Source organism: Nocardia sp. NPDC049220 (assembly GCF_040647855.1).
In the GTDB taxonomy this organism is placed as follows: Bacteria; Actinomycetota; Actinomycetes; order Mycobacteriales; family Mycobacteriaceae; genus Nocardia.
Genome location: NZ_JBEZDA010000019.1, coordinates 57,672 through 100,881 on the forward strand (window position 1 = coordinate 57,672; position 43,210 = coordinate 100,881).

At 66.1% G+C, this 43,210-nt stretch carries 38 protein-coding genes (1 of these 38 running past the window's edge); 15 read left to right on the forward strand and 23 right to left on the reverse strand.

Features of this window, described 5'->3' with window-relative positions; translation table 11 throughout:
• From AB0C34_RS27580 to AB0C34_RS27590, 3 genes are all read right to left on the reverse strand, one after another.
• On the reverse strand, window positions 1-191 hold the 5' portion of the coding sequence (locus AB0C34_RS27580) for a hypothetical protein (RefSeq protein ID WP_357078989.1). The gene continues 1,273 nt to the left of window position 1, outside the view; 191 of the gene's 1,464 nt are visible here — the first part of the coding sequence; its start codon is at window positions 189-191; the stop codon falls past the left edge of the window.
• 8 nt (window positions 192-199) lie between these two features.
• The gene (locus AB0C34_RS27585) at window positions 200-778 is read right to left on the reverse strand and encodes a LemA family protein (protein WP_357078992.1); all 579 of its coding nucleotides are present in this window, start codon (window positions 776-778) and stop codon (window positions 200-202) included.
• A 144-nt stretch (window positions 779-922) separates the two neighbouring features.
• Entirely contained in the window at window positions 923-1,405 is a 483-nt protein-coding gene (locus tag AB0C34_RS27590) for a hypothetical protein (protein WP_357078994.1), read from the reverse strand.
• 195 nt (window positions 1,406-1,600) lie between these two features.
• Here AB0C34_RS27590 and AB0C34_RS27595 point away from each other — a divergent pair, with 195 nt between their 5' ends.
• From AB0C34_RS27595 to AB0C34_RS27620, 6 genes are all read left to right on the forward strand, one after another.
• Window positions 1,601-2,572 carry an NmrA/HSCARG family protein gene (locus AB0C34_RS27595; protein WP_357078997.1) on the forward strand — a complete coding sequence of 324 codons (972 nt, stop codon included), beginning with the start codon at window positions 1,601-1,603 and terminating at the stop codon, window positions 2,570-2,572.
• 52 nt (window positions 2,573-2,624) lie between these two features.
• Window positions 2,625-2,957 (forward strand): hypothetical protein, encoded by a 333-nt coding sequence (locus tag AB0C34_RS27600; protein WP_357079000.1) that lies wholly within the window; start codon window positions 2,625-2,627, stop codon window positions 2,955-2,957.
• Window positions 2,958-3,055: 98 nt separating this feature from the next.
• Window positions 3,056-4,075, forward strand: coding sequence for a zinc-dependent alcohol dehydrogenase family protein (locus tag AB0C34_RS27605; protein ID WP_357079003.1), 1,020 nt, complete (start codon window positions 3,056-3,058; stop codon window positions 4,073-4,075).
• Between the two features lie 203 nt (window positions 4,076-4,278).
• Window positions 4,279-4,842: a 2,3,4,5-tetrahydropyridine-2,6-dicarboxylate N-succinyltransferase gene (locus AB0C34_RS27610; protein WP_357079006.1), complete on the forward strand. Its 564-nt coding sequence runs from the start codon at window positions 4,279-4,281 to the stop codon at window positions 4,840-4,842.
• 39 nt (window positions 4,843-4,881) lie between these two features.
• Complete coding sequence (locus AB0C34_RS27615; RefSeq protein WP_357079008.1) at window positions 4,882-5,112, forward strand: hypothetical protein; 231 nt, start codon at window positions 4,882-4,884, stop codon at window positions 5,110-5,112.
• A gap of 241 nt (window positions 5,113-5,353) precedes the next feature.
• The gene (locus AB0C34_RS27620; protein ID WP_357079011.1) at window positions 5,354-5,890 is read left to right on the forward strand and encodes a DUF3558 domain-containing protein; all 537 of its coding nucleotides are present in this window, start codon (window positions 5,354-5,356) and stop codon (window positions 5,888-5,890) included.
• Between the two features lie 47 nt (window positions 5,891-5,937).
• Here the strand turns inward: AB0C34_RS27620 and AB0C34_RS27625 are convergent, their stop codons facing one another.
• Window positions 5,938-6,510, reverse strand: coding sequence for a helix-turn-helix domain-containing protein (locus AB0C34_RS27625; protein ID WP_357079014.1), 573 nt, complete (start codon window positions 6,508-6,510; stop codon window positions 5,938-5,940).
• 215 nt (window positions 6,511-6,725) lie between these two features.
• Between AB0C34_RS27625 and AB0C34_RS27630 the strand changes: the two genes are divergently transcribed.
• Window positions 6,726-7,823: an NADH:flavin oxidoreductase gene (locus tag AB0C34_RS27630; protein WP_357079017.1), complete on the forward strand. Its 1,098-nt coding sequence runs from the start codon at window positions 6,726-6,728 to the stop codon at window positions 7,821-7,823.
• A gap of 65 nt (window positions 7,824-7,888) precedes the next feature.
• Here the strand turns inward: AB0C34_RS27630 and AB0C34_RS27635 are convergent, their stop codons facing one another.
• From AB0C34_RS27635 to AB0C34_RS27660, 6 genes are all read right to left on the reverse strand, one after another.
• Complete coding sequence (locus AB0C34_RS27635) at window positions 7,889-8,911, reverse strand: hypothetical protein (protein ID WP_357079021.1); 1,023 nt, start codon at window positions 8,909-8,911, stop codon at window positions 7,889-7,891.
• A gap of 45 nt (window positions 8,912-8,956) precedes the next feature.
• Window positions 8,957-9,475 (reverse strand): hypothetical protein, encoded by a 519-nt coding sequence (locus AB0C34_RS27640; RefSeq protein WP_357079023.1) that lies wholly within the window; start codon window positions 9,473-9,475, stop codon window positions 8,957-8,959.
• 36 nt (window positions 9,476-9,511) lie between these two features.
• Complete coding sequence (locus tag AB0C34_RS27645; RefSeq protein WP_357079091.1) at window positions 9,512-10,276, reverse strand: alpha/beta hydrolase; 765 nt, start codon at window positions 10,274-10,276, stop codon at window positions 9,512-9,514.
• Between the two features lie 149 nt (window positions 10,277-10,425).
• Window positions 10,426-12,954: a phenylalanine--tRNA ligase subunit beta gene (gene pheT, locus AB0C34_RS27650; RefSeq protein WP_357079026.1), complete on the reverse strand. Its 2,529-nt coding sequence runs from the start codon at window positions 12,952-12,954 to the stop codon at window positions 10,426-10,428.
• Between the two features lie 32 nt (window positions 12,955-12,986).
• Window positions 12,987-14,048: a phenylalanine--tRNA ligase subunit alpha gene (pheS, locus tag AB0C34_RS27655; RefSeq protein ID WP_357079029.1), complete on the reverse strand. Its 1,062-nt coding sequence runs from the start codon at window positions 14,046-14,048 to the stop codon at window positions 12,987-12,989.
• 376 nt (window positions 14,049-14,424) lie between these two features.
• Entirely contained in the window at window positions 14,425-15,852 is a 1,428-nt protein-coding gene (locus AB0C34_RS27660) for an MFS transporter (RefSeq protein ID WP_357079032.1), read from the reverse strand.
• A 107-nt stretch (window positions 15,853-15,959) separates the two neighbouring features.
• On the opposite strand from AB0C34_RS27660, the gene AB0C34_RS27665 reads away from it, so the two are divergent.
• Entirely contained in the window at window positions 15,960-16,538 is a 579-nt protein-coding gene (locus AB0C34_RS27665; protein ID WP_357079035.1) for a TetR/AcrR family transcriptional regulator, read from the forward strand.
• A gap of 123 nt (window positions 16,539-16,661) precedes the next feature.
• Here the strand turns inward: AB0C34_RS27665 and AB0C34_RS27670 are convergent, their stop codons facing one another.
• The 4 genes from AB0C34_RS27670 to infC form a co-directional block, all read right to left on the reverse strand.
• The gene (locus tag AB0C34_RS27670) at window positions 16,662-17,465 is read right to left on the reverse strand and encodes an RNA methyltransferase (RefSeq protein WP_357079094.1); all 804 of its coding nucleotides are present in this window, start codon (window positions 17,463-17,465) and stop codon (window positions 16,662-16,664) included.
• 113 nt (window positions 17,466-17,578) lie between these two features.
• Window positions 17,579-17,959 (reverse strand): 50S ribosomal protein L20, encoded by a 381-nt coding sequence (gene rplT / locus AB0C34_RS27675; RefSeq protein WP_040777418.1) that lies wholly within the window; start codon window positions 17,957-17,959, stop codon window positions 17,579-17,581.
• A gap of 112 nt (window positions 17,960-18,071) precedes the next feature.
• Window positions 18,072-18,266: a 50S ribosomal protein L35 gene (gene rpmI / locus AB0C34_RS27680; protein WP_357079038.1), complete on the reverse strand. Its 195-nt coding sequence runs from the start codon at window positions 18,264-18,266 to the stop codon at window positions 18,072-18,074.
• Window positions 18,267-18,323: 57 nt separating this feature from the next.
• Window positions 18,324-18,989: a translation initiation factor IF-3 gene (gene infC, locus AB0C34_RS27685; RefSeq protein WP_357079097.1), complete on the reverse strand. Its 666-nt coding sequence runs from the start codon at window positions 18,987-18,989 to the stop codon at window positions 18,324-18,326.
• Between the two features lie 349 nt (window positions 18,990-19,338).
• On the opposite strand from infC, the gene AB0C34_RS27690 reads away from it, so the two are divergent.
• From AB0C34_RS27690 to AB0C34_RS27705, 4 genes are all read left to right on the forward strand, one after another.
• Complete coding sequence (locus tag AB0C34_RS27690; protein ID WP_357079040.1) at window positions 19,339-19,866, forward strand: DinB family protein; 528 nt, start codon at window positions 19,339-19,341, stop codon at window positions 19,864-19,866.
• A gap of 5 nt (window positions 19,867-19,871) precedes the next feature.
• Window positions 19,872-20,213: a DUF1844 domain-containing protein gene (locus AB0C34_RS27695; protein ID WP_357079043.1), complete on the forward strand. Its 342-nt coding sequence runs from the start codon at window positions 19,872-19,874 to the stop codon at window positions 20,211-20,213.
• A gap of 108 nt (window positions 20,214-20,321) precedes the next feature.
• Window positions 20,322-20,936 (forward strand): TetR family transcriptional regulator, encoded by a 615-nt coding sequence (locus tag AB0C34_RS27700; protein ID WP_357079046.1) that lies wholly within the window; start codon window positions 20,322-20,324, stop codon window positions 20,934-20,936.
• A gap of 49 nt (window positions 20,937-20,985) precedes the next feature.
• Complete coding sequence (locus tag AB0C34_RS27705) at window positions 20,986-22,509, forward strand: FAD-dependent monooxygenase (protein ID WP_357079049.1); 1,524 nt, start codon at window positions 20,986-20,988, stop codon at window positions 22,507-22,509.
• A gap of 203 nt (window positions 22,510-22,712) precedes the next feature.
• On the opposite strand, the gene uvrA is transcribed toward AB0C34_RS27705, so the two are convergent.
• Window positions 22,713-25,679: an excinuclease ABC subunit UvrA gene (gene uvrA, locus AB0C34_RS27710; protein ID WP_357079052.1), complete on the reverse strand. Its 2,967-nt coding sequence runs from the start codon at window positions 25,677-25,679 to the stop codon at window positions 22,713-22,715.
• Window positions 25,680-25,959: 280 nt separating this feature from the next.
• Window positions 25,960-27,102, reverse strand: coding sequence for a beta-ketoacyl synthase N-terminal-like domain-containing protein (locus tag AB0C34_RS27715; RefSeq protein ID WP_357079100.1), 1,143 nt, complete (start codon window positions 27,100-27,102; stop codon window positions 25,960-25,962).
• A 279-nt stretch (window positions 27,103-27,381) separates the two neighbouring features.
• Between AB0C34_RS27715 and AB0C34_RS27720 the strand changes: the two genes are divergently transcribed.
• Both AB0C34_RS27720 and AB0C34_RS27725 read left to right on the forward strand, forming a co-directional pair.
• A complete protein-coding gene (locus tag AB0C34_RS27720) occupies window positions 27,382-28,728 on the forward strand; it encodes a diguanylate cyclase (RefSeq protein ID WP_357079055.1) in 1,347 nt (448 codons plus the stop codon).
• Window positions 28,729-29,099: 371 nt separating this feature from the next.
• The gene (locus AB0C34_RS27725) at window positions 29,100-31,376 is read left to right on the forward strand and encodes an ATP-binding domain-containing protein (RefSeq protein ID WP_357079102.1); all 2,277 of its coding nucleotides are present in this window, start codon (window positions 29,100-29,102) and stop codon (window positions 31,374-31,376) included.
• 75 nt (window positions 31,377-31,451) lie between these two features.
• Here AB0C34_RS27725 and AB0C34_RS27730 read toward each other — a convergent pair whose 3' ends face one another.
• The 3 genes from AB0C34_RS27730 to AB0C34_RS27740 all read right to left on the reverse strand — a co-directional run bounded on the left by AB0C34_RS27730 (window position 31,452) and on the right by AB0C34_RS27740 (window position 33,840).
• Window positions 31,452-31,904, reverse strand: a complete 453-nt coding sequence (locus tag AB0C34_RS27730) for a universal stress protein (RefSeq protein WP_357079058.1) — start codon at window positions 31,902-31,904, stop codon at window positions 31,452-31,454.
• A gap of 484 nt (window positions 31,905-32,388) precedes the next feature.
• Window positions 32,389-32,802 carry a DoxX family membrane protein gene (locus AB0C34_RS27735; RefSeq protein WP_357079061.1) on the reverse strand — a complete coding sequence of 138 codons (414 nt, stop codon included), beginning with the start codon at window positions 32,800-32,802 and terminating at the stop codon, window positions 32,389-32,391.
• Window positions 32,803-32,883: 81 nt separating this feature from the next.
• Window positions 32,884-33,840: a helix-turn-helix domain-containing protein gene (locus tag AB0C34_RS27740; RefSeq protein ID WP_357079064.1), complete on the reverse strand. Its 957-nt coding sequence runs from the start codon at window positions 33,838-33,840 to the stop codon at window positions 32,884-32,886.
• Between AB0C34_RS27740 and AB0C34_RS27745 the strand changes: the two genes are divergently transcribed.
• The gene (locus AB0C34_RS27745) at window positions 33,839-34,309 is read left to right on the forward strand and encodes a VOC family protein (protein ID WP_357079067.1); all 471 of its coding nucleotides are present in this window, start codon (window positions 33,839-33,841) and stop codon (window positions 34,307-34,309) included. The genes AB0C34_RS27740 and AB0C34_RS27745 overlap by 2 nt on opposite strands.
• Before the next feature lie 65 nt (window positions 34,310-34,374).
• Here AB0C34_RS27745 and uvrB read toward each other — a convergent pair whose 3' ends face one another.
• The 4 genes from uvrB to AB0C34_RS27765 form a co-directional block, all read right to left on the reverse strand.
• Entirely contained in the window at window positions 34,375-36,567 is a 2,193-nt protein-coding gene (gene uvrB, locus AB0C34_RS27750) for an excinuclease ABC subunit UvrB (RefSeq protein ID WP_357079070.1), read from the reverse strand.
• Window positions 36,568-36,776: 209 nt separating this feature from the next.
• Window positions 36,777-39,632, reverse strand: coding sequence for an alpha/beta hydrolase (locus tag AB0C34_RS27755; protein ID WP_357079073.1), 2,856 nt, complete (start codon window positions 39,630-39,632; stop codon window positions 36,777-36,779).
• Window positions 39,633-39,817: 185 nt separating this feature from the next.
• Window positions 39,818-41,452 carry a hypothetical protein gene (locus AB0C34_RS27760; RefSeq protein ID WP_357079076.1) on the reverse strand — a complete coding sequence of 545 codons (1,635 nt, stop codon included), beginning with the start codon at window positions 41,450-41,452 and terminating at the stop codon, window positions 39,818-39,820.
• Window positions 41,445-42,974, reverse strand: coding sequence for an amino acid permease (locus tag AB0C34_RS27765; RefSeq protein WP_357079079.1), 1,530 nt, complete (start codon window positions 42,972-42,974; stop codon window positions 41,445-41,447). Before AB0C34_RS27765 ends, AB0C34_RS27760 begins: the two co-directional genes overlap by 8 nt.
• Between the last annotated feature and the right edge of the window lie 236 nt (window positions 42,975-43,210).

Genomic DNA, 43,210 nt, shown 5'->3' on the forward strand with positions numbered 1-43,210 from the left:
TTCTCGGAGACCTTCCAGCCGCCGGTCAGGAAGTCCACCAGTGCCGGAGATTCGTGTCCGAGCGCCTGCGTCGGCGGGCCCGTGCGGATCGGAGGAGTTCTGGTCTTCGCGGTCAACAAGCCGAGTACGGCCAGCCACGCGACGACCGCTGCGGCGACGAGAACCCCCGTCGTGACCGCGCCGATGTGCATCGCCTGTCCTAGAACTGAACCCGGACCGCGTCACGTTCGCCGTCGGCCGCGGCAAAGAACTCGCCGAGGGTGAATCCGAAGGCAGCGGCGACGAGATTCGTCGGCACGGTCTGCACGGAACTGTTGTATGTCAGCACCGCGTCGTTGTAGTACTGCCGCGCGTACGCGATGCGGCTCTCCGTGTCGGACAGTTCGCCCTGCAGCTCCAGAAAGTTCCTGCTGGCCTGCAGTTGCGGATAGGCCTCCACGACCGCGAAGACCCCCCGCAGCACGGCACTCAACGCGGTCTCCGCCTTCGCTTGCGCAACGGGGCCGTGCGCGTTGATCGCCGCCGCCCGCGCCGCGGTGATGGCCTCCAACGTCCCCCGCTCGTGCACCGCGAACCCCCGCACGGTCTGGATCAAGTTCGGGATCAGGTCATACCGACGCTTCAGCTGCACATCGATCTGTGCCCACGCGTTGGCCACCGCGTTGCGATCGCGAACCAGGCCGTTGTACCTGCTTATCGCGAATCCGACCAGCACGACTGCCACGATCGCCACGAAACCGACCGCGATCAGCACACCCACCATTGCCACCCTTCCCACTCGATACCGCCAGCCGGGCCCGATCTCGACTCGGGTCCGACAACTCTCAGTTTCCGTCTCGAGTTCGCGCGGGAATAGAAGCCCTAGGGTGAACAATGGGCGCACCTAGGGTGCCGAGAAGTCGTGCGCCACCGCGTGTTAGGGCTACTCACCGACGGCGTCACAAGCCTCGGCCGGCGAGCTAGTTACACCAGGAGATGAACTGATCGCGGTGCGTAGGTCCGGCGCGGAGATCACCGCCCACCTCGAGATGTCGGCGGGACGCGGCAGAACTGTCGCCGCCGATCTGCCGGTAGGGATACCGCCAGCGGGAAGAAGCTCGAGGTGCTGCGCGAGCAGGCCGAGGCCAGATCGCCCACGAAAGTGCTGTTCGGCGACCTTCCTCGCCCGGTTGGTGGTGGACCGGCCGAGCGACATGACCGACGAGACGCCTGGGATCTTCTCGGCACACCCGCGGTTGGCCAGCACCAATCGGAAGGAAATCGCGATATTCACGTTGTCGACGTCGGCGGCCGCGACCGAACCCATATCAACCATGAGCCGGTGCGCGCCGCGATGCCAGCCACCGGCGATAAACTGTTCTTGGGCAGCATGCCCCTGATGTTTCCGACCCACCCGTGCGGACATACCGAAATGAGAACGGGTACCGCGTGACGACTCGGTAGTTCGCGCCCAGATCGCCCGAATTCGACACCCGGCCTCGTCGCACCGAGCCCTCGAACGACGACGAATAGCGGCGGCAAAACAGCAACAGTCAACTGATACACCGAATCGATGCGCGCCGCCGACACCGTGACGACGAGCGCGAGAAGAGGAGGAGTCATGGCCCCGAAGAAACGGATCGCCGTCGTGGGAGCGACCGGATCGCAAGGCGGGGGGTTGCTGCGGGCGATCCTCGCCGACCCTGACCGTGAGTTCACCGCGCGGGCGCTGACACGCAACCAACATGCGGTCAAAGCGCAGGAACTCCTCGCCGCCGGCGCGGAGGTGGTCGAAGCCGACCTCGACAACGAGGCGAGCGTGCGCGAAGCGTTCGACGAAACGTATGGCGCCTATGTCGTCACCAACTACTGGGCCGAGCGCACACCCGAGGAAGAGGCCGTACGCACGCGAGCCGACATGGAACTCCAGCAAGCCGAGGTTGCCGCGAAGGCAGCCCGCAACGCCGGAGTCACCCATGTCATCTGGTCGACGCTGGAGGATACTCGGGCGTTCTTCGGCGAAGATGATCGCGTACCCACCGTGGACGGGCGGTATAAAGTGCCGCACTTCGATGCGAAGGCCGAGGCCGACAGAATTTTCTTCCTATACGGCGTGCCGACGACCTTTCTGCGCACCACGTTCTTCTTCGAAGGTTTCACCGGCGGCCTGGCACCGAGGCGCAGCGCGACCGGCGAGTTGGAGCTCACCGTGCCGATGGCTGACCAGCCCTTGTCGGGCATCGCCGTCGAGGACATCGGCAAGACCGCGCTGGGTATCTTCCGCCGTGGCGCCGAGTTCATCGGAAAAACCGTCAGCATCGCCGGCGATCACTTGACCGGTGACGAGTACGCGGCGGCGTTCACCGAGGCGCTCGGCGAAACGGTTGTCTACCGGCCCAGCAGCTGGGATGCCTACCGGGCCCAGGACTTTCCCGAGGCAGTGGAGATGGGCAACATGTTCCAGTACTACGCCGAGAACGCCAAGCAGTTCACCGATGATCGCGATGTGAACCTGGTGCGGACGCTCAACCCCGACCTGCAGTCCTTCCGTGACTGGCTGGCGCTGCACAAGGATCGAATCCCGCTCGGCTGAAACGAAGGCAGCTCATCCCCAACGCCGGAGTCACGCGAGAAAGGCCATCGCCATGCCCTATGTCATCGAGATCACCCGAGTCACGGTCAACCCCGGGGAGGAAGAAGCTATGAAGGCGGACCGCCCGGCGATGCTTCGGACCTTCGCGACTGACCGCGAGGGCTTCCTCGGTGCCTATCTCACTGCGGCCGACAACGGAGATTGGCTGGACATCATCCTGTGGGATAGTGCCGAGGCGGCCAGAGCGTCTGCTGAAAAAGGCGGGAACCTTCCCGAAATCAGCGCATTCTTCGATCACCTTGCCACTGTCAAGAGCATGGAACATGTGACGGTTGAGCACATTCCTGGCACCGAAGCCCTGGAACCACGACCAGCACAGCGCTGACGAGCAGACGCCGCACCAGTCTGTGATTCGCAGCGTTGTACGGCGGTGTTTGGGCACGCCGAACCGCTGTGGGATCCGACCGAAGGAGCGTCAGGACGATGAGAACGATGCGGTCGATCGTCGCCGACACGCTGGGTGAACCGTCCGAGGTTCTGCACCTGCAGACCCGCCCGGTTCCGGAGCCCGGTCCCGGCCAGGTCCGGATCCGGGTGGCCGCCGCACCTGTCCATGCCAGCGATCTACATACCATCCGCGGCAGATACGGATTCATACCGGAGTTCCCCACCGTGCCCGGGATCGAATCCGTCGGTGTGATCGACGAAATCGGCAGCGGCACAGACAGTCTGACCGTCGGGCAACGCGTCATCACGGTCGGAGTCAGGACCACGTGGCAGGAGTATGTCGTAACCGATGCCGAGCGAGTCTTGCCTGTTCCCGTTGGCATGAGCAATTCCACGGCCGCCCAAATTCTCACCAATCCGCTCACCGCCGTGATCTTGACCGGCGCTGAGCTCGATGTTCGACAGGGTGAATGGCTCTTACAGACGGCGGCCGGTTCAACTGTTGGCCAGTCGGTCATCCAGCTCGGCGCGCACGTCGGCTTCCAGACCCTCAACGTGGTCCGCCGTCGATCCGCTGTCGAGGACATTCTCGCATGGGGGGGCACCGCGGTGATCTGCACGGAGGATGAGGACCTGCGCGAACGGGTCGCCGACATAGCGGGCCACGACGGTGTGTCCAAGGCGATCGACTGTGTCAGCGGTCAGGTAGGCGCGGACGTGTCGCATGCGCTGGCACCGCACGGCGAGCTGATCGTCTACGGTGCGTTGTCTACCCACCGGCAAACCGATCCCGACAAACTCACCATCCCCATTTTCGCGCGCTCACTGATCTACGAAACCAAGACCGTTCGGGGGTCCTGGCTGTTGCGCTGGTTCACCGAGGCCCCAAAGGATCGGATGGCCGCGGCGATCGACCGGACACTACAGCTCGCCGACACCGGCGCGCTGCGCGTGCCCGAGGGCCAGCCGATTCTCGTCGAAAAGTTCAGCGAGGCCATCTATTTGGCCGAAGCTCCCGCACACGGAGGCAAACCGCTGCTGGTGTTCGAACCGTAGGAGGAACCATAGGTAGTTGTTCTCGGGCCGCCAACCCACACCGGAACTTGCCGCCCTTGTCCTTGTAGAGCTCCAACTTGCCCGCCTGAGTTCCGTGTGTTCACGGTGGTTGAAGTTCCGAACGGCGGAACCCGCAATATCCAGGTCGGGCTAGGACCGGTTGGGTGAGCCGTCTCTGTGTTCCGATCGATAGGCTGCGGTCTATGACCTTGGCGAACAGTCCCCTGCCGACCGACATCGACCGTTTGTGGGCGCGCCGCGAGCAACTCGGCCCGGCCGATCGAGACGCCCACGCGACTGCCGTTGCGGCGCTGGACCTATTGGATCGAGGGGATGCCCGGGTCGCGGAGGTCGACCCCGATACCGATGAGGTGATCGTCGATGTGCGCGCCAAGCGGGCGATCCTGTTGTCATTCAAGGTGTTCGAGATAACTGAAACAGGTATCGGTGAATTCAGGTATCACGATCGGATGCCGTTGAAGGAGCGATTCGACGGTGTGCGGGTTGTTCCCGGCGCGATCGCCCGATGGGGCAGCTTTCTGGCTCCGGGTGTCGTGCTGATGCCCTCTTTTGTCAATGTCGGCGGGTATGTGGCGACTGGCTCGATGGTGGATACGTGGGCCACCGTCGGGTCCGGCGCGCAGATCGGGCGCAATGTTCATCTGGCCGGCGGCGCGGGCATCGGTGGAGTGCTGGAGCCACCCAATGCCGCCCCGGTGATCATCGAGGACGACGCGTTCATCGGCTCGCGGTCGATGGTCGTCTAAAGCGCTCGTGTTCGGAAGGGTGCCAAACTCGGTGCGGGAGTGATCCTCACCAAATCGACGCGAGTCTTCGACGCCGAGACCGGCGATGAGCTCCCGCGCGGTGAGGCCCCTGCATGGTCGGTGTGCGTCAGCTCGACCCGGATCAAGAAATTCCCCGGAGGGGAGTTCGGAATGCCCTGCATCCTTGTTCTGAAGCGTCTGCCCGAGGGCGGCAGCCACGACAAGCTTGCGCTCAATGAAATCCTGCGCGACCACGGCCTGGCCAGCTGATCACCGGTCGCCCAACAACTGTGCGGGCGAAGCGATCCACACTGGCCGACCCGACCAACCAGATCCGTGTCGGCGCAGTCCCGATCGGGCGCGCCAGCGGGGTTTCACCACGCTCGTCGACCGTCGAACTCACGAGTGTTGAACTCGGACTCGGGGAAACGACAAGCAACCCCGCTCGACCGAGGCCGGCTGCCAGGTCTGATACAGTCCGGCCCGAGCACTTTCGGAAGGTGAAGGCGGGATGGCGCACCGAATCATATTGGTTCCCTTGGCGATAACACTTGCGCTCGGACTCGCCGCCTGCGGCGATGCGAACGAGGGAGCACCGGCCACGACCACGACGCAGGCGGCGGGCACGAGCGGCGCGGCAACGCCACTGTTCGATCCGTGCACCGGAATTCCCGACGACGCGCTGACCGCCGCCGGACTCGATCCGGCGACCGAACAGACCGGTGTCGGTGGTGTCAAGCAGCCCGGCTGGGAGATGTGCGGATGGAAGGGCGCCGACTACACCCTCGGCGTATTCTCCACCGCCATATCCGTGGCCGAATTCGAGCGGAAGCCGGGCAATGTCGACTTCTCCGATGTCACGATAGCCGGCCGCACCGGACGCCAGTTCCGGGTGGAGGGCGCAGGCAAAGATCAGATGTGCGACGTGGTGTTTCCCGCCAGGCAGGGTCTGCTGCAACTGACCCTGGTCAACAAGAGCACAGACGCGAGCCCGTGCGATCGGTTGCAGAGCGTCGGCGAGGCAATCGTCCCCGTATTGCCGAAATAGGCAACAATCCGCCCTTTTGTCGGACCTCGCGGCGCCATTCCGCTCCCTTACATCACCGGGCCACGGTCGGCAAGCCCGTACATCGCCGTGGAGAGTAGGCGAGCGGCCAAGTCGGAGGGTTCGACCGACCGTTCGGCCGCCCAGGCAAGTCCGAGGACGAGCGCGATGACCTCGCTGACGGTCACATCGGGCCGGACCGAGCCGGCTTGTTGCGCGCGTTCCAACAGCCACCCACCTGCGACGCGCATCTGAGCGCAGGACGCGTGCAGTCCCGACCCCTCATCCGCCAGCGCATTCATGATCGACTCCGGCAGACCCTGATATGTGGCTGATCCGGCAGCCAGCTCGCCGAGCCACGTCATGAGTGCGTCGCCCGGCGCGGGTGCGGTCAACAGGCTGTCGGCACGAGCGCGCAGTGCGTCGAAGTTGGCGTTGAGCAGGGCTTCGAGCAGGGTTTCACGGGTGGGAAAGTGGCGATAGAGCGTCCCGATGCCCACGCCCGCGCGACGGGCTATGTCGCGCAGCGAAGCGTCCGTCCCGTGCTCGGCGACGGCCTCCCTCGCCGCAGCCAGAAGCAGGTCACGGTTTTTGCGGGCATCAGCACGAGACGTCTGCGGCAAGATCAGCACCTCACTCGAATCGGAGCGACGCTCCGTTGACTAGCGGAGCAGTGCTCCGTATATTCGGAGGCACCTTCCGACTTTACCGGAGCGACGCTCCGGGTGGGGCGTCAAAGGCGTTCACTTCCAGCAGGCAAGCCAGCCGCGCCGGTGTGCGGGCCCGTCATTCCACCCCAGCGCACGATCTGACCCGCAAACGCTCGAGGAGCAGCACAGTGACATCCCCCGCAGCCCGGGCCCTGTCCCGGCCGTTCAGCCTGGGACGGCTAACCGTCCCCAACCGGATCATCATGTCCCCGATGACCCGGTCATTCTCGCCTGGCGGAGTCCCCGGCGAGGATGTCGCCGCCTACTACGCGCGCCGCGCCGCAGCCGGAGTGGGTCTGATCATCACCGAAGGCACGTATGTCAACCACCCGTCAGCCGGCGACGATGACGCCGTGCCCCACTTCCACGGCGAGCAGCAGCTCGCGGGCTGGCGCAGGGTGGCCGATGCTGTGCACGCCGCCGGCGGACGCATCGTGCCGCAACTGTGGCACATCGGCATGGTGCGTGACCCGGGACAGCCGCCGTTTCCCGACGCCCCTCCGATGGGACCGTCCGGCCTCACCCTCACCGGCTCGCATGGCGGCGGTCGCGCCATGACCCGCGCGGACATCGACGATGTCATCGGCGCCTTCGCGCAAGCGGCCTCGGACGCCGAGCGGATCGGCTTCGACGGAGTCGAGATCCACGGGGCGCACGGATACCTCATCGACCAGTTCCTCTGGTCCCACACCAACCGGCGTACCGATGATTACGGGGGCGACGCGGTGGAGCGGACACGGTTCGCCGCCGAGGTCGTGGAAGCCATCCGGGAGAAGGTGTCCTGGGACTTCCCGGTGATCTTCCGCTTCTCGCAGTGGAAGGCCAGCGACTTCGGTGCCCGGCTCGCTGACACCCCTAACGAACTGCAGGCGGTGCTCGCTCCGCTGGCCGATGCCGGGGTCAGCGCCTTCCACGCCTCCACGCGGCGCTACTGGGAGCCGGCGTTCGAAGGATCCGACCTCAACCTTGCAGGTTGGGCCAAGAAGCTCACCGGCAAGGCGGCCATCACGGTCGGCTCGGTCGGCCTCAACGGTGACTTCCTCCAAGACAGTGCTGGGGCGGCGGGGCTGGAACCGCTTGTCGAGCGCCTGGAACGCGATGAGTTCGACCTCGTTGCGGTCGGTCGGGCACTCCTGGCCGACCCCGAGTGGGCGCGGAAAGTCCTCGACGGTTGGGTCGAGGGCTTTGTTCCGTTCACACCCGAAGCAGAGAAAACGCTGGTCTGACACGCGCCACAAGTGGGTACTGACGTCGCGACGACTCCATCACCGCCACGCACCGAGTCGCGCCGCTATTTGTCCGCGAGAATGCCGAGCACCGCGTCGGAAGTGTAAAAGGGTGTGAGTCGCTCGCGAATGAGCCAGGCCAGGACGCCGTTCTTCTTCGCGCCTTCGATCACCGCCGGTCCATACCGCAGGATCTCCTTCGCGATGTCGTCGCCCACGAGCCCGAGTTCGGGCAGCATGGCGGCCAGAGTGTGGTCGCCGTACTTGGTGAAGAACACCTCGACGCACTCGTCGACGAGCAGGCCGAAGTACTCCTTCTCCCGAGTGGTGACCGCGATTTCATAGCAGAGCAGCACCAGTTCGTTGAGGTCTTTCTGGTTCAGGTATGCACGTAGACCGCTCACTGGCTCATCGGCGTGCAGATCCCAGAACTCCATCGCGGCGTCGTGCACCGGAGCGTCCCGCAGCATCTCCCGGATGGCGTTGTTGGTGCGCTTCAGCGCGAACAGCGCACCCTTGCCCGCCAGATCGCCCACGAAAGTGTTGTCGGCGGCCTTCCTGGCCCGGCTGGCGGCGGACTGCCCGAGCGACATGAGCGAGGAGACGCCCGGGATCTTCTCGGCGCGCTCCCGGTTGGCCTGTACGAAGTCGTTGATCAGCTTGTCGACGAACTTCGAGGCGACGGCGGCTACCAGCGGACTCTCGGTGAGACGATCCAGGATGCGCTCCTGGGCCTGGTGCATGCCGAAGATCTTCTCCAGCAACGCCTCGACCGGCTCGCGGTCGACCACCTCACCGAGGGTGTAGTCGTGATTGGCCGCGATGTGGTCGTACACGGAGTCCGCGATCACGCCGACCAGATCGGCGAGTACCGGGCTGCCGCCGATCAGCTCGATGACGGTGCGGACGCTGTCCTTGGCCTGCTCGATCTCGACCATGTCGCGCAGGACCAGAGTGTCGGCGACCGCGAGGACGGCTTGGGTGTCGCGAGCGACCACCTCGGCGAAGCGGTCGCCGGTCACCTCGGCGAGCAGGAATTCCACCTGGGCGTCCAGCAGCCGTTCGGCGATCTCACGCGGCGCACTCATCGAATTCCACCCATCACAGTCGTAGTCCGGTGCGCCCGGGCGAGACTACGGTTCGTGTGTTTCGATGTCGTTGCCGCGCAACGATTTCCGTATCCGATCCAGGCGCTCACGCGCGGCTTTCTCGCGCGCCTGCCATTGTTCGTCGACACCACGGCCCGCCGGGGTCTGCCGGTCGAGCTCGTCCATCCCCTGCGCGGTACCGAAGCGCTGCTCGACCTTATCGCGAACTGACTCGAAAGTAGGTACACCGGCGGACGAGTATCCACCGCTCGACGTGGGCGTCGGGACATTCGACGGCGGCACCGGTCCCGCTGGTGCTCCGGATATGCCTCCAACCTGCCCGGATCTTTCCGGCGCCGACATGCGGCCAGCGGTGGGGCCGCTCGATGTGTCCGGACTCACATCGGGCGCGGCCCGCACATCGCCGCTCTCGACGAGTCCGAGCAGCGCCGCGTGCACCATCGCGAAACCAGGGCGCTCCGCCGTCACAACCAGCAGAACCCCCGCCAATTCCGGGTCGGGCAGCGCCGCCAATCGACCCGCGATCTCGCTGTTGTCCGTCATACCGCCAGGCTACGCAGTTGCGCCTACCGCGCGCATTCACCGGACCAAGGCGCCCGCCCAGTCACGCACGAGGTCGTACCAGGCCGAGCCGCCGACGACGATCAAGTCGTTGTGGCCCGCACCCGGGAAGACGACAAGCCGTTTCGGCTCCGGGGCTGCGGCGTAGAGTCTTTCGGCATGCCGCAGCGGCAACAGCTCATCCTGATCGCCGTGCATGATCAACACCGGGGCGCGTAGCGCGCGGATGCGGCGCTCGCTCGGATAGGCGTTCGGCACGAGTGGGGCGGGCAGGAATGGATACACCGAACGGGCCGCGTCCCGGATACCGGTGAACGTGGACATCAGCATCACTCCGGCCGGCGGATGTTCCTGCGCCAGTTCGAGCACGACGCCGCCGCCGAGCGACTTGCCCAAGTACAGCACCCGGTTCGGGTCGACCTCCGGTCGCGCCAGCAGCGCGCTGCGCGCGGCCCTGGCATCGAGATAGGTGCCGTGCTCGGTCGGCCTGCCGGTGCTGCGCCCGTAACCGCGGTAATCGAAGGCCAGCACGTCGAATCCGGCCTCGGTGAGCAGGGCGAACAGCGGCAACCGATCGCCGATATTGCCCGCATTGCCGTGCGCGAACAGAATGTGGCCGATCGAGTCTCGCGCGGGCATCCACCAGGCGTGCAGCGTCTCCCCGTCCGCCGTGCGCGGCGACAGCTCGGTGTAGTCCATGCCGAGCAGGGTCGGGGTCTGCAGCACCGCCCGCTCCGGCAGGTAGGTCAGTGCGTTGAGGATCGGACTGGCCGGATGTCGCATGCTCACGTTCTTACTCCCTGTCGACACCGTGCGAGCACGCAGGTCGCGGTGTTCGCATCGCTATGGCGGCCGAGCAGGCACGGGTTGCGCGGCATAGACGACGAGACCGTGTGGCCGCGTGGCCACACGGTCTCGACAAGCCGCGTGGATCAGCCGCGCAATACCGCGCCGACGGCGTCGGCTGCCGCCGCGACGGCCGCGTCGCGCGCCGCGCTTGCCTCGTCCTCCGTCAGCGTGCGATCGGTAGCACGGAAGCGCAACGCATAGGTGAGCGACTTGCGTCCCTCCCCCGCCTGGGCGCCTTCATACACGTCGAACAGCGCGATGTCCTCCAGCAGGTCGCCGCCGCCGGTGCGCAACGCCGACTCCACCGACGCCGCCGGGATCGTCTTCCCGACGCTCACCGAGACGTCCTGCAGCACCGCGGGGAACGGCGACACGGTCGGAACCGGTCGGGATTCCCGCAAGGGAAGCGCGTCCAGATCGAGCTCGAGGGCACAGGTGCGCGGCGGCAGACCGGACCGTTCCAATACGGCAGGGTGCAGTTCGCCCGCGTAGCCGACGACAGTTCCCTCGACCACCAACTCGGCACAGCGGCCGGGATGCCATGGCAGATAGGCCGCGGCGCGACGCTCGATGATCACCCCCGCCGCGTCGGCGACGGCGTCGGCAAGGGCGAATGCGTCAGCGGCTTCGGCGGCGCGGCCCGGTCCCCACGGTCCGCGGGGCTCGTGGCGCCCGGTCAGCACGGCGGCGACGTGCACCGGCTGGGCGGGCAGCGAGTCGAGCAGCTCGGCGATCTGGTCGTCGGTAGGACGCCGATCCACCGGCAGCGCTTCGATCGGCCTGGTGTTCGGTCCGGGCAGCACGACCTGCGCGATGCCGTAGATGGCGCCGTCGCGCGCGCCACGCGAGATGTTCCGGGCGGCCACCTCGAGCAGGCCGGGCAGCACAGTCGTGGCCAGCTCGGCGCGCTCGACATCGAGCGGGTTCAGCACGCGTGTGGTGGCGCGCCGAGGGTCGTCCGCGTCCAGGCCCCAGGTGTCGAACACCCCGGCGGGCAAGAACACCGGTGGTGGTACCTCTACACAGCCCGCGAAAGCCAGCGCACGACTCACCGCGCGACGGCGGCGCTGCGCGGGAGTCAGACCGCGGCCGGCCGGCGCGGCCGGCAACACGGACGGGATCTGCTCGAGACCCTCCAGCCGCAGCACTTCCTCGACCAGGTCGGCGGGCTGGGTCAGATCGGGGCGCCAGCTCGGCGGCGTGACCACCAGCTGGCCGTGTCCGGACTCGCTGACACCGACCTCGACAGCGCAGCCGATCTGGGCCAGGCGGCGCGCCGAGGTCCCGGTCGGGTAGATGACGCCCGCGACGCGGTCGGCCAGGTCGATATCGATGCGAATCGGCTCGATCGCCGGCGTCGGGACACGAAGCTCGGTCAGCGTGGATTCGACGGTGCCACCGGCGATTTCGGCGAGTAACGTGGCGGCCCGATCCAGCGCGATGACATTGATCTCGGGATCGACGACCCGCTCATAGCGCTTGCCCGCCTCGGACACCAGCTTGTGCCTGCGCGCGGTGCGATAGACCAGCAGCGGGTTCCAGACCGCCGCCTCCAGCAGGATGTCGGTACTCCCGGCGCCGACTTCGGTGCTCGCGCCGCCCATCACACCGGCCAGCGAGACCACGCCGGAGTCGTCGGCGATCACCACATCCTCGACATCGAGCACCCGCTCGACATCGTCCAGCGTGCGCAATGTCTCGCCCTGGTTCGCGGTGCGGACCACCAGCCCGCCGGACACCTTCGCCGCGTCGAACGCATGCAGCGGCTGGCCGAGTTCGAGCATCACATAGTTGGTGACATCGACCGCGGGCGAGATCGGCCGCACGCCGGACAGCAGCAGCCTGCGTTGCAACCACCAGGGGCTCACCGCCGTCGGGTCGATACCGATGACCCGGCGCGCCGCGAAACGGGTGCACTGGGAACTCGGCTCGACTCGAATGGACCAGGCATCGCGATCGTCGTCCGCAAGTGTCCGCACGGCCGGGTCGGCATAGTCGAGATCGAAACCACACGCCAGTTCGCGGGCCAGACCGCGCACCGAGAAACAGTAGCCGCGATCGGGCGTGATGTTCAGTTCGATGACGGTGTCGTCCAGGCCGAGCAGTTCGTTGGCGTCGGTACCCGGCTCGGCGGTGCCCGGCTCCAGGATCAGGATTCCGGAATGGTCCTTGCCGATCCCGAGTTCGGCCACCGAGCAGATCATGCCGTGCGAGACATGACCGTAGGTCTTGCGCGAGGTGATCGTGAACCCGCCGGGCAGCACGCCTCCGGGCAGGACTACGACCACCAGGTCGCCGACCACGAAATTCCTTGCACCACAGATGATCTCCTGCGGCTCGGGATTACCGATGTCGACCTTGCAGAAGCGGATCGGCTTCTTGAACTCGGTCAGTTCGGTGATCTCCAGAACCCGGCCCACCACCAACGGCCGCTCGATGTCCGATCCCGCCGCGGTCGCGTTCGGGTCACCGGTGACCCGCTGGAGTTGGTCGACCTCTTCGACCTCCAGTCCGACCCGGACGAATCCCGCGTCGAGCTCCTCCGGCGTCACCGACCACTGCGGGGTGGTGCGCTGGATGATGTCGGTGAGCCAGGACTGCGCTACTCGCACTTGACGTTCGCTCTCTCGATCGAAGGGTGGGGTCAGGACCGGATACCGAAGGGCAGCGTGAACCGCACGTCCCCTTCGACGATGTCGCGCATGTCCGGGATGCCGTTGCGGAACTGCAAGGTCCGCTCCATGCCCATGCCGAACGCGAACCCGCTGTACTCCGCGGGATCGATCCCACTGGCGATCAGCACCTTCGGGTTCACCATGCCGCAGCCGCCCCATTCGACCCAGCCCGCGCCGCCCTTCTTGTCCGGGAACCACACGTCGACCTCGGCGGAGGGCTCGGTGAACGGAAAGTAATTGGGGCGCATGCGAGTACGGGTTTCGGGACCGAACAGTGCCCGCGCGAACGCGTCCAGGGTGCCGCGCAGGTGCCCCATGGTCAGGCCCTTGTCCACCGCCAACCCCTCGACCTGGGAGAACACCGGGGTGTGCGTGGCGTCCAACTCGTCGGTGCGGAAGGTCCTACCGGGGCATACCACGTAGATCGGCAGGTCGCGGTCCAGCATCGAGCGCACCTGCACCGGGGAAGTGTGCGTACGCAGCACCTGGCGCGAACCCTCCGGCGCAATGTGAAAGGTGTCCTGCATGGTGCGTGCCGGGTGGTCGGGCAGGAAGTTCAGCGCATCGAAGTTGAAGTGCTCGGTCTCCACTTCGGGACCCTCGGCGACCTCCCAGCCCATCGCGACGAATACGTCAGCGATCTGCTCGGAAATGATCGTGATCGGGTGCCGGGCGCCGACAGCACTGCGGCGTGCGGGCAGCGTCACGTCGATGGCCTCGGCGATCAGTACGGCGGCATCACGCGCGGCCAACAGCGCGGCACGGCGGATCTCGAATGCCTCCGATACCCGGGCTCGGGCGATATTCACCCGCTTGCCCGCCTCGGCCTTGGCCGATTTCGGCAGGCTGCCCAGCGCGCGCTGCGCCAGAGCCAGCGGCGCTTTGCCGCCGAGATGCTCAGTTTTCGCGACCGCGAGCGCATCCAGATCGGCGGCGGCGGCGAACGCTTTCTCGGCGGCCGCCGCGGCTGCGGCCAGTGCCTCCTCGGTCAGCGCCGCGTTCTGCTCGCCTGCGTCGATGTCGTCGGCCACGATTCTCCGTCTCTGCCCTGGGGATCGGTTCGCGGGTACGGCTGATCGCCCGCCCGCATTGCTGCTGGTCGAATCGTATTCGATGCCGTGTGCGCGATTCACGCGGATTACCCACCACCACGGACCAAGCGGTCTGCTAGGACGTCGTGATCCCAGGCCGCACCCCCGAAGCGAGCTGGTGGCGTGCCGCGCGGGGTCCGGTCGGCGATTCCCACGCAACGGCGTGTCGTCACAAGTTCGCCCTGGCCGAGCGAGAGGTTCTCCGATCGCGCGGCAACCGCGACTCGTGCCCGCTGCCGATCAGCACCCGCCCGACATTGCCGCGATGCGCGCGGTGCCCTCCCGTCGAAGCAACGGGAGGGCCCGTCCGACGATGTCAGTCGGACGACGTCACTCGGCGCGGCAGCAGCAACGACACCACCGCACCCACCGCCACGATCGCCGCACCGACCGCTATCGCGGGCACCAGCCCGTCGACATAGTTCTGAGGGCTCAGGTACGAGCCATGGGAGGCGAAGACCGACGCCAGTACCGCGACACCCATCGCCACACCGACCTCACGGACCGTGTTGTTGGTGCCCGAGGCCATGGCCTGATCCGCCGCGGTGGCGCTCGCCATGACGATGGTCGACGCCGGCGCGAAGGTCAGCCCCATACCCACACCGGCGAGCAGGAACGGTGCGACGAATAAGCCATAGTCGGCGTCCACCGACGTGATCGCCGCGATCCAGGCCAGTGCCGCGGCGAGCAGCACCTGACCGGTGGCGATCAGGGTGCGGGCGCCCACTCGGTCGACCAACAGGCCTGCGATCGGCGCTACCACCATCGGCACCATGGTCCACGGCATCGTGCGCAGGCCCGATTCCAGCGGGCGGTAGCCCTGCACCACCTGAAAGTACTGCGCGAGCAAAAAGATCGAACCGAATACCCCGACCGAGAACGCGAATCCGACGATGTTGCTCACACTGAACGCCCGGGAACGGAACAGCCGCAGCGGCAGCATCGGCTCCGGCGTGCGCAGTTCCCAGCCGATCAGGCAGGCCAGCAGCGCGACACCGCCGATCAGCGCGGACAGCACGCCCGCCGAGGTCCAGCCGTCGTCGGAGCCGTGGATCACGCCCCACACCACCGCGAGCACGCCGCCCGCCGAGAGCAGCAGCCCGACCGGATCGAGGCGGCGGTTGTGGCCGTGCGACTCGGCGAGCACGCGCGCCGCGAAGGGCAGCGCCGCGAGACCCACGGGCACATTCAGCCAGAAGATCCACTGCCAGCTCAGTCCGTCCACCACCGCCCCGCCGATGAGTGGACCGAGCGCGACGCCGAGACCGGCGATACCACCCCAGATGCCGATGGCGGCGTTGCGCATCCGCTCCGGAACAGCCGCGGAGAGCAACGTCAGCGACAGCGGCATCACCGCCGCCGCGCCGAAGCCCTGAATCGCCCGTGCGGCGATCAGCATGACCGGCCCGGTAGCCAGCGCACAAGCCGCGGACGCCAGCGTGAACAGCGCGATGCCCGCGAGGAAGACCCTCCGCCTGCCGAGGCGGTCCCCGATGGCGGACGCGGTGAGCAGCAGCGAGGCGAACGACAGCGTGTAGCCGTTCACGAACCACTGCAGATCGGTCAGCGAGGCGCCCAACTCGGTGCGGATCACCGGCAGTGCGTTGGTGACGACCAGGTTGTCGAGCGTGACCATGAACATCGGGATACCGACGGCGACCAGCACGGCGGCCAGCGCACGCCCGCCGAGGGCGGCCGCGGGCGGTTCGACTGGTACCGCGAGGGTTTCGAGAGACTCGATCATGACGATCCTTGTTGTAATTGACTGATAACTAAGGGTCGTCCGGAAGATTATGCATTGACTGATAACCTGTCAAGGTCGGCACCGAGCAGCGGAGACGGAGTACCACGATGGCGCGTTCGACCAGGACCAGGATGACCGCCACCGAACGCGGCGAGGAGGTGCTGTGCGCGGCCGTCGACGCGTTCGCCGAATCCGGCTACGCAGCCACCAAGACCGACGAAATCGCCCGGCGCGCGGGTGTTTCGCAGCCGTACGTCATCCGACTCTTCGGCACCAAGCGCCAACTGTTCCTCGCCGCACTACACCGCGCCTGCGACCGGATCGAGGAGATCTTCAGATCGTCGCGCGGCCAAGCACCCCCTGCGGTGAGCCCTGAGGAGGCCCTGCTTGCACTGGGTAAGGGCTACAAGACGTTCCTCGCCGAGCGAGAGCTGCTCCAACTGCTGCTACACGGATTCGCCGCCAGTACGGACCCGGAGATCGGCGACGACGTGCGCGCGCGCTTCGGCCGGATCTACGCCCTGGTGCGGGAATTGACCGGCGCCCCGGAATCCGAGGCGCGTCGGTTCCTGGCCACCGGGATGCTGCTCACGGTGATGAGCGCGATGCGGGTCGCAGGGCCGGACGCCGTACCCACGCCGTGGGCGCAGCACATACTGGAGGATCTGGCAAAGAACGGGGATTGACCTGTCCCGCAGTCTTTTCACGCCGAATCCCGCGGCGCGGTCGCCGCGCACCCACTCCACTCGGCCTCAGTAGCCTAATGTCGGTGACCTCGCGGGCAGGCAACTGGTGCGATACGAGCACGTTCAGAAATCCGCGCGATAGCGCACCCGTGAGTTCGCGTAGAGGCAGATCGCCGCGGCGGTCGCCAAATTCAGGCTTTCCGCGCGGCCGCGAATCGGGATGCGCAGGCGATGATCGGCGCGTCCCGCCACCGCAGGATCCAAGCCGTGTGCCTCGTTGCCGAACAGCCACGCGACCGGCTGGGTGAAAAGTTCGTCGGCGTCGTCCAAGTCGACCTCGCCGTTCGCGGCCGTCGCGAGAATGGTGATGCCCGCCGCCGCGATCGCATCCAGTGCTGACGCGGCGTCTCGGTGCCGCGCGATCGGCACATGGAAAATGCTGCCCGCGCTGGCGCGCACACACTTCCCGTTGTGCGGATCGACAGTGTCTCCCGCCAGCACCACACCGTCCGCACCGACCGAGTCGGCGACTCGGACGAGCGTTCCGGCATTGCCCGGCTCGGCCATCTCGACAGGCACGGCCAGCATTCGCGGGCCGGTGTCGAGTATGCGCACCAAGGGCACATCGAGCAGGTCACACACCGCGACCAACCCCGGCGCCGTGACAGTTTCGCTCAGATGCTCCGCAGCGCGGTCACCGACCAGTGTGGTGCGGACCCCCGCGGCGTCCGCGCCCGCGATCAGCGCGTACTCGCGCTCCGCGGCGGTCGTCGAGTAGAACAGCTCGCGCACTCGTCCGGTGTCCAGTGCCGCGGCGACGGCATTGGCGCCCTCGGCAAGAAATCGACCCTCTTTCTTGCGGTGCGTGCTGCGGTGCAGCTTGACAGCGGAAACGACCCGCGGATTGCGCTCACTGAGCGCCTCCACGGGCCGTTTCGGCAGCTGTCCGGGTGTCAACGGATTACGGCTCATGACTACTACGCCTCGCCGACGCTCGGCTCAATCATCCCCGAGGGCACCGCGCCCGATGATTCGCTCGGTCATGCCGCCGGAGCGTTGACGTCCTGCGGCAGAGCGGCCTTGGCGACCGCGACGAGACCGGCGAACGCTTCGGCATCCGACACCGCGAGTTCGGCCAGGATCTTGCGGTCCACCTCCACACCGGCGGCCTTCAGGCCCTGGATGAAGCGGTTGTAGGTGATGTCGTTGATCCGCGCCGCGGCGTTGATGCGGGCAATCCACAGCTTGCGGAAGTCACCCTTGCGCGCCCGGCGATCCCGGTACGCGTAGGCGAGCGAGTGCAGCTGCTGTTCCTTGGCCTTGCGGTACAGCCGCGAGCGCTGGCCGCGGTAGCCCTTGGAGGCCTCGAGGATGGAACGGCGCTTCTTCTGAGCGTTGACGGCCCTTTTGACGCGTGCCACTGGTCAGTCCTGTTCGATCTGGGGCGCGGGCAGCGCCCGGAAATTGGTCGGGGTTGGCGCCGGAGCGTCTCCGGTCGCGATGTGCTGGTAGCTAATCTGCGCAGCAGCGAAATCAGATAGCGAGCAGCTTCTTCACGCGACGGACGTCGGCAGCCGCGACGACCTCCGTGCCGTCCAGACGACGGGTCCGACGGGTCGGCTTGTGCTCCAACAGGTGGCGACGGTTGGCCTGCTGGCGAATCAGCTTGCCTTTACCGGACAACTTGAATCGCTTCGAGGCGCCGCTGTGGCGCTTCATCTTCGGCATGATTCCTCTATCTGTCGTGCCGGCGGCCCGCCAGGGCCGCCGGTGTTCTGATCGCTATTACTGCGGAGGCGCCGCTTCGGCCTGCTCCGCGGCCGGCGCGCCGGCTGGTGCGGCGCTGGGCGCCGGGCGCGGGGCCGACTCCTGCTGCGCCTTCACCCGCGTCTTCGCACCCTTGTGCGGGGCGAGGACCATGGTCATATTGCGACCGTCCTGCTTGGCCGAGGTTTCCACGAAACCCAGGTCGGCGACATCGGAGGCCAGCCGCTGCAGCAACCGGAACCCGAGTTCGGGCCTGGACTGTTCGCGACCCCGGAACATGATCGTCACCTTGACCTTCGACCCGGCCTCGAGGAAGCGGACAACATTGCGCTTCTTGGTCTCGTAGTCGTGGTCGTCGATCTTCGGGCGGAGCTTCTGCTCCTTGATCACGGTCTGCTGCTGGTTCTTCCGGGACTCGCGCGCCTTCTGCGCCGTCTCGTACTTGAACTTGCCGTAGTCCATGATCTTGCAGACCGGCGGACGAGCATCCGGGGCCACCTCGACCAGATCGAGGTCGGCTTCGAGGGCGACGCGTAGTGCATCTTCAACACGCACGATCCCAACCTGCTCGCCGCCAGGTCCGATGAGCCGGACTTCGGGAACACGGATGCGATCGTTGATGCGGGTCTCAGTGCTGATGGGGCCTCCTAGGTCAAGCGGTGTGGTCGGACGACCGCACGCAATAACTGCAACCCCTATTCAACACAAAGGCCCCGACGCGGTATTCCGCACGAGGCCCGAGGTCGACCGATCGCCGATCACGAAAACTCTCGGATCGACTCCTGCGCGACGGTTCTCCCGCGAGAACCATGGCACAAGAAACCCGCCCTCGAAAGGACGGGTGACCGGACCGTTTGACCTGACGATCGCTCGTCGGCAACGGTGGGAGTCGGGCTCCACTTATCAGACCCCGAGCAAGCCCGGGGTGGTCGTCAACAGGGAGTCTAACATTCCGTTCGACTATCACCGAATCGGCCGGAAATCATCCGGAAAACCCCTTGCCGGACCGCCCTGCGCGTGTCACCCTCCCCCGGTGCTCACATCACGCCGCGAGCTGCTGCGATGGCAGTTCGACCTGACCTGGTCGCTCGCCGGGATCCATCTCGACGCACTCACACACGAGGACTTTCTCTGGGAACCCGTCGAGCTCATCTGGACGGTACGCCCGGATGCCGGCGGGGTGTGGTGGCCGGATTGGGCCGATACCGAACCCGACCCCATACCTGTCCCGACGATCGGCTGGCTCACCTGGCACATCGGGTGGTGGTGGAGCGCTGCGATCGACTACGCCGAGGGACGGACCCCCTCCGCGCGGGATGAGGCGCCCTGGCCGGGCTCGGGCGCCGCGGCCATAGCCCGCCTCCGCAATCTGCGCGAGCAGTGGTGTCGCATGCTCGACGGACTCACCGAAGTCGCACTGGACCGAACAGCCACCTATCCCTGGCCAGCCGATGCCGACTTGACCGTGGCCCATCTTGCCGGGTGGGTCAACGCGGAGTTGATGAAGAACATCACAGAGATCGGCCACCTCCGGATGCTGCGCGCGGCGTCGCTAGCCTGAACGACATGACTGAAAAGCCCGACACCTCCGTGCGCGAACTGGCCGACATCCCCGCGGTCGAGGTGATCAGCCGCGCCGCCGTCATGCTGATGAGTTCCGCGGCGGAGAAACTCGGGCTCGCCGACGAGGATCCGGATGCCAGCCCGCGGCGTGATCTGGACGAGGCTCGGCGTGTGATCACCGCACTGGCGGGACTGGTCACCGCGTCGGTGGAGTACCTCGGCCCACACGCTGGGCCGATCCGGGAGGGGTTGCAGTCCTTGCAGCGCGCCTTCCGCGAGACCTCCGCGCACCCCGACGAACCAGGAAAAGGTCCAGGCGAGAAGTACACCGGCCCGGTCTACTGACGCTCACCGCGCAGCCGAGACCCCCGGTAAAATCCCGCAGACTCCGGCTAAAAACTTTCCCCCTGGGCAATTTTGCCCACCTGGCAAGTTTTTCGGTACTCTCTTGGCATGCCCGAAGAACAAACGCTCGGCCTGCGCGAACGCAAGAAACTCGACACCCGTCGCGCACTCAGCGACGCGGTGCTGCAGTTGGCCTTCGAACGCGGACTCGAGCACGTCACCCGCGAGGACATCGCGGCGCGCGCTGGCGTATCGGTGCGGACGTTCACCAACTACTTCACCGGCAAGTACGACGCCCTGGCCTACCGCCAGACCGAGCGCATCCGGCGCAGCATCGCCTGCCTGAGTGAGCGACCGGCGGGCGAACCGCTGTGGGCAGCCGTCTCCGCGGCACTTCTGGAACCCCTGGAGGCCGAGGGCGCAGCGGACGTGGTGCCGAGCCCGGCCCAACTGGCCGAGATTCGCACACTGCTCACCGTTCCGGAATTGCGCTTCGCGACCGCCAAGGAAACAGCTGAGGACTGGGTCGAGGTGATCGCCGCGCGCACCGGAACCGATCCACACCACGACCTCTATCCGCACCTCGTGGCAGGCGTGATCAGCGCGGTAGGCGACGCGACCATGCTGGCCTACGCCCATGCCGATCCCGCGGTGCCGGTCACCACCGTGCTCCGCAGGGCCCTGTCCGAAATCGCTGCCGGCCTAGCCGATCCCCCGCGCTGACCGACCGCGCGACCACATCCATCGAGATACCAGAAGGGGCGTCTGCGTCATGCCCGAAAACCCTGTCGACGTCGTCATTTCCGGTGCCGGACCGAACGGGCTCCTGCTCGCCGCCGAACTCGCGCTCGCAGGCATCCGCCCGATCGTGCTGGACCAACTCACCGCGCCGAGCACGGAGCCGAAGGCCAACGGCCTTGTCGGCCAAGTGATCCGCCTACTGGATCTGCGCGGGCTCTACCACGAGTTCGGGGGCGCGGGCGGCGCGCCGACGCCGATTCCGGCCTACATGTTCAGTGGGATGCCGGTGTCGTTCGATCGAGTCGCGGACAACCCGATGTACGCGATGGTGATGCCACAACCGCGGCTGGTGCGACTACTGGAGAAGCACGTGCGCGGGCTCGGCGTAGCGATCCGATGGGGACATGAGGTGATCGGGCTGGATCGCGACGACGCGGGGGCCACCGTCACCGTGACCGGCCCGAATGGGACCTACACCCTGCGTACGCGGTACCTGGTCGGCGCCGACGGCGGGAAGAGCCTGATCCGCAAAAGTGTCGGCATCGGCTTTCCCGGGCACACCTCCAGCACGGTCAACCGGATGGGGCATGTGCGGCTACCCGACCAGTTCCGCACCCCCGACGGCGGTGTCGACATACCCGGGTTCGGCCGACTTCCATTCGGCCACAACCGCCTCGAACGTGGCGGGTTCGTCTTCGCCGAACTCGAACCGGGACGTCCACTCATCGCCACCATGGAGTTCGACGGCGACGCGCCGGACGAGACACTCATGACCTTCGACGAACTGCGGGTGAGCCTGCGTCGGGTGCTCGGCGTCGACCTGCCGATCGAGCCGCCACAGGGCCCGGGACCGCACGCACTGCGTCGCGTCCAGGGCCAGAACACTAGGCAGGCCGACCGCTACCGCGACGGAAACGTCATCCTGCTGGGCGATGCCGCGCACGTCCACTCCGCCATGGGCGGCCCCGGCCTCAACCTCGGACTTCAGGACACGATCAACCTGGGCTGGAAGCTCGCCGCGCAGGTGAACGGATGGGCCCCGGCGGACCTGCTCGACACCTATCAGACCGAGCGGTATCCAGTCGGTGAACGAGTGATGATGCAGTCGATGGCGCAGACCGCGCTCATGGCACCCGGTCCCGAGGTGACCGCGCTGCGCACCTTGTTCGGCGAACTTCTGCACCTGCCGGAGGCGGCGACGTATTTCGCGCATCTGCTCGCCGGATCCGATGTCCGGTACGACACGGACGGGACCCACCCGCTCGCCGGACGTCTGGTACCCGAACTCACCCTCACCGACGGGCGACGCGTCGCCGAACTCCTGCATCGCGCGCGCCCGGTCTTGCTCGATTTGACCGGCGGTCGCTGTGCCGACACCGCGCACGGCTGGCGTGATCGCGTCGACACCGTGGTCGGTACGTGCGCCGATGCCCCAGCGGACGCGCTGTTGATCAGGCCGGACGGCTACGTGGCGTGGGTCGCGGACGACGCCACGGACACGGACGGTCCAGGAAACGCACTCGCCCGCTGGTTCGGGACAGCCATGCTCGACTGAACAGCTGACACGTCCCGCACGAGGATGAGGACCAGGCCCTCGACATTCCAGGTCAGCCATTCCGCGGTCCCTATCGCCTGGATCGTCGCGGTGACGACAACCGCGCGGGCGCACGCTCGCGGACAGCCCGGCGCGGCGCGCGACGCCGGCGACGAACCTGCGACGGGTTCACCCATCCGGTGGACCCGTCGCAGGATGACGCGTCAGCCGACCGCCGCCGCCTTCTTCGCCACCCGCTTGGTGGCCTTGGCCGGCTTGGCTGCCGTGGACTTGGCTGCCGTGGACTTCTTCGCCGCGAGTTCGGGTACGGACGACTTGACCGCAAGCACGTCGCGCAGGAATTCGCCGGTGTAACTGTCCGCAGCGGTCGCGATATCTTCCGGTGTGCCCTCGGCCACCACGGTGCCGCCGCCGGAGCCGCCCTCGGGGCCCATGTCGATCACCCAATCGGAGGTCTTGATGACGTCCAGGTTGTGCTCGATGACGATCACCGTATTGCCCTTGTCGACCAGGCCGTTGATGACAGCGAGCAGCTTGCGGATGTCCTCGAAGTGGAGTCCGGTAGTCGGTTCGTCCAGGATGTACACCGTCCGGCCGGTGGAACGTTTCTGTAGCTCGGCGGCCAGTTTGACGCGCTGGGCCTCACCGCCGGAGAGGGTCGGCGCGCTCTGCCCGAGGCGCACATAGCCGAGGCCGACGTCCACCAACGTCTTGAGGTATCGGTGGATCGAGGTGACCGGCTCGAAGAAGCCGGCGGCCTCCTCGATCGACATGTCCAGCACCTCGGCGATGGTCTTGCCTTTGTAGTGCACCTCGAGGGTTTCCCGGTTATAGCGCGCGCCGTGACAGACCTCGCACGGAACGTAGACATCGGGCAGGAAGTTCATCTCGATCTTCAGCGTGCCGTCGCCGGAGCATGCCTCGCACCGACCGCCCTTGACGTTGAACGAGAACCGGCCCGGCTGATAGCCGCGCACCTTCGCCTCCGTGGTGGCCGCGAACAGCGTGCGGATCTTGTCGAATACGCCCGTGTAGGTGGCCGGATTCGAACGCGGGGTGCGGCCGATCGGCGACTGGTCCACCTGCACCAGCTTGTCCAAGTGGTCGAGGCCGTTGACCCTGGTGTGCCTGCCCGGCACCTGCCGCGCGCCGTTGAGGCGGTTCGCCAGCACCGTCGCCAGGATGTCGTTCACCAGCGTCGACTTGCCCGATCCCGAGACGCCGGTGACCGAAGTGACCACGCCGAGCGGGAAGCTGACGTCGATGCCCCTCAGGTTGTGCTCGTTCGCCCCGACCACCGTCAACTGCCGTTTCTTCGCGATCGGGCGGCGCACCAGCGGCACCTCGATCCGCTCGCGGCCCGAGAGATACGCGCCGGTCAGCGAATTCGGGTCGGTGAGCAGCTCCTGATAGGGCCCGCTGTGCACCACCGTGCCGCCGTGCTCGCCCGCGAGCGGGCCGATATCGACCACCCAGTCGGAGGCGCGGATGGTGTCCTCGTCGTGCTCGACCACGATCAGCGTGTTGCCGAGGTCGCGCAGCCGCGTGAGGGTCTCGATGAGCCGGCGGTTGTCGCGCTGATGCAGGCCGATGGAGGGCTCGTCGAGCACGTAGAGCACGCCAACCAGCCCGGAGCCGATCTGGGTGGCGAGCCGAATGCGCTGCGCCTCGCCGCCGGACAGCGTCGCGGCCGCACGGGACAGCGTCAGGTACTCCAGTCCGACGTCGAGCAGGAAGCCGAGCCGTGCCTGCACCTCCTTGAGCACCTGCCCCGCGATGGCGGCCTCGCGCTCCCCCAGGGTCAGCGAGTTCAAGAACGCCGAGCAATCGCCGATGGACAGATCGCTGACATCGGCGATGGACTTGTTGTCGCCGTTCGCGGCGATGGTGACCGCGAGAATCTCCGGCCGCAGGCGCGCGCCGTTGCACACCGGGCACGGAATATCCCGCATGTACCCGTCGTAGTGCTCCTTCATCTGCTCGGACTCGGTGTTGTCCATACGCCGCTGCAGAAACGGCATCACGCCCTCGAAATCGGCGTAGTACGAACGCTTTCGGCCATAGCGATTGGTGTAGGAGACGTGCACTTGGTCCGCGCTGCCTTCCAGCACCGCCTTGCGCGCTTTCAGTGGCAGGTCCTGCCACGGGGTGTCCATGGAGAAGCCGACGGACTCGGCGAGGCCGGACAGCAACCTGGTGAAGTATTCGGCGGTCTGGCCACGCGACCACGGGGCGATCGCGCCCTCGTTCAGACTCAGCGCCGGGTCGGGCACCACCAGATCCGGGTCGACCTCCTTGCGGATGCCCAGACCCGTGCAGTCCGGGCACGCGCCGTAGGGCGAGTTGAACGAGAACGAGCGCGGCTCCAAATCCTCGATGTCGAGCGGATGGCCGTTCGGGCAGGCCAGACGTTCGGAGAAGCGGCGCTCCCGGTCGTGCGCGTGCTCGTCACGGTCCACGAAGTCCAGCACCACGATGCCGTCGGCGAGCCGCAGCGCGGTTTCGATCGAATCGGTCAGGCGCTGCTTGGAATTCGGCTTCACCGCCAGACGGTCGACCACCACCTCGACGTCGTGCTTCTCCTGCTTCTTCAGCTTCGGCGGATCGGTGAGCGGGTACACCACGCCGTCGACCCGAACCCGGGAGTAACCCTGCGTGTTCAATTGATCGAACAGGTCGACGAACTCGCCTTTGCGGGTGCGCACCACGGGTGCGAGCACTTGGAAGCGGATCCCCTCCTCCATGACGAGCACCTGGTCGACGATCTGCTGTGGGGTCTGCTTGGCGATCAGTTCGCCGCACACCGGGCAGTGCGGCGTGCCCGCCCGCGCGTAGAGCAGACGTAGGTAGTCGTACACCTCCGTGATGGTGCCGACGGTCGAGCGCGGGTTGCGGTTGGTGGACTTCTGGTCGATCGAGACCGCGGGCGAGAGACCCTCGATGAAATCGACATCGGGCTTGTCCATCTGCCCGAGGAACTGCCGCGCGTACGCCGACAGCGATTCCACGTAGCGCCGCTGCCCCTCCGCGAAAATCGTGTCGAAGGCCAGGCTCGACTTGCCGGAACCGGACAAGCCGGTGAACACGATGAGGCTGTCGCGGGGCAGATCCAGATCAACCCCCTTCAGATTGTGCTCCCGAGCTCCGCGCACAGTGAGGCGTTCCGCCACAAGCCGTCCCTTCTCATTCGTGTTCGGCGTCCAGACATACCCCCGTCAGCCATGCTATGCGTGGGCACCGACAGGTTTCGCGGGCCGTGTGCTCCCTCGATGATCGGCGGAACCTCGGTGGTCGCACACCGCGGATCGAGCCGGACGAAGCCGGACCCCTCCGTAGGATCGCGCGCACGGCCCACCGGGTCAACGGCTCGGTGCCACCCGCCATTCCGAGGCAGGTAGGCCCCGGTCGCCCGCGGCCCACCGGTACCACGGCCGAAAGACCGCGCGCGGATCAGACGGCACCGAGCAGCACGACGGAATTATTGCCGCCCATACCCAGGGAGAGCTTCGCGGTGATGCCGCCCTCGAATGGCGCGGCACCGTCCAGTAATCGTGGATGTGCCGACGCCACGATCGGGGCCGCGGGCACGATGCCGCGGTCATAACCCAATGCCGCCGCGGCCACCTCTACTGCGGCCGACGCGCCCTGACAGTGACCTACCAGCGGTTTCAGCGCATAAATATGCGGACGGTCGTCGAACAGATGCCCGAGCAGATGGTGTTCGGCCACGTCGCATTGCCTGGTCCCGCTGCCGTGGGCGTTGAAGTAGGTCACGTCCGTCGCCCGAACCCCCGCGTCGGCGAGGGCGCGGCGGGCGCAGTCGAGAATCTGCTCATGGCTCGGGTCGACGGAGATGACGTGATGGGCGTCATTGGTCATGGCGCCACCGAGTACAGCGGCATAAGGCCGGTCCGCCGAACGGGTCAGCACGAAGGCCACCGAGGCCTCACCGATACCGAATCCACGGCTGCCGGCTTGGAAGGGCCGGCACGCCTGCAGGGGTTCGGCGTCGGCGACCGAGGCGCCCAGCTGAACGAAATGCTCCACCATGTCCGGGGTCGCGGAGAGATCGGTGGCGACGCAGAGCACGTCGTCGGCCATGCCCGCGTTCAGCCAGAGTTTCGCGGTGATCAGCGCGACATTGGCTGAACTGCACGCCGCGGACACATTCATCGTCGGACCATGAAAGCCGAATTCCTGGAGTAGCACCGACATCGGGGTGGACGGCAGCAGCGGCAAATAATCGCGGGAGCGCCGATGACCGTTATCGATGAGATAGAAATCACGCCAGTTCGCCACGTCGCCGAGCACGATCGCGTGCAACAACCCCACGGTGCGGCCCGGCCGCCAGCCGCGGTCGCGCGCGTCCGTGATCGCCTCCCGTGCCGCCTCGTGCACGGCACGCCCGTACCGGCTGGCACTCACCTGGGTGTCGCCACCGTCGGGTATCAGCGACACCCAGGCATCCTGGTCCCGTCCCGGCCCGTAGCCGCTCTGCGTGGACGCCGCCGACGCACCGCTCAGCAGTCCCTGCCAGAGAGTTTCGCGGCCCCAGCCGTACCCGGTCACCGCACCGATCCCGGCTATGGTCATATGGTCTCGACGCTGCGGTATGTCCGTGGAGAACCGCGGGGCCTTGTTCGGGTCAGCGCCCGGCATAGTATCGCTCCTTCGCCGGTTCTCCGGGCCGACCAGTGGTCGGCCCGACTTCGTCGGAGAAACCGGGCTCTGTAATGATCACCAGATCAAACCGGACAAACTGCCCGGACTGTGACCGAAGCAATAGCATTGACGGTGTGACCTTGTACACGTCGATACCAGAATAATCCCGTGTTCCAATGGCCATAATCGGGTCGACGATCGGGGGTTCGAGTGGTTGAGGAAAGAGCAGCCGCCGCGGTTGACGCCACCGCCCAAATAGCTGAGCGCTATCGTTCGCTGGTCGAACACACACCCGACGGCATCTGTGTGCACGAGCGCGGCACGGTCGTCTTCGTGAACCCCGCGACCGTCCGCCTACTCGCCGCAGAGAGCGCCGACGAGGTGATCGGCCAGCCGCTGACCAAGTTCGTCCATCCGTCCTCGATTCCCGCGATGCAGGACCGCATCAGCACGCTGACCACGGCGGGCGCCGCCTCCGAACCGACCGAGATGATGCTGATGCGGGTCGACGGCGTCAGCGTCCCGGTCGAAACGGTGTCGGTGCTGACCGCCTGGCACGACCACCTCGCCTACCAGGTGGTCATTCACGACCTCACCGCCCAGCGGGAGGCCGAGGCCGCGCAGCGCAGGGCCGAACAGTACTTCACGACGGTCGTCTCACAGTTGGAGGAAGGCGTCGTGGTGATCGATCCGGAGGGACGGATCGAATCGATGAACCCGGCGGCCAAACACATCTTCGGTACCGAGGGACCGGATGAACAACTCGCCGGGCGGACCATCCAGTCGCTGCCGCTGGTGCTGCTGGACGCGAACGCTCAGCCGCTGCCGCCGACCCGCCACCCCATCGCGCGCACGCTCGCCACCGGCGAGACGATCACCGGGTACATCTTCGGCGTCGACCGCGTGGACGGCCAGCGGCGCTGGCTTTCCGGCAGCAGCCGCCTGCTCAACCCGGGCGACCCGCGCTCGTCGGCGGTCTCGTCCTTCGCCGACATCACCGAATTCCGGGCCAGTCGGCGGCAACTGGAGTATCAAGCCACGCATGACCCGCTCACCGGGCTGGCCAACCGCTCGCTGATCCTGTCCCAGCTCGCGGCCGCGCTGGCCACCATCGAGGAACTGCCGGTGTCCACCGTGCTGTTCATCGACCTGGACGGGTTCAAGTCGATCAACGACAGCCTCGGCCACGCCATCGGGGACACCGTGCTGCAGATCGTCGCACAACGGCTGCAGCGCGCGCTGCGCAGCGACGACATCGTCGGCAGACTCGGTGGCGACGAGTTCCTCGTCTTGTTGTCCGGCCGCACCCGCCAGGTGGACATCGACGCGTTGGTGATTCGACTGCGCTCGACCATGGCCGAGCCGATCGTCGCGCGCGGGCACCGGATCGAGGTGAACGCCTCGATCGGGGTCACCGCGCTCAGCATCGGCGACGGCCGCACCCCGGAGGCCGTGCTGCACGACGCGGACCTGGCGATGTACCGCGCCAAGCCGCCAGGACATCGCGAGGGCACTGTCAGCAAGGGCCGCAGGCCGAACAACACCCACGTGTCCTGACCGGTCCGGCGGTCTCCGCGGCTGGCGCGGAATCCGCTCGACGACCACGTCGTCGGCGTGCGCCGGGTTGCCGGAATAACAGCGCCACAACGACCTGTTACCTCATCTCGACGGCCCCTACCGGTGGTCGAGCATGTCGACCTGGTGCGGCTTTCCACGGACAACGAGATCGGCGTCATGCCGTCACCTGGGCTTCACCTGCGGTTACGGCGCGCTTGTCGTGATCACAGTAGACTCGACAACTCTGTTTTCCGAGCGTTCACGTGCCCGGCCCGGGCACCGACACGGCTCATCGCGGTGACAAGGAGTTCAGTTTGCCCGACCTCACACAGAACCGTGCGGCCACCGCGGATATCGGCAACGGCACGCCATTGCCGGCCCCCCGGAACGAGCCCGAGCGAACCCGCGAGGTGGAGCAAGAACAGGCCTACCTGTCGGTGCTGTACGACCGGCTCGACGAGATGCGTTACTACGCGCGCAATCGCTTGCGCACCGTGCTACTGGAAACCGGCGGCACCCCGCAAGCCCGCAGCGAGCGGGAGTCCTTCAGCCAGCTCTACACCGAGGACCTCGCGAAATACGATGCCGCCGAACACGGTCTGTGTTTCGGCCGGATCGACCTCGACGGCGAGCAGGAGGAGTACCGCTACATCGGCAGGCTCGGCATCCTCGACGAGAAGGACGACTACGAGAGTTTGCTGCTGGACTGGCGAGCCCCGTTGGCCCGGCCGTTCTACCTGGCCACCACCGCCGCACCGGATGGTGTGACCCGGCGCCGCCACATCCGCTCGCGCAACCGCACGGTGACCGCGGTCAACGACGAGTACCTCGACCTGGACGCCGCGCGTCTGGCCGGAGTCGCCGACGCCGATGGCGGCGTCGGCAGCGAAAGCGCCCTGCTCGCCGCGCTCAACGCCGCCCGCACCGGTCACATGAACGACATCGTGGAGACCATCCAGCACGAGCAGGACGCGATCATCCGCTCCGAGCACAAGAGCGTGCTCGTCGTGCAAGGTGGGCCGGGCACCGGCAAGACAGCCGTCGCATTGCATCGCGCCGCCTACCTGCTCTACACCTACCGTCAGCAGCTGGCCAAGAGCGGCGTGCTGATCATCGGGCCGAATGCCACGTTCCTCGACTACATCGGCCAAGTGCTCCCCTCACTCGGCGAGACCGGCGTGCTGCTGTCCACCATCGGCGATCTGTACCCCGGGGTGAAGGCGACCCGCGAGGACTCGCTGCGCGCGGGCGAGGTCAAAGGCTCGCTCGCGATCGTCGAGGTGCTCAAGCAGGCGGTGCGCGACCGCCAAGAGGTTCCCGCCGCACCAATCCGTCTGAGCTTCGACGGCTATCCGGTCACACTCGACCGCAAGATCGTGACCCGGGCCCGTGGCCGCGCGCGTTCCTCGCGCCGTCCGCACAACCTGGCCCGGCCGATCTTCGCCAGTTCGGTGATCGATACGCTGACCGACCAGCTCGCACAGACGATGGGCGCCGATCTCTCCGGCGGGACCAGCCTGCTCAGTTCGGCCGATCTCACCGAGATCCGGGACGAGATGCGCGCGGACCCGGAGATCCAGGCCGCCATCGGCGCGCTGTGGCCGATCCTGTCCCCGCAGGAGGTCCTCGCCGACCTGTTCGCCGACCCGAAGCGACTGGATCGGGTCGCGTCCGCGCTCGATCCCGCCGACCGTGCCGAGCTGGTGCGGCCGGACAACGGCGAGTTCAGCGCCGCCGACGCGCCGCTGCTGGACGAGCTGGCCGAGTTGCTCGGCGTCGACGACGCCGAGGAGCGGGAGCGCGCCCGCCGCCGCTGGCGCGCCCAACTGGCCGAAGCGCAGGACGCGCTGGACATCCTGACCGGCTCCGCGCCACAGGACCTCGAGGACGAACTCGATCCCGAGATCTTGATGGCCTACGACCTGATCGACGCGGGCCAGCTGGCCGAACGCCAGGACTTCCGCACTCGTCAGACCACCGCGGAACGCGCAGCGGGCGACCGCACCTGGACCTACGGACACGTCATCGTGGACGAGGCGCAGGAGCTGTCGGAAATGGCTTGGCGCATGGTGATGCGGCGCATTCCGAACCGGTGGATCACCGTGGTGGGCGACGTCGCACAGACCGGCGATCCGGCGGGGGCCTCGTCGTGGCACCGGATGCTGGAGCCCTATGTGGCCACGCGGTGGAAGCTGAGCGAACTGACGGTCAACTACCGCACCCCCGCGGAGATCATGAACGTCGCCGCGGACGTGCTGGCCGCGATCGATCCCACGGCGGTAGCGCCGCGATCGGTCCGCGAGACCGACAGCGTACCCAGCGCCTACCTGGTCACCCCCGATGCTGTGTATGCCGAGGTCGCCCGGCTGATCGGCGCCGAATCCGGCCCGGGCACCACGGCGGTGATCGCGCCGCACGGATGGGTGGCGGCGTTGGCCGATCTCGCGGGCAAGTCAGTGCGGGTGCTGACCGTGCACGACGTGAAGGGTTTGGAGTTCGACGCGGTCTACCTGGTAGAGCCGCAGTGCATCGTCGACGAATCGCCGCGCGGGCTCAACGACCTCTACGTCGCGCTCACCCGCGCCACGCAACGCCTCGGCGTCGTGTACAGCACCGGGCTACCCGATGTGTTGGGCAAGCTGCGCTGACGGCTCCCGCCGACCAGCGAATGCTCCGTGCCACATCGCAGAACCGGGTGCACGGAGCATGTCGTTGTGGTGTGCTCAGCGCACCGTGTGCACGATCAGCACATCCGAGCGCGATTTGCGCGCGACGTCGGAGGGTACCGAGCCGAGCAGCCGGCCCGCCAGGGTGTTCAAGCCCCGGTTGCCGACCACCAGCAGATCGGCGTCGACCTCCTTGACCAGTGCCAGTAGCGACTCCACCGGCTCGCCGACAATGGCACGCTCGACGATATCGATGGCACCCGCGCCCAGGGCCCGATCCCGCGCGACGCGCAGGATCTCGCTGGTCGGCGCGGAGCCCCGCACCTGATATGCCTCCTCCTTGAGCACATCGGTGGCAGCGGCGAGATCGCGATCGTCGATCGGGTAGTACGCGCACGCCACGACCAGGGTCGCGACGGACACTCCAGCCAGAGCAGCGGCCTTCTCGACGGCGACATACGACGAGTCCGAGCCATCGGTACCGACGACAATGGTCCGGTAGACGGTCATTCTCTCCTCCAACTATGCGATGGGTCGGAGCCGCATCCGGTCTCGTCCCAGCCGGGCCGGGACGTCGGCGCGGCGACTGGGCTCGACCCTAGCGGCACATCGGTGCGGAAATATCCGAAATCGCAACACATCACACACGGATGTTCCGCCATTCCAGCGACGCGCTCGCCGGCGAATGCCCGAGAAATTCCGCCGACCAGTCGTAGACCTGAATTCGACATCCGGAATATGTGATTCGACACAATCGCGCCGAACGGCGCTGCCGTGTTGGGATACCCGTCACACGGCTGGCGCCAACACACGAAAATCGGCCCGCCTCGCCACGTGAATCACGCACCGGGACGGGCCGATCGGTCCTGGAATACCGGCTGCTACGGCCACGGCCGGTAGTTGGCCCAGAATATGCTGAGAATTGCTGCGATGATGTCCACGTGTTACTCCCTCGACAGAAAATAGGATGCGCTGGATCAGTGCGGCCGTGCGCCTAGAGGTCGAAAAGCGGGCCGGTGATGGTCAATCCGAGGTCGTCGACATGTGCGAAGAACGCGAACAGCATCAGTGCGGCGCCCGCCAATGCGACGTCCTTGTTGAAAGAGACCATCTCGACCTGTTTGGTCTGCGCATCGGTCTCCTTCCAGAACCCGTGCATCAGAAAGGCAGTCGGCAGCAGGAGGACTGCCAGCAGCAGTGACCCGAGATCGGCCCACACACCGAGCAGCACGCTCAGGCCACCGAGCCCGAACAGCACCCCGGAGGCCAGCACGGCGATCTTCGGCATCGGGATGCCCCGGCTCTGCGCGAACCCCGCCATCGCATCCGTCTGAGCGAAGTGCCCGAACGCGGAGCCCAGGAAGAGCAGCGAGAACAACACCCGTCCGATCAACACCACGACATCCATATCCAACTCCCTGTCTGTTGACGGTCGATAGCGCGACGTCCGGCCGCCTGGCCGAATGATCGAATATGCTCCTGGCAGCGACTATATTCTGGTCGGCGTTACCTTCGCAGTTACTTCGTTTCGCGAGCGTAGTGAATTCTTGGCATATTCCAATGGAGCCATTCCGACTTCCGCGGTGAACTCACGCGAGAAGTGCGCCTGGTCGAAGTATCCCAGCTCCGCGGCCAGTGCGGCCAGATCGTCGGTGCGCCCTTTGGCGAGCAGGTCGGCGCCGTCCTGCAACCGATAGCGGCGCAATACCCATTTCGGCCCGGCACCGACATACCGGCGGAACATGCGCTGCAGGGTGCGAGTGGGGACGCCGAAGCGATCGGTGATCTGATCCACCCTGGTGAGCTCCAGGTCGGTGGCCATCGCGTCGACGATGCGCAACACCAGCCGGTAGGTCGGGTCGTCCGCGGCGGGCCGGCCCCCGAGGTATTCCTCGACGACGGCGCGGCGTCGCTCATCGGTGTCTGCGTCGAGTACGCGCTCGGTCAACTCGCCCGCGTCGGGCATGACGTCGGTGATATCGACGGAGCTGTCCCGAAACGAGCCGACGTCGAGTCCGGTGAATGCGCCGAAACCGCCGGCTCGGAAGCGAATACCGAACGTCTCCCCGAGCCCGCCGAGTTCGCGGACGAACTTGGTGGTGCTCACCCCGTTCACGAATCCGCCGGTGCGCGTGTCCGACCGTTCGAAAGTGATATTCACGCTCGGATACGAGAGCACTTCCGCGCGATACGGTGCCCTGCCGCGCAGATCCCACCGCACCGACCAATACCACTCGACGTAGCGATCCACTGCCGGGCTCGGCGGACACCGGACCAGGGAGCGGTGCTTGGCCTGCTCGTCCGGATGCAGTATGCCCTTGGTATCGGTGGGTATCGCCGGCGTGCGCGCCGGAGCCGGCCGCGCGGCGTCCGATTCAGCACTGCTGGGCACGATGTCGCGTTCTTCCAAGACCGGCGGTCCACCGTCGACGAGCATCGAGGACATGACGAACACAGTGAATCCGATCGCCGACGGTTACCACTCGATCACCTGCTTCCTCGCGGTGGGCGACGGCAACAAGGCCATTGATTTCTATACCGCCGTCTTCGGCGCCGAGGTGCTCAGCCGCAACGATCTGCCCGACGGTCAGCCCGCCCATGCTGAACTGAAGTTCGGCGACTCGACGCTGCAGATGGGTATGCCCATCCCGGACAGCGGCGTGCTCGCCCCGAATGGCGAATGGGTGCACACCTCGATCGTGCACTACTGTCCCGATGTCGACGCGGTGGTGCGACGCGCGGTCGAACACGGCGCCCGCAGTGTCGAGGAACCGCAGACCTTCGTCACCGGCGACCGCTACGGCGTGGTCATCGACCCGTTCGGCCACCGCTGGGCGGTGCTCACCAAGGTAGAAGAGGTCTCGCGGGCCGAAGCCGAACGCCGCGTCAACGAGTGGCTGGCCACGCAGGGCTGACCGTCCCGGTGCCGCCGCGGCCAGGCAACGCCTGGGCCGCGGGGGCAAAGCCGATGCGGCACAACTCAACTCAACCCGGCGGCATCCATACCGCGCAACTCCTTCTTCAGGTCGGCGATCTCGTCGCGCAACCGACCCGCGAGTTCGAACTGCAGCTCCCGCGCCGCGTTCATCATCTGGTCGGTGAGTTCCTTGACCAGGTCGGCGAGTTCGGCGCGCGGCATCGACTTCACGTCGCGCCCCTCGTAGACTCCCGCACTCACCGCTCGGCCCGGCTCGCCCTGCGCACGGCGACCACGGCTGGCATTGCGCCCGGAGCCGCCGACCTCGATTTCGGACTCGTCGGCTTCCCGATACACCTGGTCGAGGATGTCGGCAATCCTCTTGCGCAACGGTTTCGGATCGATACCCATTTCCTCGTTGTAGGCGACCTGCTTGGCCCGGCGGCGGTCGGTCTCGTCGATGGCGAATTGCATCGAGTCGGTGATCTTGTCCGCGTACATGTGCACCTCGCCGGACACATTGCGTGCGGCTCGACCGATCGTCTGGATCAGCGCGGTGGTACTGCGTAGGAAGCCCTCCTTGTCCGCGTCGAGAATCGCGACCAACGACACCTCGGGGAGGTCGAGGCCCTCACGTAGCAGGTTGATACCCACCAGCACGTCGTACTCGCCGAGGCGCAGTTGTCGCAGCAACTCGACCCGGCGCAGGGTGTCGATCTCGGAATGCAGGTAGCGCACTCGGATGCCGAGCCCGAGCAGATAGTCGGTGAGGTCCTCGGCCATTTTCTTGGTGAGCGTGGTGACCAACACCCGCTCGTCGCGTTCGGTGCGCCCGCGGATCTCGTGGATCAGGTCATCGATCTGGCCCTTGGTCGGCTTCACCACCACCTTGGGGTCGACCAGACCGGTCGGCCGGATGACCTGCTCGACCACCTCGCCACCGGTCTGCCCTAGTTCGTACGGGCCAGGGGTGGCGGACAAATACACCGCCTGTCCGATGCGGCCGGCGAACTCCTCCCAGGTGAGTGGTCGGTTGTCGACCGCGGACGGCAGCCGAAAGCCGTACTCGACCAGGTTGCGCTTGCGGGACATGTCACCTTCGTACATGCCGCCGATCTGCGGGACGGTGTTGTGGGACTCGTCGATAACGAGCAGGAAGTCCTCAGGGAAGTAATCCAGCAATGTGGCGGGAGCCGACCCCGACGGGCGTCCGTCGATATGGCGCGAGTAGTTTTCGATGCCCGAGCAGAACCCGACCTGCCGGATCATCTCCAGGTCGTACTGAGTGCGCATCCGCAACCGCTGCGCCTCCAGCAGCTTGCCTTGGCGCTCCAACTCGGCAAGTCGTTGCTCCAACTCGGCCTCGATATCGCGCACCGCGCGCTCCATCCGTTCCGGTCCCGCCACATAGTGGGTGGCCGGGAAGATGCGCAACATGTCGACCTGGCGGACCACGTCGCCGGTGAGCGGGTGCAGGTAGTACAGCGCGTCGATCTCGTCGCCGAAGAACTCGATGCGGACGGCGAGTTCCTCATAGGACGGGATGATCTCCACGGTGTCGCCACGCACGCGGAACGAACCGCGGGTGAACGCCATGTCGTTGCGGGTGTACTGCACATCGACCAGCAGCCGCAGTAGCGCGTCCCGATCGATCTCGGTGCCGACCTGCAGCTGTACCGACCGGTCCAGATACGACTGTGGCGTGCCGAGGCCGTAGATACACGACACCGAGGCGACCACCACCACATCGCGCCGGGACAGCAAGCTGGAGGTCGCCGAGTGGCGCAGCCGCTCGACATCGTCGTTGATCGAGCTGTCCTTCTCGATGTAGGTATCCGTCTGCGCGATGTACGCCTCGGGTTGGTAGTAGTCGTAATACGAGACGAAGTACTCGACGGCGTTATTGGGCAGCATCTCACGCAACTCGTTGGCCAACTGGGCGGCGAGGGTCTTGTTCGGCGCCATCACCAGCGTGGGCCGCTGCAATCGCTCGATCAGCCAGGCCGTGGTGGCCGACTTACCAGTGCCGGTGGCGCCCAGCAGCACCACGTCGCGCTCACCCGCCCTGATCCTGCGTTCCAACTCGTCGATCGCGGCCGGCTGGTCGCCGGCCGGCTGGTGTTCGCTGACCACCTGGAACCGACTGTCGACGCGTTCGATCTCGCCGACCGGACGGAACTCCGAGTGCGCGAGCGGCGGCGGCGCCGCGGCCCTGCCCTCGTAGCCCTCCGCCGGAATCTCGGTTGCGAATGCCATGCCGACCAGCCTAGGCGCAGACACCGACAGGGTTCGTGGGTGCTGGACCAGGCCGTGCGGTGAATGAGGGGCGGCATTTGGTTACGTGGTGTCACATCCGAACCTGTGTGGCAGAGCGGGCGCGTGGGGTTCGTCACTCGATTTCAGTAGGCTTCATCACTTCGGTATCTGTGGCCGGAGAGCCGCGGCTGGCGGCCGGTCGGAGAATGTCAGTCGCGCCAGGGCGGTGGTTTGGCAGCCCTCCAGCCCCCATCCCATCCCAGCAATCTCGAGAATGGAAGCGGTTTGGCATCGGCGGCTCGAACTTGGTCGAACCGCCCCGGATGATATTCGTCGATGTCGCTCATGTACGCGTTCCGCTCGGAACGGAAATGACTGACAATCACTGGCAGTGAATCCAGTCCCATCATATGAGAGACTCCGTCGTACAAAAACAGTTCGGATGTAGGGATGAGCAATGCATTGGTATAACTGTGCTGGACCGGCGAAAACTGGTCGACGGTGCCGTGTACAAGATCGACTGGAACCCGGTAATCACCGAACTCGATTCCCCAGGGTAGAGCATTAGCTTGGATGACGTCGTCTACCCATGCTTCACGATCTTCCTGTAGCCCGCGCTCATAGCTTTTGGTCAGAGTGGCAAAGTTCGTTCCCACCCACTTGTTATCCAGGTCGGTGAAGTAATCATCGTTGAGCTCGAGAAGCCAGTCGCCGCGCTCACCCGTTCTCTGCGCCATTTCCCTGATCGCGCCATCGTCAAACGCTGCTCTATTCGCCTCACCCATTCCTGCGGACCAGTCACCACTTTGATCGAGTTTAGGAGCCAGGCCCCCAACAGAGACGGCGCGTTCGACCCGCCCGGGGTCCAACGCGCCGACGGCAATGGCTGTCGAACCACCACCCGACCGACCCAGCACCGAATATCGGTCGAGTGCGAACAGATCCGCTACATGCATGATGTCGCGGGCGCAGTCTGCAACCTGACGGTCCGGAAGCCGGGTGGAAGCGCCGTAGCCCGGCCGCTCCACGATAATCAACGCGAATCCCCGGGCGGACAACATGTCTAGGTCGGGTAGCGGACCGTCGACTCCAACGGGTGAACCCGGCGACATCATGATCGGATACCCGTGCGGATCGCCCGCGACACGGAAATGTAGGACTCTGCTGCCGCCCGGCACTCGGTCGTCCGGTATTCGCGTCGCATAGAGCGGGGCCTTCTCGAAGCGCTCCGCCATCGCGTCTTCGGGAGCCCACACCACGTCGTCCGGTAGCGCAGTCAGCGCCGCCTCGTGACCGGACCGACGCCCCAGTTCCCGCCGCTGGTCCCGATCGTGCTGCGATTCGAGCAATGCATCCGTGGGGATGGAATCCGGTTCGCCCTGGGCCGCAACGACATGCTCGCCGGAATCGAGTGGTCGCGCGTCATCCTCCACGGGGTTCTCGACCCGAGCCACGGGACCTGACCTATCGCTGCGGGGGAGCACCTCATCCGGCCAGCCCAACGTGACCCGAGGGTCGATTGCAGGATTATTCGGGTCGAGTACTCCGGCTTCGACCAATGCGCGCACCGCTTCGGGTTCGCTGAACGGCACCTGATCCTTCCACCCCGACACTATCGCCAAATCTCTTTTAGTACGCAGATCCATTTCGAGTCGCGGTGGAATCTTATCGGCAGCGAGAAAATACTCTCTTGAATGAGGAAGTGCCGCCATCTCGGCTGCAGCTTTCCGAAATTCGACTCCCTTGACAGTCGACACCTCGATGGAATCAGTCCCGTCGAAAACGCCATCCCGATAGGAAGCGAATGCATACCTGGATTTGAAGTCTGCGTATACATAAGTCATCCGAAAATTCAAATCTTTAGGCGTGCGATCGCTCCCCCAGTATTCATTATATTTTATATCTACGTAACCTCTCCATTCCTCGTATGCCCCGGTATCGCCTGTTTCCGACCAAAAACCTTCGGTCGCGTACCAATCTCTGAGCATGTTTCGGTTTTCATCACCGTCTTCCCGAACGGGCGGATGGTTCGATTCCGGATCCCATGCGGGACCAGACCGCTCGATGGGTGTATCCAAATCCGTCTGTGGGGAATCGGATTTTGAAGTGCCGAACAGGTTGTCGTGCGGTGGAGGGTTCGCGGCAGGGAGATTCTCGATCGAGATCGACGCCGGCGGGACGTCGGCGAAGTCCTGCCGTGATTGAACGAGATTCGAGTCGTGTGAAGATACCGGGTCCCCTGCTCGCCGGTGGGGGACCTCGGGTGTGCGGGCGCCTGCTCGTGCAGCGTGCACGGCCTGGGCGCTGCCACCGACCACGCCTCCGACGATCCCGGTGACCATCCCGGTGAGGAATTCTTTGCCATTCAGGGTGAACTCGCCGGTGGCGATGGCATCCGCCACGCCCGTCACCGCGGCGCCGGCGATGGCGCCGCCGACCCCTCCGGCGCTACCGAGCAGAAAAGTCGAGGCAACAGTGGCGGGGACGCCGCCGAACCGATTGGCGATCGTGACAGCGGCGCGTGAAACGACCGGGGCGGCGGCATGGGCCGCAGCGGCGCCGGCCAACCCCCCCGCCACGCCGCTGAGACCGGCGAAGACGATCGACCGATAATCGAGGTGGTCACGGTTGCCTTCGGCCCGCTGCCATACTTGCGCACCGTAACTGACCGCGACATTGACGAGCCCGCCGAAAACCGCCGATGTCACCAGCACCCTGGTCCTGGTGAGGGTGAACTGCTCACCCGCCACGGCGATCTTCTCCAGCAGCGATGTCAAAAAGCGTCGCCACGCGGACTGGACGACGGCCCGATCGGCGGCGGCTTTGACCGCGCCCACATGCAACAGAACAGCGTCAGCGGCCAACTGGGCGACCAGCACGGCGCCGAACGCAAGCCAGGTCAGCTGTCCCAGCTCGATCGAGGTGGCCCCGTCACGCAGTTGCGAGGCCAGACTGTCGCAGTAATCCGCATGCCGCCGTAACTCGGTTTCGCAGCTACGCAACCGAGCCGTCAACTGATCGGCTGCCTGTCCTTCCATGCTCGCTGGCAACCGCTCTGCCTGCACCAGGTAACCATCGGCTTGCGCTCGACAGACAGCAGCGGTGTCCGACCACCCCAGAGCCAAGCGACGCATCGCCGCCGGATCTCCCTCCGGACACGGACCCAACACCGGCTCCACCAACTCGGTTGGGAAGCCCTCGGGAACCACCATCCACTTCTACCACTCGTGAGCCTATTGTCGGCGGGGAATCACCCGGTCGTCGCCGCGCTTATCAACAGCCGATGCAAGACCTTGGCAGGCCCGCTGGCGTCTTGCCCCTCCAGTTCCACCTCGGTGAATGCTTGGCTCAACGCGCTTTGCGGATCGAAAACACCCTCGACCACAACACCAGGTAGCGCACTACGCCATCGCCGATAACCGCTGATCACGCCCCCAGCAGCCGCGGCATCGACCCCGTTGGCTCGCAGATACTCGCCGATCAACACCCGCTGCGTGTGCTGACCGGCCCGGAAACCGCCGGCACCATCGAGCAGCCGACCGAATTCGCCGACGACCGTCGAATACATTACCCGCTCACCGCATTTGGGCACTTTCATACCGGAGCGGATCGCCGCCTGTACCGCCTCGGCATGAGCAACCGGATCCGCGGCGAGGGTCCGGTCCAACACGATCCAGGCGGCCGGTCGCACCGTTGGACTCTCGATTGTGCAGCTCTCGCCCGCGCTGTGCTCCCACACGAGGCCGGACGGCGCCCCCTCAGCAAGGTCGGTCACCGCGATCCCCCGTAGGGGAACCGTGTACTTGCTGAGCATGTCGTCGACAGCGGCCGCGATCTCGCCCACCGTATGCACACTGACGAGCGCGGTTTCGAAGCCATTTATCCACAGCCGATGCCGCGCCGCCATCGCCACGGCAATCTGTAATGCCGCCGGGTCGGTGCAGGGATCGGGGATCGACCTGGACGGCACTGGCAGCGATCGGCGGGGCGCGGGTGTTCGCGGAGCGAACGGGGACCGAACAGGTTCGCCTCGTCGCCGCAGCTCACGAGGAGGAGAGACGCGAGGCGGCGTCCCGCCCTCGGGCGCGGGGGACCGCGGAGGCGACGACCACGGTGTCGGCGCGTACCTCGACCACGGACTACTCCGATCCCGGCCCACACCATCGGGTGCAGCCCCCACCGACAGATGGCGGTCGGCGGCTGGCTTCGCTACCGGCGTCACCACCCGGTCTCCACCGCCGGCCTTCGCATCACCAGCGAAGAAATTCCGGCCGCTGGGCCCCTGACCGGCGCCGATCGCATCTTCCTGACCGTCGGCATCCATCCTGTCGGCATCCATCGAATCCGGCGACGACCGATACCGATCCTGCGCGTCGAACGAATCCGGCTTCTTCGATGCCGCACTCCCAGTCGGCGCAACAACACTGCCGACGTCATCGCGCAACGGTTTCGCTACAGCGTGATCCGGCGCGGATTTCTGCTCGCCCAGCCAGTTCAACCCAGCCGGGGATACCGCGTTCATTCGCTCGTCCGTGCCGAAATCGGTTCCACCCAAAGCATTTTCGCCGGTTGAATCTACCGCTCGTATACGAGACGCTCCGGCGTGATCTTCGTGATGGAAAGCGTCAGCGACCTCGGCGACCCGCGGTGGGATCGCCTGCAATACCTCGGCCACCACGTCAAGACTCTCCACGGCACGCTGAGCATCGGGCAAATAGCCCTCCTGGAACGTCCGACCGATATCATCCGCGCCCCAACACAACCGCTCCTCCGCGATGAGCGCTTTCAACTCGCTGATCGCTCGAGACACCTCATCGGCCAAGTTCTCCAATCCCGGAACAATCGCACGCAGCGAGTCCGTACCGACTCGCAGTGGCTCACTCACTCGACCGGGTGCGCAGCACCGAGTGCCGCATGCTGTAGGTGAAGTACACCACCAGGCCCGCAGCCATCCAGACCACGAACCGCAGCCAGGTGTGTACCGACAGGTTGAGCATCAGCCACGCGCAGGCGAGTACCGCCAGGATCGGGATGACCGGCACCCACGGCACCCGGAAGCCGCGTGGCAGATCGGGGCGGGTGCGGCGCAGGATCGGCACCCCCACCGACACCAGCACGAACGCGAACAGCGTGCCGATGTTCACCATCTCCGCGAGGGTTCCGAAGTCGACGAATCCGGCCAGCACGGCGCAGACCGTGCCGACGATGACGGTTATCTGCACCGGTGTGCCGTGGTTGCCGGTGCGCGCCAGCCGGCGTGGCAGCAGTCCGTCGCGCGCCATGGCGAACATGACCCGGGTCTGGCCCAGGAACAGCACCATCACCACGGTGGTCAGACCGGCCAGCGCGCCGATGGAGATCGCGTTCTTTGCCCAGGTGATGCCGTGGACCGCGAACGCGGTGGCGAGGGTCGCCTCGTCGCCGGACAGTTCGGTGTAGGGCACCATACCGGTCAGCACCAGCGACACCACCACGTACAGCACGGTGGCGATGGCCAGTGAGCCGATAATGCCGCGGGGCATGTCACGCTGGGGATTTTTGGTCTCCTCGGCGGTGGTGGCGACGATGTCGAAGCCGATGAACGCGAAGAATACGATGCTCGCCGCCGACAGCAACCCGTACCAGCCGAACGTGGAACCGCCGGCGCCGGTCAGCCAGGACAACAGCGACTGCTCCAGCCCGGATCCGGCACCGTTGCCCGGCTGTGACGACGGGATGTAGGGCGACAGGTTCGATGCCGTGAAGTACCGCAAGCCGAGGACCACCACCAGCGCGATCACCGCTAGCTTGACCGCCACCGCCACCGCCGACACCCGCGACGACATCTTGGTGCCGACTGCCAGCAACACGCCGAGGACCGCGACCAGCCCCGCCGCGCCCACATCGAACGACACCGACCCCACGTGCACGATCGGAGTATACGAGCCCAGCACCGTGCCCAAGTACTGTGACCAGCCTTTGGCTATCACCGAGGTGCCCAGCGCGAACTCCAGGACCAGGTCCCAGCCGATGGTCCACGCGGCGAGCTCGCCGAAGGTGGCGTAAGAGAAGGTGTAGGCGCTACCTGCGACCGGCACCGTCGACGCGAACTCCGCGTAGCACAGTGCGGCCAGTCCGCATGCGACGGCGGCGAAGACGAATGCCAGCGACACCGCCGGGCCCGCGACGGTGCCGGCAGTGCGCGCGGTCACGGTGAAGATTCCCGCGCCGACCACCACCGCGACACCGAAGACCGTGAGATCCCAGGCGCTCAAGTCCTTGCGCAGCCTGGACTCCGGCTCGTCGGTATCGCGGAGGGACTGTTCCACCGACTTGGTGCGAAAAACTCCACCCCATCGACTTGGTGGGGCATCTCGACTTGGTGGGGCATCGAGGGTCGTACTCTGCTGCGACTCCGGGGTAGTCATCAGTCACTCCTTGTTCAAGCGTCGTCGGTGATGACGTCGCACCGCGACGCCCGAATGGCACGTCGCGACAGGTTGGCTCAGGGAACTCATTGGTGACTGCGGCGCCTCGAGGAGATGGCCAGCAGGATCCAACCCGGCGGTGGGTATCCCTGAACATGAATAGTTACGGTGTAACTTACAATGTAACCTATGCCTAGGCACACGGAATCCACGATTTCGGCGACCCCGGACTTCAT

What these genes read in the sequence shown, in the direction of transcription:
- AB0C34_RS27590 (WP_357078994.1), bottom strand. Translation starts at nt 1,405, where the DNA reads ATGTCCGCACGGGTGGGTCGGAAACATCAGGGGCATGCTGCCCAAGAA.
- AB0C34_RS27595 (WP_357078997.1), top strand. Translation starts at nt 1,601, where the DNA reads ATGGCCCCGAAGAAACGGATCGCCGTCGTGGGAGCGACCGGATCGCAA.
- AB0C34_RS27600 (WP_357079000.1), top strand. Translation starts at nt 2,625, where the DNA reads ATGCCCTATGTCATCGAGATCACCCGAGTCACGGTCAACCCCGGGGAG.
- AB0C34_RS27605 (WP_357079003.1), top strand. Translation starts at nt 3,056, where the DNA reads ATGAGAACGATGCGGTCGATCGTCGCCGACACGCTGGGTGAACCGTCC.
- AB0C34_RS27610 (WP_357079006.1), top strand. Translation starts at nt 4,279, where the DNA reads ATGACCTTGGCGAACAGTCCCCTGCCGACCGACATCGACCGTTTGTGG.
- AB0C34_RS27620 (WP_357079011.1), top strand. Translation starts at nt 5,354, where the DNA reads ATGGCGCACCGAATCATATTGGTTCCCTTGGCGATAACACTTGCGCTC.
- AB0C34_RS27635 (WP_357079021.1), bottom strand. Translation starts at nt 8,911, where the DNA reads ATGAGTGCGCCGCGTGAGATCGCCGAACGGCTGCTGGACGCCCAGGTG.
- AB0C34_RS27640 (WP_357079023.1), bottom strand. Translation starts at nt 9,475, where the DNA reads ATGACGGACAACAGCGAGATCGCGGGTCGATTGGCGGCGCTGCCCGAC.
- AB0C34_RS27645 (WP_357079091.1), bottom strand. Translation starts at nt 10,276, where the DNA reads ATGCGACATCCGGCCAGTCCGATCCTCAACGCACTGACCTACCTGCCG.
- AB0C34_RS27660 (WP_357079032.1), bottom strand. Translation starts at nt 15,852, where the DNA reads ATGATCGAGTCTCTCGAAACCCTCGCGGTACCAGTCGAACCGCCCGCG.
- AB0C34_RS27665 (WP_357079035.1), top strand. Translation starts at nt 15,960, where the DNA reads ATGGCGCGTTCGACCAGGACCAGGATGACCGCCACCGAACGCGGCGAG.
- rpmI (WP_357079038.1), bottom strand. Translation starts at nt 18,266, where the DNA reads ATGCCGAAGATGAAGCGCCACAGCGGCGCCTCGAAGCGATTCAAGTTG.
- AB0C34_RS27695 (WP_357079043.1), top strand. Translation starts at nt 19,872, where the DNA reads ATGACTGAAAAGCCCGACACCTCCGTGCGCGAACTGGCCGACATCCCC.
- AB0C34_RS27700 (WP_357079046.1), top strand. Translation starts at nt 20,322, where the DNA reads ATGCCCGAAGAACAAACGCTCGGCCTGCGCGAACGCAAGAAACTCGAC.
- AB0C34_RS27705 (WP_357079049.1), top strand. Translation starts at nt 20,986, where the DNA reads ATGCCCGAAAACCCTGTCGACGTCGTCATTTCCGGTGCCGGACCGAAC.
- AB0C34_RS27715 (WP_357079100.1), bottom strand. Translation starts at nt 27,102, where the DNA reads ATGACCATAGCCGGGATCGGTGCGGTGACCGGGTACGGCTGGGGCCGC.
- AB0C34_RS27730 (WP_357079058.1), bottom strand. Translation starts at nt 31,904, where the DNA reads ATGACCGTCTACCGGACCATTGTCGTCGGTACCGATGGCTCGGACTCG.
- AB0C34_RS27735 (WP_357079061.1), bottom strand. Translation starts at nt 32,802, where the DNA reads ATGGATGTCGTGGTGTTGATCGGACGGGTGTTGTTCTCGCTGCTCTTC.
- AB0C34_RS27745 (WP_357079067.1), top strand. Translation starts at nt 33,839, where the DNA reads ATGACGAACACAGTGAATCCGATCGCCGACGGTTACCACTCGATCACC.
- AB0C34_RS27740 (WP_357079064.1), bottom strand. Translation starts at nt 33,840, where the DNA reads ATGTCCTCGATGCTCGTCGACGGTGGACCGCCGGTCTTGGAAGAACGC.
- uvrB (WP_357079070.1), bottom strand. Translation starts at nt 36,567, where the DNA reads ATGGCATTCGCAACCGAGATTCCGGCGGAGGGCTACGAGGGCAGGGCC.
- AB0C34_RS27765 (WP_357079079.1), bottom strand. Translation starts at nt 42,974, where the DNA reads ATGACTACCCCGGAGTCGCAGCAGAGTACGACCCTCGATGCCCCACCA.